The organism is Methylobacterium soli (assembly GCF_008806385.1).
Classification (GTDB): Bacteria; Pseudomonadota; Alphaproteobacteria; order Rhizobiales; family Beijerinckiaceae; genus Methylobacterium; species Methylobacterium soli.
In genome coordinates this window covers 1-57,671 of the sequence record NZ_VZZK01000035.1, presented here as the reverse complement: position 1 = coordinate 57,671, position 57,671 = coordinate 1, and the positions used below count along the sequence as shown (strand labels likewise).

At 68.6% G+C, this 57,671-nt stretch carries 50 protein-coding genes and 2 pseudogenes (1 of these 52 running past the window's edge); 36 read left to right on the top strand and 16 right to left on the bottom strand.

Annotated elements, in window-relative coordinates:
- Positions 1-1,625, bottom strand: the 5' portion of a protein-coding gene (locus F6X53_RS25455) for a HAMP domain-containing protein (RefSeq protein ID WP_151003618.1). 136 nt of this gene lie to the left of the window's left edge; the window shows 1,625 of its 1,761 coding nt (coding positions 1-1,625); the start codon lies at positions 1,623-1,625; its stop codon lies off the left edge, out of view.
- A 527-nt stretch (positions 1,626-2,152) separates the two neighbouring features.
- Between F6X53_RS25455 and F6X53_RS25450 the strand changes: the two genes are divergently transcribed.
- Complete coding sequence (locus F6X53_RS25450; protein ID WP_151003582.1) at positions 2,153-3,130, top strand: ABC transporter substrate-binding protein; 978 nt, start codon at positions 2,153-2,155, stop codon at positions 3,128-3,130.
- A 314-nt stretch (positions 3,131-3,444) separates the two neighbouring features.
- On the opposite strand, the gene F6X53_RS25440 is transcribed toward F6X53_RS25450, so the two are convergent.
- Entirely contained in the window at positions 3,445-4,413 is a 969-nt protein-coding gene (locus F6X53_RS25440; RefSeq protein ID WP_238296432.1) for an HWE histidine kinase domain-containing protein, read from the bottom strand.
- Between the two features lie 251 nt (positions 4,414-4,664).
- Here F6X53_RS25440 and F6X53_RS25435 point away from each other — a divergent pair, with 251 nt between their 5' ends.
- The 4 genes from F6X53_RS25435 (at position 4,665) to F6X53_RS25420 (ending at position 10,562) form a co-directional block, all read left to right on the top strand.
- On the top strand, positions 4,665-5,135 hold the full coding sequence (locus F6X53_RS25435) for a DUF3597 domain-containing protein (protein ID WP_151003576.1): 471 nt from the start codon (positions 4,665-4,667) through the stop codon (positions 5,133-5,135).
- A 571-nt stretch (positions 5,136-5,706) separates the two neighbouring features.
- Complete coding sequence (locus tag F6X53_RS25430; protein ID WP_151003574.1) at positions 5,707-8,883, top strand: efflux RND transporter permease subunit; 3,177 nt, start codon at positions 5,707-5,709, stop codon at positions 8,881-8,883.
- Between the two features lie 185 nt (positions 8,884-9,068).
- Positions 9,069-10,124, top strand: a complete 1,056-nt coding sequence (locus F6X53_RS25425; protein ID WP_238296430.1) for an efflux RND transporter periplasmic adaptor subunit — start codon at positions 9,069-9,071, stop codon at positions 10,122-10,124.
- Between the two features lie 246 nt (positions 10,125-10,370).
- The gene (locus F6X53_RS25420) at positions 10,371-10,562 is read left to right on the top strand and encodes a hypothetical protein (RefSeq protein ID WP_151003570.1); all 192 of its coding nucleotides are present in this window, start codon (positions 10,371-10,373) and stop codon (positions 10,560-10,562) included.
- 640 nt (positions 10,563-11,202) lie between these two features.
- On the opposite strand, the gene F6X53_RS25410 is transcribed toward F6X53_RS25420, so the two are convergent.
- Both F6X53_RS25410 and F6X53_RS25405 read right to left on the bottom strand, forming a co-directional pair.
- Entirely contained in the window at positions 11,203-14,043 is a 2,841-nt protein-coding gene (locus F6X53_RS25410; RefSeq protein ID WP_210386413.1) for a PAS domain-containing protein, read from the bottom strand.
- Between the two features lie 366 nt (positions 14,044-14,409).
- Positions 14,410-15,474, bottom strand: coding sequence for an asparaginase (locus F6X53_RS25405; protein ID WP_373875901.1), 1,065 nt, complete (start codon positions 15,472-15,474; stop codon positions 14,410-14,412).
- 415 nt (positions 15,475-15,889) lie between these two features.
- Here F6X53_RS25405 and F6X53_RS25400 point away from each other — a divergent pair, with 415 nt between their 5' ends.
- From F6X53_RS25400 to F6X53_RS32675, 3 genes are all read left to right on the top strand, one after another.
- The gene (locus tag F6X53_RS25400; RefSeq protein ID WP_151003566.1) at positions 15,890-16,165 is read left to right on the top strand and encodes a DUF6522 family protein; all 276 of its coding nucleotides are present in this window, start codon (positions 15,890-15,892) and stop codon (positions 16,163-16,165) included.
- Between the two features lie 24 nt (positions 16,166-16,189).
- A complete protein-coding gene (locus F6X53_RS25395; RefSeq protein WP_151003564.1) occupies positions 16,190-16,405 on the top strand; it encodes a hypothetical protein in 216 nt (71 codons plus the stop codon).
- 212 nt (positions 16,406-16,617) lie between these two features.
- Positions 16,618-16,782, top strand: a complete 165-nt coding sequence (locus F6X53_RS32675) for a hypothetical protein (RefSeq protein WP_191970997.1) — start codon at positions 16,618-16,620, stop codon at positions 16,780-16,782.
- Positions 16,783-17,527: 745 nt separating this feature from the next.
- On the opposite strand, the pseudogene F6X53_RS25390 reads toward F6X53_RS32675, so the two are convergent.
- Positions 17,528-18,756: pseudogene (locus F6X53_RS25390) on the bottom strand (IS3 family transposase).
- A 433-nt stretch (positions 18,757-19,189) separates the two neighbouring features.
- On the opposite strand from F6X53_RS25390, the gene F6X53_RS25385 reads away from it, so the two are divergent.
- Positions 19,190-20,137, top strand: coding sequence for a metallophosphoesterase (locus tag F6X53_RS25385; protein ID WP_151003562.1), 948 nt, complete (start codon positions 19,190-19,192; stop codon positions 20,135-20,137).
- A gap of 18 nt (positions 20,138-20,155) precedes the next feature.
- On the opposite strand, the gene F6X53_RS25380 is transcribed toward F6X53_RS25385, so the two are convergent.
- Entirely contained in the window at positions 20,156-20,395 is a 240-nt protein-coding gene (locus tag F6X53_RS25380; protein ID WP_244965617.1) for a hypothetical protein, read from the bottom strand.
- Positions 20,396-20,773: 378 nt separating this feature from the next.
- Positions 20,774-21,541 carry a Crp/Fnr family transcriptional regulator gene (locus F6X53_RS25375; protein ID WP_151003560.1) on the bottom strand — a complete coding sequence of 256 codons (768 nt, stop codon included), beginning with the start codon at positions 21,539-21,541 and terminating at the stop codon, positions 20,774-20,776.
- Positions 21,542-21,846: 305 nt separating this feature from the next.
- On the opposite strand from F6X53_RS25375, the gene F6X53_RS25370 reads away from it, so the two are divergent.
- From F6X53_RS25370 to F6X53_RS25360, 3 genes are read left to right on the top strand one after another with little or no spacing between them, the layout of a single operon-like run.
- Entirely contained in the window at positions 21,847-23,265 is a 1,419-nt protein-coding gene (locus tag F6X53_RS25370) for an ABC transporter substrate-binding protein (protein WP_373875924.1), read from the top strand.
- Entirely contained in the window at positions 23,262-24,131 is an 870-nt protein-coding gene (locus F6X53_RS25365) for an ABC transporter permease (RefSeq protein WP_151003558.1), read from the top strand. Before F6X53_RS25370 ends, F6X53_RS25365 begins: the two co-directional genes overlap by 4 nt.
- On the top strand, positions 24,128-24,967 hold the full coding sequence (locus F6X53_RS25360) for an ABC transporter ATP-binding protein (protein WP_151003556.1): 840 nt from the start codon (positions 24,128-24,130) through the stop codon (positions 24,965-24,967). The genes F6X53_RS25365 and F6X53_RS25360 overlap by 4 nt, the downstream gene beginning before the upstream one ends.
- A 125-nt stretch (positions 24,968-25,092) precedes the next feature.
- Here F6X53_RS25360 and F6X53_RS25355 read toward each other — a convergent pair whose 3' ends face one another.
- The gene (locus F6X53_RS25355; protein ID WP_151003554.1) at positions 25,093-26,691 is read right to left on the bottom strand and encodes a magnesium transporter CorA family protein; all 1,599 of its coding nucleotides are present in this window, start codon (positions 26,689-26,691) and stop codon (positions 25,093-25,095) included.
- Positions 26,692-27,139: 448 nt separating this feature from the next.
- Here F6X53_RS25355 and F6X53_RS25350 point away from each other — a divergent pair, with 448 nt between their 5' ends.
- From F6X53_RS25350 to F6X53_RS25335, 4 genes are read left to right on the top strand one after another with little or no spacing between them, the layout of a single operon-like run.
- On the top strand, positions 27,140-27,508 hold the full coding sequence (locus tag F6X53_RS25350) for a DUF971 domain-containing protein (protein ID WP_238296794.1): 369 nt from the start codon (positions 27,140-27,142) through the stop codon (positions 27,506-27,508).
- A 57-nt stretch (positions 27,509-27,565) separates the two neighbouring features.
- Complete coding sequence (locus tag F6X53_RS25345) at positions 27,566-29,311, top strand: fumarate reductase/succinate dehydrogenase flavoprotein subunit (RefSeq protein ID WP_151003552.1); 1,746 nt, start codon at positions 27,566-27,568, stop codon at positions 29,309-29,311.
- A 27-nt stretch (positions 29,312-29,338) separates the two neighbouring features.
- Positions 29,339-29,572: a 4Fe-4S dicluster domain-containing protein gene (locus F6X53_RS25340; RefSeq protein ID WP_151003550.1), complete on the top strand. Its 234-nt coding sequence runs from the start codon at positions 29,339-29,341 to the stop codon at positions 29,570-29,572.
- Positions 29,573-29,577: 5 nt separating this feature from the next.
- Positions 29,578-30,537, top strand: a complete 960-nt coding sequence (locus F6X53_RS25335) for a HEAT repeat domain-containing protein (protein ID WP_151003548.1) — start codon at positions 29,578-29,580, stop codon at positions 30,535-30,537.
- Between the two features lie 168 nt (positions 30,538-30,705).
- On the opposite strand, the gene F6X53_RS25330 is transcribed toward F6X53_RS25335, so the two are convergent.
- Positions 30,706-31,206, bottom strand: coding sequence for an Lrp/AsnC family transcriptional regulator (locus F6X53_RS25330; protein WP_151003546.1), 501 nt, complete (start codon positions 31,204-31,206; stop codon positions 30,706-30,708).
- Positions 31,207-31,592: 386 nt separating this feature from the next.
- Between F6X53_RS25330 and F6X53_RS25325 the strand changes: the two genes are divergently transcribed.
- From F6X53_RS25325 to F6X53_RS25310, 4 genes are all read left to right on the top strand, one after another.
- Positions 31,593-32,627, top strand: coding sequence for an ABC transporter substrate-binding protein (locus tag F6X53_RS25325; RefSeq protein ID WP_151003544.1), 1,035 nt, complete (start codon positions 31,593-31,595; stop codon positions 32,625-32,627).
- Between the two features lie 13 nt (positions 32,628-32,640).
- Entirely contained in the window at positions 32,641-33,540 is a 900-nt protein-coding gene (locus F6X53_RS25320; RefSeq protein WP_151003543.1) for an ABC transporter ATP-binding protein, read from the top strand.
- A complete protein-coding gene (locus F6X53_RS25315; RefSeq protein WP_151003541.1) occupies positions 33,537-34,409 on the top strand; it encodes an ABC transporter permease in 873 nt (290 codons plus the stop codon). Before F6X53_RS25320 ends, F6X53_RS25315 begins: the two co-directional genes overlap by 4 nt.
- Positions 34,410-34,479: 70 nt before the next feature.
- On the top strand, positions 34,480-35,844 hold the full coding sequence (locus F6X53_RS25310) for an LLM class flavin-dependent oxidoreductase (RefSeq protein WP_151003539.1): 1,365 nt from the start codon (positions 34,480-34,482) through the stop codon (positions 35,842-35,844).
- Positions 35,845-35,911: 67 nt separating this feature from the next.
- Here F6X53_RS25310 and F6X53_RS25305 read toward each other — a convergent pair whose 3' ends face one another.
- Both F6X53_RS25305 and F6X53_RS25300 read right to left on the bottom strand, forming a co-directional pair.
- On the bottom strand, positions 35,912-36,601 hold the full coding sequence (locus F6X53_RS25305; RefSeq protein ID WP_151003537.1) for a hypothetical protein: 690 nt from the start codon (positions 36,599-36,601) through the stop codon (positions 35,912-35,914).
- Positions 36,602-36,943: 342 nt separating this feature from the next.
- Positions 36,944-37,135 (bottom strand): hypothetical protein, encoded by a 192-nt coding sequence (locus tag F6X53_RS25300; RefSeq protein WP_151003534.1) that lies wholly within the window; start codon positions 37,133-37,135, stop codon positions 36,944-36,946.
- Between the two features lie 280 nt (positions 37,136-37,415).
- Here F6X53_RS25300 and F6X53_RS25295 point away from each other — a divergent pair, with 280 nt between their 5' ends.
- Positions 37,416-38,213, top strand: a complete 798-nt coding sequence (locus tag F6X53_RS25295) for a MetQ/NlpA family ABC transporter substrate-binding protein (protein WP_151003531.1) — start codon at positions 37,416-37,418, stop codon at positions 38,211-38,213.
- Positions 38,214-38,629: 416 nt separating this feature from the next.
- Here the strand turns inward: F6X53_RS25295 and F6X53_RS33410 are convergent, their stop codons facing one another.
- Both F6X53_RS33410 and F6X53_RS33880 read right to left on the bottom strand, forming a co-directional pair.
- Complete coding sequence (locus tag F6X53_RS33410; RefSeq protein WP_244965616.1) at positions 38,630-38,839, bottom strand: hypothetical protein; 210 nt, start codon at positions 38,837-38,839, stop codon at positions 38,630-38,632.
- Between the two features lie 301 nt (positions 38,840-39,140).
- A pseudogene (locus tag F6X53_RS33880) lies at positions 39,141-39,317 on the bottom strand (long-chain-fatty-acid--CoA ligase); the annotation flags it as partial.
- A gap of 113 nt (positions 39,318-39,430) precedes the next feature.
- Between F6X53_RS33880 and F6X53_RS25285 the strand changes: the two are divergent.
- A complete protein-coding gene (locus F6X53_RS25285; protein WP_151003527.1) occupies positions 39,431-39,679 on the top strand; it encodes a hypothetical protein in 249 nt (82 codons plus the stop codon).
- Positions 39,680-39,859: 180 nt separating this feature from the next.
- Complete coding sequence (locus tag F6X53_RS25280; RefSeq protein ID WP_238298104.1) at positions 39,860-40,492, top strand: Ig-like domain-containing protein; 633 nt, start codon at positions 39,860-39,862, stop codon at positions 40,490-40,492.
- A 224-nt stretch (positions 40,493-40,716) separates the two neighbouring features.
- Here the strand turns inward: F6X53_RS25280 and F6X53_RS25275 are convergent, their stop codons facing one another.
- Positions 40,717-41,829, bottom strand: a complete 1,113-nt coding sequence (locus F6X53_RS25275; protein ID WP_151003525.1) for a DUF4214 domain-containing protein — start codon at positions 41,827-41,829, stop codon at positions 40,717-40,719.
- A gap of 441 nt (positions 41,830-42,270) precedes the next feature.
- On the opposite strand from F6X53_RS25275, the gene phnD reads away from it, so the two are divergent.
- From phnD to F6X53_RS25220, 11 genes are all read left to right on the top strand, one after another.
- A complete protein-coding gene (gene phnD / locus F6X53_RS25270; protein ID WP_151003523.1) occupies positions 42,271-43,293 on the top strand; it encodes a phosphate/phosphite/phosphonate ABC transporter substrate-binding protein in 1,023 nt (340 codons plus the stop codon).
- A 59-nt stretch (positions 43,294-43,352) separates the two neighbouring features.
- Positions 43,353-44,162, top strand: a complete 810-nt coding sequence (gene phnC / locus F6X53_RS25265) for a phosphonate ABC transporter ATP-binding protein (RefSeq protein ID WP_151003606.1) — start codon at positions 43,353-43,355, stop codon at positions 44,160-44,162.
- A 32-nt stretch (positions 44,163-44,194) separates the two neighbouring features.
- Positions 44,195-44,974, top strand: a complete 780-nt coding sequence (phnE, locus tag F6X53_RS25260; RefSeq protein WP_238298106.1) for a phosphonate ABC transporter, permease protein PhnE — start codon at positions 44,195-44,197, stop codon at positions 44,972-44,974.
- A 5-nt stretch (positions 44,975-44,979) separates the two neighbouring features.
- Positions 44,980-45,771, top strand: a complete 792-nt coding sequence (phnE, locus tag F6X53_RS25255) for a phosphonate ABC transporter, permease protein PhnE (protein WP_373875993.1) — start codon at positions 44,980-44,982, stop codon at positions 45,769-45,771.
- 160 nt (positions 45,772-45,931) lie between these two features.
- On the top strand, positions 45,932-47,044 hold the full coding sequence (locus tag F6X53_RS25250; protein ID WP_151003517.1) for an NHL repeat-containing protein: 1,113 nt from the start codon (positions 45,932-45,934) through the stop codon (positions 47,042-47,044).
- A 262-nt stretch (positions 47,045-47,306) separates the two neighbouring features.
- Entirely contained in the window at positions 47,307-48,629 is a 1,323-nt protein-coding gene (locus tag F6X53_RS25245; protein WP_151003515.1) for an MFS transporter, read from the top strand.
- A 79-nt stretch (positions 48,630-48,708) separates the two neighbouring features.
- Complete coding sequence (locus F6X53_RS25240) at positions 48,709-49,599, top strand: LysR family transcriptional regulator (RefSeq protein WP_151003513.1); 891 nt, start codon at positions 48,709-48,711, stop codon at positions 49,597-49,599.
- A gap of 126 nt (positions 49,600-49,725) precedes the next feature.
- Positions 49,726-51,129 (top strand): glucarate dehydratase, encoded by a 1,404-nt coding sequence (gene gudD, locus F6X53_RS25235; RefSeq protein WP_280526067.1) that lies wholly within the window; start codon positions 49,726-49,728, stop codon positions 51,127-51,129.
- Between the two features lie 28 nt (positions 51,130-51,157).
- A complete protein-coding gene (locus tag F6X53_RS25230; protein ID WP_151003512.1) occupies positions 51,158-51,928 on the top strand; it encodes an HpcH/HpaI aldolase family protein in 771 nt (256 codons plus the stop codon).
- A gap of 30 nt (positions 51,929-51,958) precedes the next feature.
- Entirely contained in the window at positions 51,959-52,852 is an 894-nt protein-coding gene (glxR, locus tag F6X53_RS25225) for a 2-hydroxy-3-oxopropionate reductase (RefSeq protein ID WP_151003510.1), read from the top strand.
- Positions 52,853-53,461: 609 nt separating this feature from the next.
- A complete protein-coding gene (locus tag F6X53_RS25220) occupies positions 53,462-53,938 on the top strand; it encodes a hypothetical protein (protein WP_151003508.1) in 477 nt (158 codons plus the stop codon).
- 23 nt (positions 53,939-53,961) lie between these two features.
- Here F6X53_RS25220 and F6X53_RS25215 read toward each other — a convergent pair whose 3' ends face one another.
- Positions 53,962-54,375 carry a hypothetical protein gene (locus F6X53_RS25215; RefSeq protein WP_238297378.1) on the bottom strand — a complete coding sequence of 138 codons (414 nt, stop codon included), beginning with the start codon at positions 54,373-54,375 and terminating at the stop codon, positions 53,962-53,964.
- A 702-nt stretch (positions 54,376-55,077) separates the two neighbouring features.
- Here F6X53_RS25215 and F6X53_RS25210 point away from each other — a divergent pair.
- Complete coding sequence (locus F6X53_RS25210; RefSeq protein WP_151003506.1) at positions 55,078-56,007, top strand: AEC family transporter; 930 nt, start codon at positions 55,078-55,080, stop codon at positions 56,005-56,007.
- Between the two features lie 27 nt (positions 56,008-56,034).
- Here the strand turns inward: F6X53_RS25210 and F6X53_RS25205 are convergent, their stop codons facing one another.
- Positions 56,035-56,349, bottom strand: a complete 315-nt coding sequence (locus F6X53_RS25205) for a hypothetical protein (RefSeq protein ID WP_151003504.1) — start codon at positions 56,347-56,349, stop codon at positions 56,035-56,037.
- A 287-nt stretch (positions 56,350-56,636) separates the two neighbouring features.
- Here F6X53_RS25205 and F6X53_RS25200 point away from each other — a divergent pair, with 287 nt between their 5' ends.
- Positions 56,637-57,596, top strand: coding sequence for an NmrA family NAD(P)-binding protein (locus tag F6X53_RS25200; protein WP_151003502.1), 960 nt, complete (start codon positions 56,637-56,639; stop codon positions 57,594-57,596).
- Positions 57,597-57,671 lie beyond the last annotated feature (75 nt).

Here is a 57,671-nt window from a genome sequence, read left to right as displayed (position 1 = left end):
AGGATCTGTCCATTCTCCGCGGCTGCGCACAGGCGCGCGGCCAGGTTCACCACAGGGCCGATCGCCGTGTAGTCGAGCCTCGTCTCGTACCCGATCTGCCCGACAGTTGCAGGCCCCATCGCGGCGCCGACGCCAAAACCGACGGCGTAGCCTCGAAGGTGCCACGCTGTCACGAGAGCCTGCACGACATCCTGCATGGCGGTCGCCAGCCGTATGGCCTTCGGGCCCGGCTCTGGGCAAGCAACGGGCGCGTTGACGAGGACCATCAGCCCGTCACCCGCGAAATGTGTAAGGGTGGCGCCGTGCTCGGTAATCACGCGGCCGAGCGCATCGAAATACGCGGCGAGTACCTGCATGACCTCCTCGGGGGCGGTCTTTGCCGAGAAGGGCGTGAAGCCACGCAGATCCCCGAAGATGACCGCGACCTCAACGCGTCGCCCCTCGAGGACGCGGTCGTCCCCGGTCCGGTCAACAAGCTCCGCGACCTGAGGGGCAAGGAAGCGCCGGAGGCGCGCGATGCGCTCCTGCCGCTCCTGCGAGAGGGCAAGCTCACCCGCCATGGCGTTGAAGCGCTGTGCCAGACGGCCGAGCTCGTCCGTTGAGGCGACGGCGATGCGGTGGTCGAAGCGGCCGGCACCGATCTGCTCTGTCCCGTATTCGAGTTGGCGGATCGGGCCCGTCATCCGGCGCGCCAACCAAAACGCGAGGACGCCCGCGAAGGCGGTGCCGAGGAGGAGCAGGGTGGCTGTACGCAACAGCGCCCGATCGATCGGGCCAAACGCTTCGGCCAGGGGCTGGTGCACGATGACGGTCCAGTCGACCTCCGGAACCACCGCCATTGCCGCGACAGCCGCGGCCCCAGAGGTATCCTGGCCGATCGCCGAGCCGCCCTCTGCCCGGATCGCGTCGCGCAGTGTCCGGAGCGGGCGGGCTGCCACAGGATCCCCGCCGCGCAGCACGAGGCTGATATCGGGATGCGCGATCAGCCGGCCCTCCGCGTCCAGCACGTAGGCCTGGCCCGTGCGCCCGATATGGATCGCCGAGATCACATCCCAGATCAATTTGAGGTTGATCTCCGCGATCACGATGCCGGCTGCGGCGCGATTGCCCGCGACCGCGATCGTCATGAATGGTTCGGAGCCGCGATAGAAGGTCACCGGCCCATACCAGACCCGGGCTGCCCGGGCCTTCACAACCGCGACGTCGGCGGAGAGGTCGACAAGGCTGCCCACCCGGTTGAGGCCGACGCGCGAGACGCGCAGGCGCTCCCTTCCGGCGCCGTCGACGAGGGTGAGGCTCACGATCGCGGGCACCTGACGCATGAGCCTCAGGGAATCGAGCCGCTGCCCCTCCTCGGCCTCCGCATTCCAGGAGAGCTGAACCATCCAGCCGAGCTGGTCCCGGATGCCGTCGATGAAGCTCTCGATGCGAGAAGCGGCAGCGCGTGCCTCGACGCCCAGCAGCTCGTTCAGGCGCTCACGCTGGTCCCGATAGCCAAACCACGCCTCCGTGGCCCCACTCCCCACGAGCGGCACCATCACGGCGGCGAACAGCACGAGGAAGTACTTACGCAGGAGTGACTTGCGTAGAAGGGGTCTGCCGGACGGGGTCGGTGAACCGCTCATCGCCAGGGATGCCGATCTGGCTCGGTCCTGGCGATGGCGCACAGCTCGAGGCCGCCTCGCCTGAAGAGGGTATCGCGCCGCCCCATGCCATGGCCTCCCAGCGGCCTGCAACGGTCGGCCAACTATGGCACGGGGCGGTCCCGACGTCAGTGGAGCGTCTGCGGACGGACCATGCGACGAAACCTTGAGGCCATTTCGCAGTGTACGAAAGTCCCGCACATGCCGATGCGGTGAAGCGGTCGGATCCATGCGGGCGCTCCTGTGCGACGCAGATTACGGTCGGCGGTCGAATGCGAGCCGACACCTCTGCGTCTCGGCAAGGAGGGACCGAGCGGAGCCCGACACAACGCTCCGGCTTGCCCGAATCGGATTGGTGAGGCGATCCCGTGGGGCTATGGTACCGATGGGGCGGCGGGTTCCCGAGGCGGACGCTCCGTTGAGCAGGCCCAACGGCGCGCGATCGCCGGTAGCCCGCGCGCCTGAAGATCCGGCCTGGGCCAAGATCCTGATCGGACGATGGGGATCCCATGAGGCGACGCGAGGTCATCCTGTTGCTCGGGGCGGCGGCCTTGTCGCGTCCGGCCCGAGCGCAGCAGGCGGCGATCCCGGTCGTCGGATATCTCGGCCTGGAATCCCCGGAGATCTATGCCAGCCGCCTGCGTGCCTTCCGTGAGGGGTTGGCGGAGGTTGGCTACAGCGAGGACCGCAATGTCGTCATCGCGTTCCGGTGGGCGCAGGGGCGCTACGAGCGGCTGCCCGCGCTCGCGGCGGATCTTGTCGAGCAACGGGTCTCGGTCCTAGCCGCGCCGGGGGGCGCACCCGTGGCACTCGCGGCGAAATCCGCGGCGTCGCATATCCCGATCGTGTTCGAGATGGGGGGCGATCCGGTCGCGCTCGGCGTGGTCGACAGCCTATCGCGGCCGGGCGGGAATCTCACTGGCGTATCCAGCCTGAGCGTCGAAGTCTCGCGCAAGCGGCTCGAATTTTTGCACGAAATCCTGCCCCGCGCGCCTGTTATCGCGGTCGTTGCCAATCCAACCAGCCCCACCGCGGCCCTACAGCTGAGCAACCTTCAAGAGGCGGCAGGCACCATCGGGGTGCAGCTTCAGATCCTGCAGGCCAGCACGGAAGCAGAGTTGGAGGCAATGTTCTCAGATCTGCCACGCCAACGGGCAGGCGGCCTCGTCTTCACCTCAGACCCGTATTTCGCCAATCGCAGCCAGCGGCTCGCGGATCTGACCCTGCGCCACCGCGTCCCGGCGATCACTCAATCCCGCGACTTCCCGCTGGCCGGTGGCCTGATGAGCTACGGGGGCGATTTCACGCAGTCGCACCGTGACGCAGGCATCTATGTCGGACGGATCCTCAAAGGCGACAGCCCCGCCGACCTGCCGGTTCGGCTTGTCACGAAGGTTGAATTGTTCATCAACCTGCAGACCGCCAATGGCCTCGGCATCACCGTTCCGCCCGCGCTGATGATCAGCGCTGATAGGGTGATCGAGTAAACATCTCAGATTTGCTCGACCGTAGCCTCGACCAACTCCACCGCACCGATCTGCAGGCCCCGCAGGACGGCGCCGTCCACCAGATAACCGTGCATACGATTAGCGGTCTCGTCCCCCATGCTGGCGGAGGCCGGAGCCGTCGGCATCGGGCGGAAAAACTTCCGAGATGGCGAACGCGAACGGAAGGTCGCGGAAACCCTCGCAAGCCCCCGACGCCGCGCCTGAGGCTTGTCTCGGATCGCGACCGAAACGCCTGACTGCCTTCGGGGAAGCGGTCAGCGGCCTTGCCGAAGCTCGCCCGGCCGGGCAGGCTTTCAGGCGTGGCTCGGCAGCGGCACGGCGACTGTGACCCGCAAGCCGTCCGGGTCGAAGGCGATGTCGACCCTGGCACCAGCCTGCAGGGTGAGGACCCTGTTGAGAAGTTGCGAGCCGAAGCCCTCGCGGGTCGGCAGCGCGACGGGCGGTCCGTCGTGCTCGTTCCAGGTCCAGCGCAGCACCCGCCCGTCAACGCCATCCTCGACGGACCAGGTCACCTCGACACGCCCGTCCGGGTCAGCGAGCGCCCCGTGGCGGAGGGCGTTCGTGGCAAGCTCGTGCAGGGCCATGCCAACAGGAACCGCCAACTCGGATGCGAGCACGACCGGCGGTCCCTCGAGCGTCGCGCGTTGCCGCCCGGGCTCGTCGTAGGCCCTCAGTTCCGCCGAGACGAGATCCCGGAACGGCACCGCCTGCGTATGGTCCTCGGTGATCAGCGCGTGCGTCTTGGCGAGCGAGGCGATCCGGCCCGTGAAGGCCTGCCGGAACTCGGGAAGGCTCAGGGAGGAGCGCAGGCTCGCGTTGAGCACGGCCTGCACGGTCGCGAGCGTGTTTTTCACGCGGTGGTGGAGCTCGCGCACCAACAGGCTCTGCCGGTCCTCGGAGGCGCGCCGGTCCGTGATGTCGCGCTGCGCCGAGACCCAGCGGGTGATGCGCCCGGCGGAATCCCGCACCGGCGTGATCAGCCACTCGACCATGTAGGTCGTGCCGTCCTTGCGGTAGTTGAGCGCCTCGCCCTGGGCGGGCTCGCCGGCTTCCAGGCTCGCGCGCAGGCTGTCGAGGACGGCCCGGTCCGTGCCGGGGCCCTGCAGCAGGCGCGGCGAGCGCCCGACCACCTCGTGGGCCTTGTAGCCGGTCATGCGGGTGAAGGCGGGGTTGGCATACTCGATGCGCGGTCCGGGCTCATCGAGGTCGGTCGAGGTGATCACGATGGCCTCCCCCGTCGCCTCGACCGCGGCGAGGAGCACTTGCAGGTCAGGCCCGGGCGGCCTTGCTTCGTCCTCGTCCGCCACAATCTTCCCCCGCCCGGCCCCATGCTCGCGAGCCTGCGGTTTAACCTGTGACAGGCGCGCCGGTTGCCGACTTTCGTTGCCGCAACCCGCACGTCCGACGTCCCGCAGGTCTCGTACGCGCGGCTGTCCAGCCCCGGAACGCACGCGCAAACCGCTCCGTTGTCGAGCACGTGGCCTCGAACGGGGCCTCAGGAACGGAAAACGGGATGAGCATTTTCGGGTCGATCATGTCGAAGATCTTCGGCGGCAGCGCCAGCGCCCAGGCGGCGGCCCCACATGCCACGGAGACGCCCAGCGTGTCGGCGGCGGCGCAGGGCTCTGACGGGCCGACCGGCTCGGCCAGCAGCGCGGCCGCTCCCTCGATGAGCGGGGCACCGTCACCGGTCGCCACCGGCCCGTCCGGCACTGGGCAGGCGAGCGTCGACGTCGGCCAAGTGCTGGCGGACCTTGCCTCGAAGAAGGGCCAGGCCCTCGACTACAAGCGCTCCATCGTCGACCTGCTGAAGCTGCTCGATCTCGACAGCAGTTTGCAGGCCCGCAAGCAGCTTGCCGACGAGCTGCACTACACGGGCGACAAGGAGGACTCGGCCACCATGAACGTCTGGCTGCACAAGCAGGTCATCCAGAAGCTCGCCGAGAATGGCGGTAAGGTGCCCGACGACCTCAAGCACGCTTGAGGGCATGCGGCGCCTCGCCGTCGGGACAGTTGGACGGGCGGCGACTTTCCGTCCGTCCTGCTGGGTGCAGAGCGGCTCGGTCGAGCTCGGCTGACACGTGCGCGCTCGCTCGCGCCGAGCGCTGCCGGCGATCGAAGGTCGTGGCGCGCGGCGACACAAACCCGCAACACGGCGCCCATACCGTGGCGCTGCGTTCCAGACGAGCGGGAGGGCATGGCCCAAGATCTCGAGTACAGCCGAACCGTATGGATCACGGACATCGCTCTCGGAGCGATCGTCACGTCCATTTTTCTGACCGCAGGGGCTCTGCTGGCTCCGGGTTGCTGAGAGCAGCACGGCTCGTGGCGGTCGGGCGGGGCTCGGTGTCTTTTCGATCGGCGATCAGTTGATCGTCGCTCCAGCTTTCGGCTCGAGCGTTGCGAACGGGTAATCGCGACAACGATCGTCGTCGAACCTGGGCAGCCGCTAGCAGACACAAAACGGCCGCAAAGTTTCCTGTATTCCGATGCCTGCTCTCTCTGTCCAGACTGAGCGCCCGAAAATATTTCAAGCGATAAGCTAGACAAATATCATGACGTCGATTGTCCGGCTTGCGCTTCTTCGGCCCTATACATTTGTGGTGATGTCGATCCTAATCCTGATCTTTGGAATCATGTCGATCGTCAGGACACCGACCGACATCTTCCCGAGCATCGGCATCCCTGTCATCAGCGTCGTCTGGCAATATTCCGGGCTGCCGCCCGAGGACATGTCGGGCCGCGTCGTGTCCATCTTCGAACGGGCCCTGACGACGACCGTCAACGACATCGAACATATCGAGTCGCAATCGCTCCCCGGCTACGGGATCGTGAAGGTCTATTTCCAACCGAGCGTCGACATCACGGCAGCGCAGGCGCAGGTAACGTCGATCTCGCAGACCATTCTGAAGCAGCTGCCGGCCGGCATCACGCCGCCTTTCATGATCGCGTACAACGCGTCGAGCGTGCCGATCATCCAGCTCGCACTCTCCAGCAGTACCCTCTCGCAGAGCGCCCTCAACGATCTCGCGCAGAACTTCATCCGGCCCGCGCTGAGCACGGTGCCGGGGGCGCAGCTTCCCTCAGCGTATGGCGGCGCGGTGCGGCAGGTTCAGATCGATCTCGATCAATCCGCCCTGCATGCGCACAACCTGTCGGCCGCGGATGTCGGCGCCGCCTTGGCGCGCCAGAACCTGATCACGCCGGCCGGCACGCAGAAAATCGGCTCCTACGAGTGGATTGTGGAACTCAACAACTCGCCGAAGACGGTCGAGGAATTCAACAACCTTCCGATCAAGGTCGTTGATGGAGCGACCGTCTTCATCCGCGACGTCGCCCATGTCCGCAATGGCTCGCCGCCCCAGACCAACGTCGTCCAACTCGACGGCAAGAAGGGCGTGCTGATGTCGATTTTGAAGATCGGCACCGTCTCGACGCTCGACATCATCGCGGAGGTCAAGGCGCGCCTCCCCGCTATCCAGGCCACGCTGCCCGACGGCGTCGACCTGAAATACGTGGCAGACCAGTCCGACTTCGTGAAGGATTCGGTGGTCTCCGTCGTGCGCGAGGGCCTGATCGCCGCTGCGCTCACCGGCCTCATGATCCTAGTGTTCCTCGGCAGCTGGCGCTCGACGCTGATCATCACCCTATCGATCCCGCTCGCCGTACTCTGCGCGATCATCGCGCTCTCGGCGCTCGGCCAGACCATCAACGTGATGACGCTCGGCGGCCTAGCGCTCGCGGTCGGCATTCTCGTCGACGACGCCACCGTGACGATCGAGAACATCAACCGCCATATGGAGGAACTTGGCGAGGACATCGTCACGGCGATCACGCGCGGCGCCCAGGAGATCATGCCGCCGGCCACGATCGCGCTGTTCTGCATCTGCATCGTCTTCGTGCCGCTGCTGGCGCTCGGCGGCGTGGCGGGCTTCCTGTTCCGGCCCTTGGCGATGGCGGTCGTGTTCGCGATGATCGCGTCCTACGCCTTGACCTACACGGTGGTGCCGACGCTCGCCCGTTACCTGCTGGCCAGCCATGCCCACGATCCGGCGGCTCTCGCTTCGGCCAGGGCCAGCCTCTTTTCCCGCTTCCAGCAGCGTTTCGAGCGGAGCTTCGAGAGCCTCAGGCAGAGCTATCTCGGCCTGCTCGGCTTGGCGCTCGCGAACAGCAAGCTGTTCTCGGCGGGCTTCCTCGCCGCTATCCTCCTGTCCTTCGGTTTGCTGCCCTTCCTCGGGACCGATTTCTTCCCCTCGATCGATGCGGGGGCGCTGCGCATCCATATCCGGGCGCCGACCGGGACGCGCATCGAGGAGATGACGGCACTGACCGGACGGGTCGAGGCGCGCGTGCGTGCCCTGATTTCGCCGGAGCGCGTGGCGAGCATCGTCAACAATATCGGTCTGCCGAACAGCGGCATCAACATCTCCTACGGCAATAGCGGCACCATCGGGTCCTTCGATGCCGACATGCTCGTGACTCTTCGCGAGGACGAGACATCCGCTGCCGAGCTCACCCGGTCCCTGCGCGACCGCCTGCCCCGCGACTTTCCCGGAGTGACCTTCTCGTTCCTGCCGGCGGACATGGTCAGCCAGATCCTGAATTTCGGCTCGCCGGCCCCGCTCGCCATCCAGGTCGCCGGCAACAAGACCGAGGACAACCGGGCCTACGCGTACGAACTGCTCTCGCGCATCCGGCACGTGCCGGGCATCGCCGACGCGCGCATCCAGGAGCAATCGAAGGGGCCGGGCCTGAAGGTCGACTTCAACCGCGCATTTGCCGGAGTTGTCCGGCTGACGGAGCGCGATGCGGCTGCGAACATCCAGGCAAGTCTCTCGGGCAGTACCCAGACGGCCCCTACCTACTGGCTCGATCCACGCAACGGCGTCTCGTATCCGGTCTCCGTGCAGATGCCGCAATACGCGATCGACACCCTGGGGGATCTCCGGAACCTCCCGATTACCGCAGAGAATTCGATGCAGTTGCTCGGCGGATTGGCGACCTTCTCGCCCGAGCCGCACAGCGCCGTCGTCACCCACTACAGCGTCGCGCGAACGGTCAACATCCTGGCGGCCACACAGGATCGCGACCTCGGCGGCACGGCGGCCGACGTGCAGCGGATCATCGACGAGACGCGCGCGAGCCTGCCGAAGGGGTCGCGTGTCACCATCCGCGGCCAGGCCGTGACGATGGCCAGCGCCTACCAGCAGCTCCTCACCGGATTGGCGTTCTCGGTCGTGCTCATCTACCTCCTCATCGTCGTGAATTTTCAGTCCTGGCTTGATCCGTTCGTCATCGTCACGGCGCTTCCGGCCGCGCTGGCCGGGATCGTGTGGATGCTGTTCGTCACCGGAACCCACATCTCGGTCCCGGCTCTGACCGGCGCGATCATGTGCATGGGCGTCGCCACGGCAAACTCGATCCTGGTCATCAGCTTCGCGCGCGAGCAGCTCGCCGCCGGCCGCAGCGCGGTCGAGGCGGCGCTGGCGGCGGGGGCGACGCGACTGAGGCCGGTCATCATGACGGCGCTCGCCATGATCATCGGCATGGCCCCGATGGCCATTGAGCCCGGCCAGAACGCACCGCTCGGCCGCGCCGTGATCGGCGGCCTGCTGTTCGCGACGACGGCGACGCTCATCTTCGTGCCGGTGGTGTTCAGCATCGTTCATGGGCGTGCCAGCAGGCGTCGCGACGCGGATCTGACCACAGCCTTCCCCTCGTTCCCCGTTTAAGTTGGCAGCCCATGCATCCCGCCGAGCCTCCCGTCGCAGCGCCCGCGCCCTCGAGCCGCAGCATCGCCCTGTTGCTCACCGGCGCGGCCATCGCTGCAGGCGTCCTCGTCTATTCGGGGGTCACCGGTCGCGCGAGGAGCTTTCAGGAAACGAAAGACTGGACCGAGGCACAGGCGACGCCGACGGTGAGCGTCGTTCAGGCGAAGCGCGGGCCTCAGGCTGAGATCCTGTCCCTGCCAGGCTCCATCAACGCCCTCTCGACCGCCTCCCTCTATGCTCGCGCCAGCGGCTACGTGACGGCCTGGCACGCGGATATCGGCGCGCGCGTTCGCCGGGGCGAGGTGCTCGCGGAGATCTCGGCCCCCGACCTTGACCAGCAGCTCGTCGAGGCGCGGGCCACCGTCGTCCAACTCGAGGCTGCCGTCCAGCAGGCCCAGGCGAATGCCGACATGAGCGAGGCCACCAACCGGCGGACCTCGCGCCTCGTGGCGCAGGGCTGGTCGAGCGAGGAGCGGGGCGATACGGACCGCTTCACCGCCGCGTCGCGTCTCGCGGCGCTGGCGGTCGCCAAGGCCAACCGCGCCGCCCAGCAGGCGGTGGTCGGCCGCCTGGAGGAATTAACGCGATTCAAGGAGATCCGGGCCCCGTTCGACGGCGTGGTGACGGCCCGGACCGTCAATCTTGGAGATCTGCTAACGGCCGGCGGCACGTCGAACCGCCCCCTCTTTCGCGTCTCCGACATCCGTCGCATCCGGGTCTACGTGAACGTTCCGCAGGCTTTCCTTGCCGCGATGAAGCCCGGCCTGAAGGCGACCCTGCGCGTGCCGGGCCAAGATCGGACGGTCTCGACCGAGGTCGTAGCTACGGCAAATTCCGTATCTGAGGAATCCCGCAAGGGCTTGGTCGAGTTGCAGGCTGAGAATCCAAGCGGCGACCTCTGGCCGGGCGCCTTCACCGAGGTGCAGTTCCAGATCCCGTCGAACCCTGACACGTTGCGCATCCCGACGACTGCGCTGATGTTCAACAGAAACGGAACCTTCGTTGCTGAGGTGCAGGCCAGTCACAAGGTCGAGCTGAAGCCAGTGAATCTCGGACGCAATCTCGGGAACGAGGTGGAGATACGAAGCGGCGTTGCGCTGACTTCGCGGCTGATCGACAATCCGCAGGAATTCATCCGGACAGGCGATGTCGTGCGGGTCGCCAACGAAGACAACGCCCAACATACGGCTTCCGCCAATTGATTCTTCGGCAGGATGGGCCGTCGCGATCAGAACGCTAACATGACGACCTCCTCACGGTCGGCTGCCTCACCGGAGCGCGCTTTGCGCCTGTGGGTTTCGGTACTTCGATCCAGCCGGTCGCCGGGTCGGCCAACAACCTTCAGCCGTCCTGCGCGTTCCTTCCCTTTCCCGCCAGCCGCAATGAGCGGTGCGGCCAGGAACTTGAGCGTCTTGGGAACATGGGTGTCTTGGAATGAGGAGGACAGCGTGAAGTTGATCGTGACCGGAATGGAGAATGGCCGAGCCGTTTCCTTCAAGCAGGATTCTGCCGACGCTGCGCTGGAAAAGGCCCAGAAGCTGCAAGGTGAAGGCCTCGATGGGGTCCACATCACGGATATTACGGGGCGGAGCTATGGGCCGCGCGAGTTCGCCGCGTGCTTCGTTCGATCGACATCATAGCTGACTGTTGCACCACGCTTCTTGTCAGCAGGGCGATGCAGGCAGCAAAAAGGGCTGGGATTGACCCAGCCCTGCCCTGAGAGGCGATGAGAATCTGCGGCTCAGCGTGCGCTAGCGCCGCTAGACGTGCCACCTGCTGCGCCGGCTCCGCTGTGACCGGCCGCTCCACCTGCACCGCTGCCTGCTCCCATCGAACCGGCACCTCCTGTCGAAGGCTGGGTGGTGATTGTTGAGCCTGTCGTCGCGCCCTTACGCGCGGTGTCGGCGGCAGACGAGCTGGTCGTGGACCCACCCGTGACGTTGCCGCCAGAGCCGTTGCCGCCTGGAGCACCTTGTGCCCACGCAGCCCCGGACAGTGACAGGACGAGCGAGGCGGCGGCCGCTGCTGTGATCAAGCGCATGGATTGTTTCCTTATGAGCGTTTCCGAGGAGGATGAACCACTGGGGCGTTCAAAAGGTTCGATGCTTTCCTGGCCTTTGCCGAAGGAAGCCACTACCCGAACATCGACGCCCTCGGCAGGAATGGCTCTTGCCGGGGTGGGCTGTGCCGCTTCGGCCGGCATGGTCGGGCGCGTTCAGCTCGCCTGAGCGGAGGGCGGCTCTTGAGCCGCCCCTTCTTGATGCCTGAGGGTAGGCTGAACTAGGGCGCCTCGATCATCGCCCGGATGCGCGCTGCCATGACATCGACGGCGAACGGCTTGGTCAGCACCGCCATACCAGGCGCGAGATGACCGTTGCCCACCGCCGCGTTCTCGGCATAACCGGTGATGAACAGCACCTTCAGGCCCGGCCGTCGCTCTCGGCCGGCATCCGCCATCTGCCGGCCATTCATGCCGCCTGGCAGACCGACGTCGGTGACCAGCAGGTCGATCCGCACATCCGACTGCATCACCTTCAGCCCTGCCGCACTGTCGGCGGCCTCGATCGCGGTGTAGCCAAGGTCCTCTAGGATATCGGTCACCAGCATCCGCACGGTGGGCTCATCGTCGACCACCAGGACCGTTTCGCCCTGCTCGGCCCGCGACAGGGCTGCTTGCCTGGCAGGCTGCTCCTCATCTTCGGTTTCCCCATAGTGGCGAGGAAGATAGATGCACACCGTCGTGCCATTGGCGACCTCGGAGTAGATCCGCACCTGTCCGCCGGATTGCTTGGCGAAGCCGTAAATCATTGAGAGGCCGAGGCCTGTGCCCTCGCCGATCGGCTTGGTCGTGAAGAACGGATCGAAGGCCTTGGCAATCACATCGGGCGTCATGCCTGTGCCGGTGTCGGTCACACAGAGCGACAGGTACTGGCCTTCGGGCATGTCATGCTGGCGGGCAGCCCGTGCATCGAGCCATTTGTTGGCGGTCTCGATGGTGATGCGGCCGCCGTCGGGCATTGCGTCACGGGCGTTGATGCACAGGTTCAGCAGCGCATTCTCCAGTTGAGACGGATCAACCAGCGCCGGCCACAGCCCGGAAAAACCGACGGTTTCGACGGCGATGGCGGGCCCGACCGTGCGCTGGATCAACTCCTGCATGCCCGCGATCAACCGGTTCACATCGATCGGCTTGGGGTCCAGCGTCTGACGGCGGGAGAACGCCAGCAGGCGATGCGTCAGGGCAGCCGCCCGCTTCGCGGCGCCCTGGGCGGCGGTCATATAACGATCCACGTCGGTGAGACGGCCCTGCTGCATCCGGGTGTGCATCAGCTCCAGCGAACCGGAAATCCCGGCGAGCAGGTTGTTGAAGTCGTGGGCCAGACCGCCCGTCAGCTGACCCACCGCCTCCATTTTTTGGGACTGGCGCAGGGCTTCCTGAGCCTGGACCAGCTCGGCCTGGGCGCGCAGCCGCTCGGTAACGTCCGTCACAAACTGATAGCAGCCGGTGACCTCGCCCTGGTCGTCGTGCAGGGTGCGGTAGTTGATCTCATAGGAAGGGCGCGCCCGTTCAGGGTCACCGTAATCCTCGATGATGGTGACCTCTTCCCCCGCCAAACCCCGACTCCAGCCGGCGCGGACCTGGGCCTGGTGTTCCGGGCGATCGGCGAGCAGATCGAGGATGTTTTCGCCAACCTTGGGACGGATGCCGTAAACGCGATCGAACTCGTCAACGTTGGCCTTGTTGATGGCCAGGATGTTGAAGCCGAGATCCACCGCCATCACCATGACATCGGTTTTCTCAACGATCGTGGCGAGAAGATTGCGCTCCGTCGTGCGCTCAACGACCTGCTGCTCCAGCGTCGTGTTCAGAATGCGGAGCGCTTCTTCCATGCGCTTCCGCTCGGAGATGTCACTGAAGAAGACCGCGACCCTGCGCGCCGCCGGATCGCCGACGCGCAGGGCACGCACGTCGAACCAGCGCCCGAACACCTCAGCACTGTTCTCGAAGTGGATCGGTTCACCGGTGAGCGCGACGCGCCCGTAACGGTCGAACCAGTGCTGTTCGAGATTGGGGGCGAACTCGCTGACCCAGCCGCCCACCACGTTGGCGCCGGTCTGCCGTTCAAAGGCGGGGTTGGCTTCGAGAATGCGGTAGTCGATGGCCTGGTTCGCCGCATCGAACTTCATCTCGATGATGCAGAACCCGACATCAATGGCCTCAAACAGGGTCCGGTAGCGGCCCTCGCTTTCCTCCAGAGCAGCCCGCGAGCGGACCTGCTCAGTCACCTCGTAGCCGCCGACAAAGATGCCGGTGACAGCGCCTGCCTCATCGCGGACGGGCTGGTAGAGGAAGTCGAGGTAGCGCTCCCGGTCTTCGCCGGCGAGGCGGATCGGCAAGGTGCGGGCCGCGAACGCCTCAGCGGTTGAATAGACCTGGTCGAGGATCTCGTAGAACCCCTGATCGGCCAGCTCCGGAAAGACTTCGCGAACGGTGCGTCCGAGGTAATCCCGTTGCCCAGCAACCGTGATGTAGGCGTCGTTGACGTACTCGAAGATGTGGCCCGGGTCGCGCAGCACCGCCACAAACCCGGGCATCTGCTGCAGCAGCGCTTGTTGGCGCTGGCGTTCCGACGCGGCCCGGCGCTCGGCCAGGATCTGGCGCGTGGTTTCAGTGCAGGCACAGAACAGGCCGATGATCGAAGCGTCGTCCCCGGGCACGGGGGTGTAAGAGAACGCAAAGTGGGCTTCTTCCGGGTAGCCGTTGCGATGCAGGGTGAGCTGGAGATCGTCCATGTGCACGGGATCCCCCGCAAACACGCGATCCATCAGCGCTCCCACCTCGTCTCGGACTTCGGGCCAGACCTCGAAGAACGGGCGACCGAGGGCTGCCGGGTGTCGTGCGCCCAGCATGGGCACGTAAGTACCATTGTAGACCAGAGTGCGGTCAGTGCCCCAGGCGATGAACATCGGCTGGCGCGAATTGAGCATGACCCGGATGAGGGTCACGAGCGACGGGGGCCATCGCTCCTGAGGCCCAAGGGAAGTGGCCGACCAGTCATGGTCACGCATGAGGGCGCCCATGGCGCCGCCGCCGGCAAAGAGTGATGCGTCCGATGCCATGGAATCAGACGGAGCCCTGGGCCGGGACGATATGTCGGAAGGGCGTGGCGATCATGCCCGGCACTAGCACAGGACGAGATCTCGGTGTTCATCCTCATGGTCGCAAGGCCTTGGCGCTGCCTCGGCGTTGAGCCATTGATGGTTCGCTCTGGGTGGATGGAACCTCAAGCCGAGCCCGAAATCGGCCAAGACTTGTCGGGAAAGCATGGCGGATCATCAATCCTTGGCAAAACGGTGCTCGGTGATCCTGACAGACGCAAAGGCGCCACGCCTGCGATCCATCGGAACGTGTCAGCGCGCTGATGCACGAATGGGCAGGGCGCGCTGAGTGTGCCGGGAGAGGCTGGCTGCCAGCGCGCCGGCCCCCTACTTGTCGAACAGCGCCTGCAGTGCCGCACGGTCCTTGCTCGCGGGCAACGCGATGAGGGTGAGGATCCGGGCCTTGTCCGGGGTGAGGTCGTCCGCGAAGACGGCACCCGCCTTCAGCAGCGTGTTGCCACCCCCTTTGAAGCCGTACACCGGCAGAGCGCGGCCATTGTAGACCTTCGTGGCCACGATCACCGGCACGCCCTTGGCAATCACGTCCACAATCGCGTCGTGCATCTCCGCATTCATGTTGCCCCAGCCATACGCTTCGACCACGATAGCCTCGGCTCCGGTCGCGGCAGCATGGCGAACCTGGCTGCCGTCGGCCCCCGCATACATCGATACGAGATCAACCCTTGGCATGCGCTCCGGCAGCGGCAGAGTCTGACGCCGTAGCGATTTGCGGCTGAAGATGACCCGGTCCTCGTCCACGTAGCCGAGGAAGCCGGCGTCGCCCGAGTTGAAGGTCTCGACGTTGCTCGTATGGGTCTTACGCACCTCACGCGCCGCGTTGATGTGGTGATTGAGCGTCACCGTTACGCCCGCTCCGGTCGATCCATCCGCGAGGATCTGACGCGCCGCGTTGAGGAGGTTGCGCGAGCCGTCTGCATCCCAGTCGGATGCGTTGCGCTGGGCGCCCACGAGGACAACCGGCTTCTCGCTCTTCAACGTCAAGTCGAGGAAGTAGGCGGTCTGGTCGAGGGTGTCGGTGCCGTGAAGGACGATGGCACCGCGAATTTCGGGATCGGCCAGGATCTCGTCGATCTTGCGCGACAGAGCGGGCCAGCGGTCCGGCCCCATGTAATCACTCGGGACGTTGCTGAACTCCGTCACCTTGATGGTGGCGATGTCCTTCAGCTTCGGCACGGCTGAGACGAGATCCTCGCCCGAGAGTGCGGGCACGGGTGCATGGGTGGTCGGGTCGAGTTTCATCGCGATGGTGCCGCCGGTTGCAACCACGGCAATCTTGGGCGGTTCAGCGGCCTGTGCGTGGGCCCCCAGCAGGGCGAACCCCACCAAACCCAGCCGTGTTTGTCTCAGGATCGAGCCTGCCATCATGGCCATTCCTCACATTACCTCAGCCCTTCGATGCGGGGCTTTGAGGCCGAGCCTATGGCTGGATGAGGCGGTCTGCTCTGTCCAGCCCTGTTGGCGCAGGATTGCGCACCGGATGGGTTGTGCAAGCTTCCCGGTCGCCTGCGGCATCACACTGGACTGGTGCCTGTTCGCTCTGGGTATGCCGCTGCTGAACCGGATCGGGACTGGTTCAAGAAGTCTTCAGGTCCATTCAAAATAGACCGTGAGCGCATGAACCATCCGAAGTGAACCAGCCCGATCTTCGCCCGCTGAGACGCAACGCATAACGGCCGACCGGCTGTCCCTGGTCTCGGGAGGGCGTAGTTCCCGCTCTCGCCTGCGCCTTCTGTGGTAAACTCAGTCTCAGTCCGCATCCGCCGCCGAGCAGATGGAGGGCATACCGATGCGTTTCAATTGCAATGCCCATGGCGATTGGGTCGTCGACCCGGACGAACTCGCACGCAAGCTCGGCATCTCGTGTGAGCAGTTGAAGACCGAGACGATGCTGGGGCTCGTCCAGACACGCGTCGTGGCGGGCCGCGGTGCAGATAAGGGCCGGTCGCAGGTCACGGTCCGGTGCCGGGAGGCCGCCTGGCAGGGCGTTTTCGACTGCGCCGGATATCTGATCAATGAATGTCGCATGTCGCCGGACAGCGTGTCGGGGGACATCGTTCACTAGGACGCGCTGTCGAGGAGGGGCCCCATGCCTGCGGATGCCAGCCGAACGGGTCTCGCGCAGACTGCACTCGACGCCTACCTTCGCGCGGAAGGGGCCGCCCGGCGTGGGGTGGATGGTGCTCCCATCTGTGAGATCGTCGACCTGATCACCGATTTGCTCCTGCTCGCTCAGCAGAGGGGCTGCGATCCGGTCTCGGTCGTCCGCAAGGCAGAGAAGCACGTGCTCGCGGAGACCAGATAGCGCTACTGGGGGATCAGACCGGCTCAGAGTTTCGCTCAGCGTGGCGCTGGGCGGGCTTTTCTGGATCTCGGCACTTAGGTCCGGCCTGAAGCTGCCGGCCGTCCACGGTCACGCTGTGCTCACCGAGCCCATCGTCGCGTGCGATCTGTCACCGCCATCTCGCGGCAACAGGTCCATGCTCTCCCGGTGATAGGGGGATTTGGGAGGCTGTCATGCAGCTCATCCAGCACCCGCATTCCGGCACGACCGCCATCGGACTTCTCGGGGCCGCTCTCCTCCTGACCGTCGGCACGTTTACGGTTTCGGGGGCGATGTGCCTGCACGACCTAGCGGCGCGCGAAATTGCAGCGTCGCTTCAGCCTCTGAACGCGGAATAGAGATCGGACCCTGTGGGGTCGCCGTCGCTCTTTGCTGCCGAGCGTCATCCCGATCAGCGAAACGGCCAAGCTATTGCCGCATCTGTCTCCGAAAGATGCGGCGATGATGCGCGGACGGAAACGAGGCTCGCCGAGCAGGGCGACGGTGGTTCTAGCTGCTGTGGCGCTGTGCCTGATTGCAGCTCTGGTGCTCGTCTCGCGGGCCAAGACGGAGTCTCAGGTCCGGAGCATCGAACAGTTTGCAGTCAGCGTTGCGAAGTGAACGGGCTGGCGTATTGTGGAATGAGAACCACAGCCCCACGACTCCCGGCATGCCTCAAATCTCAGGCTGCAGGCCCATATCCTGGCCAGTTAGTTCAGCCCAATCCACAATTGCGAGCCCTGACCCGTGATCAAGGCCGCGCCCCGGGCATACAACGCGGTGTGGTCGATGCCGACACCACCGGACGCTCACAGCGCAACGTACGCCGACTTTGCCGACGTGTCGGCGCGCCGGAACAGAATGGGCGAGCTGATCAGCGCCTCCGCCATCCAATTCGGCGCTATCGTCACGATGCCGTCGCTAGTGGCTACAGTGCGGACGTCAGACGCCCACTCGGAAGTGTTGTTCATCCGTTGGAAGTGACGGCAGAGGTCCGGCGGCATACCCAAACCTACGTGAAGATCGCTGGGCGCGTGCCACGGCATGTGCGGCCCGGGGAGGGGGCCTTCGTAAAGGCGAAGCGGCTTGCTGGAGTTGCCCCCATCAAACCGGACACGGGGCTGGTTGGATCTGAGCACGGATGAACTCGCGCGGCGAGCGCATGCCGAGCCCACGGTGGGGATGGTGTTCGTTGTAGTCGGTGATCCAGGCGCCGATCCGAGCCAGAACGGTGTCGGCATCGGGACGGGGCTGCACGCGGGCATAGTCGCGCTTGAGCGTTTTGACGAACGCCTCGCTGAACCCCGTGACTCTCGGGCGAGCGCACCGGCGTGAAGCAGGGCACGAGATTTAGGGCTGCCGCGAAGGACAGCGTCTCGGCGGCCGTGTAGGCAGAGCCGTTGTCGGCCAGCCACTGTACGGGGTGGGTCGCGCGCAGACCGCCGAAGCGTTCCTCGACGCAGGTCAGCATGAGATCGCGTACCATCTGGCCGGTGACCCCGCCCGTCGAGGCCACCCAGGCGATCACCTCGCGGTCATGGGTGTCGATGGCGAAGGCCACCCGCACCACCTCGCCGTTCCAGCAGCCGATTTCCAACTCGTCCGAGGACCAGCGCCGGTTCGAGGCCGGGGCGATCACACGGCCCTCGTGGGCGCGCACGGGTCGTCCGCCCGTGTGGCGCTGAAGGAGCAGGCTGTCCCGCTTCATCAGCCGGAACACCCGCTTGTGGTTCAGCGCGAGCTCGCCAGTGGCGCGCCGCGTTCGGTTCAAGATCGCCGTCACCCGCCGATAGCCGTAGGTCGGCCGCACGTCCGTGATGGCGCGGATGGCGATCAGGACGGCCTCGTCGTCGGCACGGCGATAGGGACCGCGCGACCGAGCCCCGCCCCGCATCTGCTCGACGAGGTTGGAGCGGGCCACGCCGAGCACGTCGTCCACGACTTTCACCGGGAAGAGCCCGCGGGTGGCGACGGCAGCGGCCACGCGGCTTTTTTACCCGTGCGACGGCCAGCGCCTCCTTGAGCACCTCGACCTCCAGCGTCTTGCGCCCCAGCAGCCGCTCCAGATCGCGCACGCGGGCTTCCAACTCGCGCATCCGGCTAGCCGCGACTACCTCGTCGTCGGCTTGCACTGCCACCTGTCCGCCCTCGGCCATGCGACGCCTCCACCCGAATAGAAGGCTCGGTGAGAGGCCGTGGATCCGCGCCACCGCCGAGACGGTCATGCCGGGTTGCATCGTCTCCTCGACGAAGCGCACCTTCTCGTGGACGGTGTAGCGCCTGCGGCGCTCGCGCCCGGTGATAATCTCGATCCGCTGCGTGTCGTTCGGCATAGGCGCACGCCTAGGCTTCCGCCAAGGCCCTCACGGCTGCGACCGGTGTCCGGTCGAATTGGGGGCCACTCCATCGAGTCCCAGCGCGCTCACCACCCGTTTGCCCGCATCGTCAATGGCTTAGCGGGATTTTTGATATCCTTCTCCCCCTGGATCGTGTTGCGCGCACCCGCAGCACGATCCGCGATGTCACGATGCGCGACGATGGGGCGTCGCGCAGCACGGGCGCGAACACGGCGTCCTGTGCGCGACGTTCGCCCGGCAGCGACGGGGATGTCAGGGGCGAAGCGAGCCTCACAAGGGCTTGAGAGACCATCCGCCAGGAACGATCGTTGCGCGCTCTAAAGGCGACCTGTGCCAACAAGCTGGGGCAGGCCGGCACCCATCGCCCGGCCGATCGATCAGCGTCACAGCCTCAGGAACTCTCCCTCGCATGCTCACGCGACGCGCGCTCTTCTCCCGGCCTTCGCGACTGGCGGCGCTCACCGCCGCCGGCACCCTGTCCGGGGTGGGATATGCGACCGCGATCGAGCCCCATCGCGTCCATGTCACGCGCTATCGCGTCACGCCGAGCCGATGGCCCGCCGGCCTCACGTTGCGGGTTGCGATTCTGACCGACCTCCACGCGCATCCCCGCAACATGAACGAAGCGGACCTTGCCAGCATCGTGGCCCGCACCAATGGGTTGCAGCCCGACGTGACCGTGCTCCTCGGCGATTACGGCTCACAGAGCCCCGGCCCGGTCGCGCCGGAGGTGGTGGCCGAGCTGATGCGGGGCCTCGTCGCCCCGGCGGGCGTCTACGCGATCCAAGGCAACCACGACTGGACCGACGATCCTGATGCGATGCGACGGAAGAGCGGGCCGACGCGCGTGGAACGGGCCTTCCGGGCCGCCGGCATCGCGTTCCTGGAGAACCAGGCGGTGCCGCTCGGCTCTGCCCCGAAGCTCTGGATCGCCGGGATCGAGAGCGAAGCGACGCGCAGCAATCCGCGCAAGCTGCGCCATGATCCTGAACGGCTCGATCGCCACAGGACCGATATCCTCGCGCGGATGCTCGGTGCCGCGCCGGCCGATGCCGCGGTGATCCTGCTCGCTCATGAGCCGGATATCTTCGGCAGCCAGCTGGATCCGAGGATAGCCGTGACGCTGTCGGGTCACACCCATGGCGGCCAGATCCGCATCCTGGGCTGGTCCCCCTGGATCCCGTCCCGCTACGGCCTGCGCTACGCCTACGGCCATGTCGTCGAGGCGGGACGCCACCTCGTCGTCTCGGGCGGGCTCGGCTCCCACTTCGTGGCCGGGCGCCCCTTGCGCATCGGCGTGCCGCCGGAGATCGTTGTCGTGGAACTCGGCTTCACGCCGGACGACGGACTCGCCTGACGCAGGCACGGAGCGGCCTCACGGCGTCAGGGCTTCGCCGTCGTGCTGCCATTCGCCAGCTCGTGGACGCGTCGGAGGCCGATCGGGCGCCAGCGCGTCGATCGCCATGCGATGGATCAGGGCTTCCCGCCGCGCCTGCTGGATGACGATGCGGGCTGCCGCGCGGGCATTGGCCGCGCGCAATGGACCGTTGGGATGGCCATCGCGCAAGGCTCTCCAGGCGAGGGCGCGAAACCATTTCGCATTGGCGACGGCCACCGCACGCCGGCCTGCGAGACCCGTCGGCTCGATCGGACATGACGCTTGAAGAACAGGCATTGGCTCAATCCTGGACAGCCAGCCCTTGCTCGTCCGCTCTTGATACGAGACATGGTGGCGCTTCCTCACACCCGCAACACGGAGTCCAGCGACGCTGGCCGGCGAAGCGACGTGACGGATTGTTTTGGTGCAGCCTTCAGACGACCAGATCTGTGCTCTGAATCACACGCAAACCCGCAGCCTCAAGGCTCGCGGGGCATCGTACCAACAAGAGGATGGGAGTTTTGTACCAGTCTATACCGTGCGATGCATCGTCCGATGCCGCGCAAGCGGAAGCCACTCCGTCGAAGATCTGTCCTGGACTTCCAGCATCCCGAATCAGGACAGTGCCTGCACGATGGCCGTCAACCGCTTCGGGCGCAGGATTCGGATGGCTTCCTTGTCGACCGCAACGATGCCGTCCGCCTGGAAGCGCTTGAGCATCATGGTCACCCATTGACGCGTCGAACCGATGAGGGCTGCGATCTCGTCATGCGTGATCCGGCGCTCGATGACGCGAGCACCCGCTTCCTGTCGCCCGTAGAGATCACCCAGGTTCAGGAGAAGCTGCGCCAGACGCTCGATCACGGAGCGCGTGCCCAGCATCTGCGCCATGGCGGTGTAGCACCGTCCCTTCGCCTCCAGCGCCTCGATCAGGCAGAGGGCGAATTCGGGCAGCTGGCGGATCAGCTGGCGCAGGGTCGCGGCGGAGAGCGCCGTCACCCCGCAGGGCTCGATCGCCTCGCCTGACCATTGGTGCACACCCCCGCCGGTCAGGCTCGGACCGCCGATGAAGTGCCCCGGCGTCCAATAGGCCAGCGTGATCTGCCGGCCGGACGGCCCGGTGTAGAAAACCCGCACGCGCCCGGTCTCGATCAGGAAGATGCCGGAATGCGGCTCGCCCTGGCGGAACACGCTCTGGCCCGGCCTCAGGCTCAGGCTGCGCCCGGCCGCGCGCAGGCGCGCAACGTCGGCGGGCGGCAGGGCATCGAGAAAGCCGGCGCCCTCGTCCAGACCCTCGATGCTCTCGCTCAGGAACAGGGCACTGACGATCAGCGGCGCGGGCGCGCGCGTCGGATTCGGCAGGGTCGCGAGCGTTGGCGGCATGGAACGAATGTCCGGGATCGGGAGATCGGCCCCACTACTATGCGCGCGGCGCCGTCTCGAACCATTCCAAACATGTCCGCGCGGAGAGAATTCCCTCTTCTCACCTCAGCATCGCGGAGACAGATCTTTTACATCGACCCACCAAGTCGATTTCAGGGACGATCTTCAGGGGCGGCGCAATTAATTGCTGTTCTTCGGTGCAGGCCGGGAGCGAACATTCAAGCCGTTCCGACATCGGGAGAGCGGACGGTCCGGTGCCGTCCTCCTGCGGCCGGGGCCTCTCACCTGATGACGGAGCCGCCCGCGTGATCCCCCTTCGCCGCCTCGCCGCCGCCCTCCTGGCGGCCTCCGCCCTCGTGACGACAGCGCGGGCCGAGACCATCCGCGTCGCCGTGGGCACCCAGGACACCACGATCAACTGCGCGACCGGTGGCCTCCTGATCCGCGAGCTGAAACTCCTCGAGAAGTTCCTGCCGCGGGACGGCCAGTACAAGGACGCCACCTACGACATCCAGTGGCGCAATTTCACCAGCGGCGCGCCACTCACCAACGAGATGGTGGCCGGCAAGCTCGATCTCGGCGCGATGGCCGACTTTCCGGGCTCCCTGAACGGGGCCGCCTTCGCCAAGGCCGGACGGCGCAGTCTGTTCCTGAGCGTCCTGTCCGGCAGCATCAAGGGCAGCGGCAACGGCGTCGTGGTGCCGGTCGCCTCGCCGGTGCAATCCTTCGCCGAGCTGAAGGGCAAGACCATCTCGGTGCCCTTCGCCTCGACCTCCCACGGCCTGCTGCTGCGCGCCGTGAAGGCGCAGGGTTGGGATCCGGAGCGCGACGTCACCATCATCACCCAGGCGCCGGAGGTCGCGGGCTCCGCGCTCAAGGCCAACAAGATCGACGCCCATGCCGACTTCGTGCCCTTCGCCGAATTGTTCCCCTGGCGCGGCATCGCCCGGAAGATCTACGACGGCGCCCAATCCGACGCGCCGACCTTTCACGGCTCGCTTGTCGACGCGGCTTACGCGGAGCGCTATCCCGAGATCGTCACCGCGTATCTGCGCGCCGCGATCGAGGCGGACCGGCTGATCGCGGCCGAGCCCGAGCGCTATGCCGAGCTGATCGAGCGCGTGACGGGGATCGAGGCGGAGGTCGCCTACCTGTTCCACGGGCCGCTCGGCTTGCAGACCCGCGACATCACCTGGAAGCCCGAGTACCGGCAGGCGCTGAAGACCTCGATCGAGACCCTGACGCTGCTCAAGAAGGCGGATGGCGACCTCGACGTGGACCGCTTCGTCGACGACCGCTTCGTGCGCAGAGCCGCCGCGCAAGCGGGCCTCGACTACGAGGCGCGCCTGACGAACTACGCGCAGGCGCCGCTCACGGCCGCCGACGCCGCGACCGGTCAGCCGATCACGGATGTTTCCCGCGTCGCCCAGATCTGGGTGAAGGGCGAGGACAAGGTCCGCCACTACGCCTCGCCCGAGGCCGCGCTCGCCGCGCTCGCCGCGCTGGAGCGGGAGGGCGGCAGCGCGCGGGTGATCTACGCGCAGGACCGCCAGAGCGGCATCAAGCTCTTCGCGAACCAAGCCTGGTACGTGCGCGATGCCGGGCAGCGCCTCGGGGCCTTCCTGCTCAAGGGCGATGCGGAAGCCTTCGCCAAGGCGCATGGGGGCGAGGTGCTCGACTTTGCCGCCGCCCGCGCGGGCGTCGCGCGGCTGAGCGCCCGATGAGCGCGGGCGCCCTGGAAGCGCCCGGCGCCACCCTGGCGGCCCGGCCGGACGCGAAGGAGAGGCGCCGGGACGGCCGGGACGGCCACGCCCGGCTCCCGCTCCGGCGCCTGGCGATCCGGGCAGGGGCGCTCGGCCTCGGCCTCCTCGCGTGGCACCTCGCCGCGAGCCAGAAGGTCGATCTCGGCCTCGTCACCTTCGGCAACGTGCCGGCGCCTGCCGAGGTGGCGCGCGCGGCCTGGTCGCTCGCGCAATCGCCGAAGCTCGGCGCGCATGTCGGGGCGAGCCTGGCGCGGGTGCTCGGCGGCTTCCTCGGCGCGCTCGCCCTCGGGATCGCCCTCGGCCTCAGCATCGGCCGTTCGCGGCTGGCGGGCGACCTGCTGCTGCCGCCCCTCGAAGTGCTGCGGCCGATCCCGGCGGTCGCCTGGATCCCGCTCGCGATCCTGATGTTCCCGTCCTCGGAGGCCTCGATGGTGTTCATCACCTTCACGGGCGCCCTGTTCCCGATCCTCCTGAACACCGTGCACGGGGCGGAGGCCGCGAGCCCCCGCCTCGTCGCCTCCGCCCGCAGCCTCGGCGCGGGCCGGGCCGCGATCCTGCGCGAGGTGGTGATCCCGGCCGCGCTCCCCAGCATCGTCACCGGGGCGGCCATCGGCATGGGAACGGCCTGGTTCTGCCTCGTCACCGCCGAGATGATCTCCGGTCAGTACGGGATCGGCTACTTCACCTGGGAATCCTACACCTTGCAGAACTACGACGACATCGTCGTCGGCATGCTTCTGATCGGCCTGCTCGGCATGGGGTCGAGCGTCGCCGTGCGCGCGCTCGGCCGCCTCGCCATGCCGTGGACGCGCGGAGGCCGCGCGTGAGCGCCGCCCCGCCCCCGGCCGCTGGCCGCATCGAGATCGCGGGCGCCGCGATCCGGCTCGGGACCGGCGCCGCCGCCTTCGAGGTGGTGCGGGACATCGACCTCGCCATAGCGCCGCGCCAGTTCGTCTGCCTGCTCGGGCCGTCGGGCTGCGGGAAGTCGACCCTGCTCGGCGCGCTCGCGGGCCATCTCGGCCTCGCCCGCGGGAGCCTCGCGCTCGACGGGCGGCCCGTGGCGGGGCCGCATCCGGAGCGCGGCATCGTCTTCCAGCATCACACCCTGCTGCCCTGGCGGCGCGTGATCGACAACGTCGCCTTCGGGCCGAAGATGCGGGGCGTCCCCAGGGCCGAGCGGCTGGCCCGGGCACGGGATTTCCTGGCGCTGGTGGGGCTCGCGGATTTCGCCGAGCGCTACCCGTCCGAACTGTCGGGCGGCATGCAGCAGCGGGTCGAGATCGCCCGGGTGCTGATCAACCGGCCGCGCGTCCTCCTGATGGACGAGCCCTTCGGCGCCCTCGACGCGCAGACGCGGCTGATGATGCAGGAATTGCTGCTCGACATCTGGACGCGGCTGCCGACGACCGTGGTCTTCGTGACCCACGACATCGACGAGGCGCTGTTCCTCGGCGACCGGGTTCTGGTGATGTCGGCCCGGCCGGGCCGCATCCTGGAGGACATCCCGCTCGCCTTCCCGCGCCCGCGCGGGCGCGACCTCGTCACCGCCCCCGACTTCGTCGCGCTGAAGCGACGCTGCCTCGACCTGCTGCGCCCCCACGACGGGCAGCCCTCGCTGCCGCGCCTGACCCCGCTCGGGTTGCCGCTGCCGGGGGCGGCCTAGAGCCGCCTTCGATCGGGTGGGACCCTGTGCGGCGTATCGAGACAGCCTCACCAGCACGCGGGCGCGAAGCGAACCTGAGGCGGGCTTCGAGGGTGCGCCCCAGATCGTTGGCGGCGGACGCCGCCTCAGCGCTCCAGTTTGCGCCAGATTTCGACGAACGACCGTGTCTTCGCCCGCAGAGGCATGCGCTCGTCCGAGAGGGCATCGACGAATGCAGCGAGGCGTCGCGACTTCACGACCGTATAGGCCGTGAGCAGCAACACGCCGACAAACACGATGATGACGGCGACCAGCTTTTCGAGGCGTGTCGCATGCGCGAAATCGAGCACGTTCATGCCCAGCACCGTCGCGGTGATCGCGCCGACCATGAAGCAGATCGTCACCACGGTGAGCTTCAGGAAGAACCGTGATTGCCGGCGCAGGGACTCGCTGTCGAGATAGGACGACATGGCGCCCAAAGACTGTTTCACGTCATCGTAGAGACGCTCCGTGCCGAGCTTGCTCGTGAGCAGCGAAAAGATCTCGCTGGCCTGCGTCTGGTTCGAGGCCTGGTGGAACCAGTAGCGATGGTTGAAGCGGAGGAAGCTCTCCATGGAAAGGCGCATATCCTGCGCGAAGCGGCCCACGCTGCGGCGGTCGGTGATGTCGAGGGAATTCACCGAAACCGCCAGCCGGTCGGACATCATGAGAAGCGCGGCTTTGTGAAACCGTGCGATGAGAAAGAGTTGAAGATAGCGGTGCCGGAATTCGCCGAGCAGCCCCCGTTCGAGGTCGATCGCCGCAGGTGACACGCCCGTCACCATGGTCAGACCCCACCCGCTGCAGGTCAGCCGCATGCCCGATGTCCCGCCGCGCGCCGGGTCGAAGAACCGGTCGTGACAATACTCCTCCTCGAAACGCGCCAGGTAGGCGTCGGAGTAGGGTAGTTCCTCCGAGGTGCCTGGCCCGGTATTGAGCCCAAGGCGGACGTAATCGGTGCGCGTGATCTCCTTTGGATCGCGCATCGCGAAGAAGCCCATACCGGGAATCCGGTAGTCCTCCAGGTGCCGGTAGCGGAGCGCCCCGGCTCCCTTCGAGTGGTGAGGGACCATCGGCGCGAGCAGGAAATCCCAATGTGCCGCGACCTGAGCCGAGCGGTTGCGGCATACGGCAGCGACATAGCGTTCGCGGCTCTCGAAATCGGAGGCGGCGAGAACGCCGCCGTCGGGCCCGAGCCATTCCACGCGCTTTGGGCAATGGAGCGCGCGCCCCTGCTCATCCCAACCGGACGGATACGTGCGGCCGATGCGGAACATGAGGTCTTGCGCGACGGCAAGCGGGAGACGACCCGCAACGAGCTCGAGCTTGAGCAGGGCGATGTCCAAGTCATGGAAGAAATACAGGTCGACATGCACGACTTCGAGATCGATCGGCGACGTGTCGTCGCCAAGCGTGACCCGAGCCGTCTTCACATCGTCACGGCGCACGATATGGATCGGTGATTCCCCGTAGCCCCGGCCAGCCTCGCGCTCATAGGCCTCGCCGTAGAGGAAATGCTGAACGTGCGGGAGGAACGAGACGAATTCCCGATAATGGCGCTCCTGAAACAACCCGCGGCCGAGCGCAAATCGATCTTCAAGATTGTGCCAGGGCGGTCCGAGCCTCTGCCAATGGCGGGCCATCGGCTCCTTACCGGTCGGAACGAGTTGGAGTGGCCAGAGCAGGATGTGGCGGAAGTGCTCCACGATTGTTTCCGATGACATCCGGGGCCCCGCATCGCTCAGGATCGGTGTGCTTGTCCGATGCCTCCTGTCTTTCTGGAAGATCATCAAGCAACCGAAACATCCTCTTCTATCGGTGTCCGTAAAACAACGCGGACCCTGAGCACGCTCTGCCGGCGCGGGGTCGAGACCGGCAGAGCGCGCAAGAAATCGGGATCTGGAGGCATGACCCGGTGCGACGTGATCGGGCACCGCTCGAGCGGCGCCGTCGCTCGCGTCTCGAGGCGCTGTTGCGTGCCGGATCGAACAGGCCATGACCATCGGGCGGATGAGCCGGGCTTCCCCTTCGCCTCGGGGGGCCTGGGTTCACGGCCGGGCGGCCATCGGGGCTGCCCCGAACGTCCTGCCCCGGGGGCCCGGAAACTAATTGCTATCTCGCATGGGCCGCACGGTCCCTAATCGGAGCGAACCGATGACGGATGTTCCGATGCAATACCCCGCCGAACCGCCCTTCGATCCCGAGGCCGCCCCGACCGAGATCGTGCTCTCCGCCGGCGGCCGGGCGCTGCGCCTCGCCTGGCCGGACCGCACCGCGGCGACGCTCGGTGCGGAGGCCCTGCGCCTCGGCTGCCGCTGCGCCTGGTGCACGCGCGACCGCATCCAGGGCCGGTTCCCGGCCGGGTTCGCGGCCGTCGCGGTGACGCAGATCGCGCCGATGGGCGGCTACGCCCTCCATCTCGGCTTCTCCGACGGGCATGCCCGCGGGATCTACCCCTTCGTCTACCTGCGCGAGCTTGCCCGTATCACGCCCGCGGCGGAGCGGACGCCCCGGGCGGCCTGAGCCCGACTTCCCCATCCGTGCGCGGCCCGCCCGCGCCCCATCCGCAGGAAGGCCCGCATGAGCGCCATCGACCCCAAGACCGAGATCATCGAGGCCGACATCCTGGTGATCGGCGGCGGCACCGGCGGCCCGATGGCCGCGATCAAGGCCAAGGAGGCCGACCCGAAGCTCCGCGTCGTCCTGATGGAGAAGGCCAACGTCAAGCGCTCGGGCGCGATCAGCATGGGCATGGACGGGCTGAACAACGCCGTGGTGCCGGGCTACGCGACGCCCGAGCAATACGTGAAGGAGATCACGGTGGCCAACGACGGCATCGTGAACCAGCGCGCCGTGATGGCCTACGCGCAGGGCTCCTTCCCGATGATCCAGTATCTCGACCGGCTCGGCGTGAAGTTCGAGAAGGACGGCTCAGGCGAGTACAACATGCGCAAGGTCCACCATATGGGGACCTACGTGCTGCCGATGCCCGAGGGGCACAATGTCAAGAAGGTGCTCTACCGGCAGCTGCGCCGCCTCCAGGTCGGCGTGACCAACCGCTACATGGCGACCCGCCTGCTGAAGGATCCGGACGGGCGCATCGCGGGCGCGCTCGGCGTCAACACCCGCACCTCCGATATCCTGGTGGTGAAGGCCAAGGCCGTGGTGCTGGCCTGCGGCGCGGCCGGGCGGCTCGGGCTGCCGGCCTCGGGCTACCTGTTCGGCACCTACGAGAATGCGGCCAATTGCGGCGACGGCTATGCCATGGCGTATCACGCGGGCGCCGAGCTCGCGAACCTCGAATGCTACCAGATCAACCCCCTGATCAAGGACTATAACGGCCCCTCCTGCGCCTACGTCACCGGTCCGTTCGGCGGCTATACGGCGAACAACCGGGGCGAGCGCTTCATCGAGTGCGATTACTGGTCGGGCCAGATGATGCTCGAGTTCTGGCGCGAATTGCAGGGCGGCAACGGCCCCGTCTTCCTCAAGATGGACCACCTGCGCGAGGAGACGATCTCGGAGATCGAGACCATCCTGCACTCGAACGAGCGGCCCTCGCGCGGGCGCTTCCACGAGCGGCGCGGCACCAATTATCGCAGGCGCCCGGTCGAGATGCACATCTCGGAGATCGGCTTCTGCTCCGGCCACTCGGCCTCGGGCGTGTGGGTGGACGAGCATGCCCGCACCACGATTCCCGGCCTCTACGCGGTCGGCGACATGGCGAGCGTGCCGCACAACTACATGCTCGGCGCCTTCGTGAACGGCGGCATCGCGGGTGCGGATGCGGCCGCGTATTGCGCGGGCACGCGCCTGGCCGATTACGACGAGGGTGAGGTCCTGGCCGAGCGGGAGCGGGTGCTGGCCCCGACCCGACGCGCGGACGGGCTCACGCCGCACGAGATGGAGTTCAAGACGCGGCGCTTCGTCAACGATTATCTGGAGCCCCCGAAGGTCACGGCCAAGATGGAGCTCGGCCAGCGGCGGTTCGGTGAGATCCGCGAGGATCTGGAGCACCTCTGCGCGCGCGACCCGCACGAGCTGCTCCGGGCGCTGGAGATGCAGACGATCCTCGACTGCGCCGACATGGCGGCGGCGGCCTCGCTCTACCGCACCGAGAGCCGCTGGGGATTCTACCACCTGCGCACCGATCACCCCGAGACCGACAACGCGAACTGGAACTGCCACACCGTGCTCTACAAGGACGCGCGGGGCCGGATGGCCCACGCCAAGCGCGCCGTCGACCCCTTCATCGTGCCCGTCGCCGAGGCCGAGATGGGCGCCTACCACCAGCTCCGCATCAAGACGCCGGCCGCTGCCGAGTAAGTCGCCCGCCTATCCGGAGAATTCCGCATGCCGATCATCAACCAGGCCAAGAGCGCGGCCGTCGTCGTCGACGACGAGAAGTGCATCGCCGAGAAGGGCTGCCGCGTCTGCGTCGACGTCTGCCCGCTCGACATCCTCGCGATCGATGAGAACCGACAGAAGGCCTACATGAAGTACGACGAGTGCTGGTACTGCATGCCCTGCGAGGTCGACTGCCCGACGAACGCCGTCACGGTCCATATTCCCTACCTGTTGCGGTGAGCGCCATGCCCGTGTTCGACACCTTCGACGACGATCTCGACGATCTGGCCGAGCGCTGCGCCGATCCGGATTCCGGCATCCGCCGCGTGGCGATGATGGCGTTGGCCGAGGCGGTCGGCCCGGAAGCCAGGGTGCTGCTGCTCAAGGGTCTCGCCGACGACGACGCCACGGTGCGGGCCGCGGCCGCGAAGGCGCTCGACGAGCATGATGGGCCCGACGTGGTCGAGGGACTGATCAACGCGCTGGAAGATGCCGAGGCCGAGGTGCGCCGCATCGCGGCCGACACGCTGGCCGAGAAGAAGGAGCCCGCCTGCGGTCCGCTGCTCATCGCGCGCGCGGCCCATGCCGACCCCTTCGTGCAGGCCGCGGCGCTGCGGGCCCTGCGCGAGCTTGTCCTGCCGGACGCGCTCGCCGCGGCGCTCAAGGCCCTGCGCAGCCCGGTGCCCGAGGTGCGCCGCGAGGGGCTCGGCGTCGTCGGCTATCTCAAGGCCGAGGCGGCTCTGCCCGCCCTCATGGCGACCGCGGGCGACCCGGATGCGAGCGTGCGCCGCGCCACGATGGCCGCCCTCGTCTTCCTGCGTCCGGGCGGCCCGGGCGTCGCGACGCTCATCGCCGGCCTCCAGGACGAGAATTGGCAGGTGCGCGAAGAGGCCGCGGTCTCGGCCGGCAAGATCCGCCTGCCCGAGGCGGTCGAGGCCCTGATCGCCCGCATGGACGATCCGGTCTGGCAGGTGCGCACCAAGGCGGCGAACGCGCTCGGCCGCATCAAGGCGCCGGACGCCGTCGCGGTGCTCGGCCGCGCCCTCGGATCGGAGATCAGCAATCTCCGGAAGGAAGCCGCGGCGGCCCTGGGCGAGATCGCCGACCCGCGCGCGCTGCCCGCTCTCGAAGCGGATTACGACGATCCCGACCCGGACGTGCGCAAGCTCGTGCGCTGGGCGATCGGCCGCTGCCTCGGAACCTGAGCGGGCGCCTCGCGATCAAGGCCGGACCGGAGAGGCCTCCGTGCCGGCCCGGCCGGGATCGGCCGCGCTCCGGTCTCGCCTGGACGAGCCCGCCACGGCGAAACCTGCCGTGAGATCAGAAAAGAACTGAATATCCCGCCCGAACCATGGGTCCGGGCCGCGATCGAGTCACCCGGCAGCCGCCAGCCTCGGCAGGGATCGAGGCGCCGCCTGAGGCACGGGCAGGGGCAGGGCGGTGGTGGACTTGACCTTCTCCATGGCGAAGCGGGAGGTCACGTTCTTGAGCGGCAAGGTGGCGATCAGCGTCTTGTAGAAACTGTCATAGGCCTGCATGTCGGCCACCACGACCCGCAGCATGTAATCGACGTCGCCGGCCATGCGGTAGAATTCCAGGACTTCCGGCATGGCCGAGACGGTGTCGGCGAAGCGCTCCAGCCAGCCCTGGGAATGGTCGGCGGTCTCGATGGAGACGAACACCGACAGCCCGAGCCCGAGCTTGACCGGGTCGAGCACCGCCACCCGCCGGTCGATGACGCCGTCCGCCTCCAGGCGCTGGATGCGCTTCCAGCACGGCGTCTGCGACAGGCCCACCCGCTCGCCGATCGCCGCGATCGACAGGGTCGCGTCCGTCTGAAGCAGAGCCAGGATCTTCAGGTCGATCGCGTCCATGATGTCTCCTGCTCGGTCGCGCGGCCGGGGGCCACCATCCGCCTTGGCTCGGCCGCGCGTCTGCGTCGGCCGCCTCGGCGCGCCGATCGCCGCTCGGGGCGGCCTCGCGTCCGGTATAGAGAACGATCTGCTCCGGATGCAAGGCGAGCCGCGCAGCAAACGGGCCTCGGTCAGGTGAAAAACTTCGAGAAACGCCGGTAAATCTCAGGTAATCGAAGATTTTCCTTCCAAGTGCCACCAGCAGAACGGTGATGTCCTCCGCGCGCGCCGTTCTTTAAAAGGAACATTTTGTTGACCTGATCGAGAAGCGTTGGCAAAACTTTCCACCATGGCGCCGCACGATCCGCGCCCTTCCTGTCCCGACAACCGGCGCGACCGAGGCCCCCATGACGCTCCAGCGACGCAGCCTGTTCTCACGCCGGCAAGCCGCCGCCCTGCTCGGCGGGCTCGCCATCGCGGGGGCGGTCCTTGGGCCGGCGGCCGCCGCCGAGGGGCAATTGCGCGTCGCCAAGCAATTCGGCGTCGTCTACCTCCTGTTGAACGTGGCCGAGGACCGGAAGCTGATCGAGAAGCACGGCAAGGCTGCCGGGCTCGACATCCAAGTCGAGTACGTCCAGCTCTCGGGCGGCGCCGCCGTCAACGACGCGCTGCTCTCCGGCCAGATCGAGGTCGCCGGCGCCGGCGTCGGTCCGCTCTTCACGCTCTGGGACCGCACCCGCGGCCGGCAGGGGGTCAAGGGCGTCGCCTCGCTCGGCAACTTCCCCTACTACCTCGTCAGCAACCGCCCCGAGGTGAAGACGATCGCGGATTTCACCGACAAGGACCGGATCGCGCTCCCGGCCGTCGGCGTCTCGGTGCAGGCGCGGATCCTGCAATGGGCCTCGGCCAAGCTGTGGGGCGACAAGGACTTCGCCAAGCTCGACCGGATCAGCGTGGCGGTCCCGCATCCCGAGGCGGCCGCCGCGATCGTGAAGGGCGGCACCGAGATCACCGGGCATTTCGGCAACCCGCCCTTCCAGGACCAGGAGCTCGCCGAGAACCCGAACGCGCACGTGGTGCTGAATTCCTACGACGTCCAGGGCGGCCCCGCCTCCTCGACCGTGCTCTACGCCACCGAGCGGTTCCACAAGGACAGCCCCAGGACCTACGCGGCCTTCGTGGACGCGCTGGACGAGGCGGCGGCCTTCATCACGGCCCACCCCGAGGAGGCGGCCGACATCTACATCCGGGCCAATCACAGCCGCATCGACCGCGCGCTGCTGCTCAAGGTGATCAAGAACCCTGAGGTGACCTTCAAGATCGCGCCGCAGAACACCCTCGGCCTCGGCCAGTTCATGCACCGCGTCGGCGCGATCAAGAACGAGCCCAGGGCGCTGGAGGATTATTTCTTCGTGAATCCGCGTGTCGCGGCCGGCAGCTGAGCGCGTGGCCTCCATGACCCTGGTCGCCGCGCGCGAGGCGTTCTCCGCGGACCGGGCGAGGGCGGCGGCGTCCGCCCCGCGGGGACGGAGCGACGCCGCGGTCCCGCCGGACCCCGACCCTCTGCCGGCGCCGCTCCTGCAGATGCAGGGCGTCAGCCTGGAATACCGCACGCCGGATCGGGTGGTCCGGGCCACGCACCGGATCGATCTCGACGTCTACGCGGCCGACCGCTTCGTGCTGCTCGGGCCCTCGGGCTGCGGCAAGTCCACCCTGCTCAAGGCGGTGGCCGGCTTCCACGCCCCGGTCGAGGGCGAGATCCGGCTCGACGGCGAGGTGGTGCGGGGCCCGGGTCCGGACCGCATCGTCGTGTTCCAGGAATTCGACCAGCTTCCGCCCTGGAAGACGGTCGCGCAGAACGTCGCCTTCCCGCTGCGGGCCGCCGGGCTCCTCGGCCGGCGCGAGGCGGAGGCGCGGGCGCGCCACTACATCGACAAGGTCGGGCTCACGGCCTTCGCCGACAGCTACCCGCACCAGCTCTCGGGCGGCATGAAGCAGCGCGTGGCCATCGCCCGCGCGCTGGCCACCCAGCCCAAGGTGCTGCTGATGGACGAGCCCTTCGCGGCGCTGGACGCCCTGACCCGGCGCCGGATGCAGGAGGAACTGCTCGCCCTCTGGGAGGAGGTCCGCTTCACGCTGCTCTTCGTCACGCACGCGATCGAGGAGGCGCTCGTCATCGGCAACCGGGTGGCGCTGTTCTCGCCCCATCCCGGGCGCGTGCGCAGCGAGGTCAATGCCCACGCGTTCAACCTCGCGAGCCTCGGCAGCGGCGCGTTCCAGGCCGCGGTCCAGCGCCTGCACGAGCGCCTGTTCGAGGCAGCCCCCGAACCCGCAGCCCCCGCGGTCCCGCGATGAACCAGCACGTCCTGCCCCCGATCCGGGCGGAATACGACCGGGTCCTCGCGCCCTTCCTGGAGGCGCCGGTCGCGCGCGCGCTGCCGCTCTCGACCCGGCTCTGGCAGCAGGGCTGGCTGCGCAAGGGCCTGATCCTGGCCGTGCTCGCACTTCTCTGGGAGGCGCTCGCCCGCTGGCAGAACAATGATCTGCTGCTGCCGAGCTTCCTCCAGACCCTGCAGGCGCTGGGCGAAGGGCTGGCCAGCGGCGAGCTTCTGGACCGGGTCCGGATCTCGCTCGCCATCCTGGCGCAGGGCTATCTCGCCGGGATCGTGCTCGCCTTCGGGCTGACCACGCTCGCGGTCTCGACCCAGCTGGGCCGCGACCTGCTCTCGACGCTGACGGCGATGTTCAACCCCCTGCCGGCGATCGCCCTGCTGCCGCTGGCGCTGCTCTGGTTCGGCCTCGGCTCCGGCAGCCTCGTCTTCGTGCTGATCCACGCAGTGCTGTGGCCGCTCGCGCTCAACACCTATGCGGGCTTCCAGGCCGTGCCCGAGACCCTGCGCATGGCCGGGCGCAATTACGGGCTCACGGGCCTGCCCTATGTCCGGCAGATCCTGATCCCAGCCGCGCTGCCCGCCATCCTGTCCGGCCTCAAGCTCGGCTGGGCGTTCGCCTGGCGCACCCTGATCGCGGCGGAGCTGGTGTTCGGCGCCGCCTCGGGCCGGGGCGGCCTCGGCTGGTACATCTTCCAGAACCGCAACGAGCTCTATACGGATCGTGTCTTCGCGGGTCTCCTCCTCGTCATCGCCATCGGGCTCGTCGTGGAGAACCTCGTCTTCGCGAGCCTGGAGCGCCTGACGGTCCGGCGCTGGGGCATGGTCCGCTGAGCCGAGCGCGGCCGCGCCCATCCCGAAGGGCCCGCCAGGATGCGGGCCACCGCATCACACAGATCGGCTCATGACCCACGACACCCCGACCCAGGACACCCCGACCCAGGACACCCTGCGCCTCGGCGCCTTCTTCTACGCGACCGGCCATCACGTCGCGGGCTGGCGACACCCGTCGAGCGAGGCCGATGGGGGGCTCGTCCTCGAGCGCTATATCGGCTGGGCGCGGCGGGCCGAGGCCGCGAAATTCGACCTCGTCTTCCTGGAGGACGGGACCGGGATCCGCGACGCGAGCCTGCGCTCCAGCGAGCGCACGGCGCGCTCAACCCATTTCGAACCGGTGACGCTGCTCTCGGCGCTCGCCGCCGTCACCGAGCGGATCGGGCTCGTCGCCACCACCTCGACCTCCTTCAACGAGCCCTACAACGTCGCGCGCCGCTTCGCCTCGCTCGACCATCTCAGCGGCGGACGGGCGGGATGGAACCTCGTCACCTCGGCAAGCGACGCGGAAGCCGCCAATTTCGGCAACGACGGAATCGCGCTCCACGCCGACCGCTACGAGCGGGCCGAGGAATTCGTCGACGTCGTCCTCGGCCTCTGGAACACCTGGGACGACGATGCCGTCGTGATCGATCGGGCCAGCGGCCAGTTCTCGAAGCCCGACGGGTTCCGGCCCCTCGATCACAGGGGCAAGCATTTCGCGGTGCGGGGGCCGCTCAACATTTCGCGCACGCCGCAGGGCCAGCCCGTGCTGGTCCAGGCCGGCTCGTCCGGGCCCGGCAAGGACCTCGCGGCGCGCACCGCCGAGATCGTCTTCACCGCCAACCAGACGCTGGCCGAAGCGGTCGAATTCTACGGGGACCTGAAGGAGCGCATGGCCGGGTTCGGCCGCGGGCGGGAGGATCTCAAGGTCATGCCCGGCCTCTTCCCCGTGGTCGGGCGCAGCGAGGCGGAGGCGCGCGCCAAGTTCGAGGAGCTTCAGGCCCTGATCGATCCCGTGGTGGGCCTCGCCCTCCTCGAGCGCATGATCGGCGGCTTCGATCTCTCGGGCTACGATCCCGACGGGCCGGTGCCCGACCTGCCCGAGTCCAACGGCGCCAAGTCCCGCCAGCAGCTGATGTTCGATCTCGCCCGGCGCGAGGGATTGACCCTGCGCCAGCTCTACCTGCGCATCGCCGGGGCGCGCGGCCACGCGCAGATCGTCGGAACGCCGGCCCAGATCGCGGACGAGATGGAGGAGCGCTTCCGGGCCGGGGGCGCCGACGGGTTCAACATCATGCCGGCGACGCTCCCCGGCGGGCTCGACGACTTCATCGCCCTGGTCCTGCCCGAGTTGCGCCGCCGCGGCCTGTTCCGGCAGGATTACGAGGCCCGGACGCTGCGCGGACATCTCGGCTCGCGTCCGCCCGCCGCGCCGCCACGGCAGGAGCGGTGACGCGATTCCGGCGGGCCCGCCTGCCGCCAGCGCGCGGTCCGGGCCTGTCGGCCCAGGGGGATGCGGCCTATCGATCCCGGCCCGCGAAGCGGTCGGGTGCGACGACCTCCGTCACGACGCCGGCCGCGCGCAGCCGCGTCGCGTCCGGTGTCCACATCGCCTGGGCCCGCACGGCGAGCGCCTGGGCAACGAAGTCCGGCGCGAGCCCGGCATTGAGATAGGCCGTCCGCTCCGGGGCCGCATCGACCTGCCGAAGCGCCTCGAAGAAGCCGACCTCGTAGGGGCCGTGGAAGCCGAGGCGACCGCCGGCGGCGATGAAGCGGCCGCGGCCACGCACGAAGACCAGGGTGCAGGCCGAGGCGCAGGTCTCCGGCACGTAGGTCGCGAGTCCATGGGCCGCCACCAGGGCGCCGAGCGCGAGCGCTTCCTGGACGAGGCCGCCGTCGCTCGTCAGGTGGAGGCGCTCGATCAGGGGATGGGCGGCGAGCAGGGTCGCGGCCCGGTCGGCGACGCCCTCGGTCAGGTCGCCGGTCAGCCGGAGATCACGACCGTCCGGGCCGATCTCCAGCCGCGCCTCCTGGGCATCCTCCTCGGGTTCCGACAGGCTCGGCGCCGGGAACGCGACGAGGAGCGCGAGGCGCGGAGCCGACGAATCCGCCGGAAACTCCGCCCTCGCCGAAGCCCGGCAGGCCGGGGCGGCGCAGAGCCCGATCAGGAGCGCCAGGGCCGCCACCCCCGGCCTCCGGAGATCCGACACCCTCCGGGTCCGGCCGGGCCGCTCCGTCCGATCCGTGCAGGGATGGGCGGGCGCGGATGGCCGACGCGACGATCCGCGCGCCGGGCGCCGAATTGAGGATAAAGGCGACCGAAGACCGAACTTCATCCTACAAGACTAGCCAGATCAACGCGAAAAGTGCTGCCAAATCTTCGGCAAGACGGGGAGGGCGGATCTCCCGGCTGCGGCGGCCGAAGCAAGACCATCATCGCGCTCCTTCGCATCGCGACCCCTTGCATCGCGACCCCTTGCATCGCGACCCCTCGCATCGCGACCCTCTCGGCCTGGCGCAGCCGCGTCTTCGCCTGACCGGCCCCGGCCCTCTCAGGCCCCCGGGCGGCGCCGGCGCGCGGGGTCGGGCAGGGCGGCGAGGTGCGGGGCGAGGTCGGCGCAGGCGAGCACGCCCCCGTCGAGCATCGGGAACGGGACCAGCGGCGTGAGCGCGGCGGGCGATGGTCCGGCGCGCCCGGACGGGACGGCCAGGGCGCGCGCGAGGCGGAGGAGGAGCCCCATCATGGCCGGACCGGCCGCGCCGCGGCCGCGAGGTGTGTTGGACGAAACTCGGTCGGCACCGGAAATCTCCTGTCGGGCTGTGACCCCGTGTCGGGCCAGCCGATGGTTTCCCGGACGAGGCCGAGCGTCAATGAAACATTCCTGCGTTTTCAGGCCAAGATATAGGACCAAGATCTTCGAACGCAGGGAAATTCGGGAGAGGATTTTCTTGCCTGCACGGCGCCGCCTCTGATCATATCCGGTCTTCAACCCAACATCATCGTCGAGAGATCGTTTCGCGCCCATGACTGCCCTGACCCGCCGCACCCTCCTCGCCGGATCGCTGGCGCTCGCCGCCGGCACGGCGCGCGCCGCCGCGCCGCTGCGCGTGGTGGCCTCCTCGGTGCCCCATGCGGAGATCCTGGAATTCGTGAGCGGGAGCCTCGCCCCCGACCTGCCGCTCAAGACCATCGAGATCAGCGGCGATCTCCGCCCGAACGCGCTGCTGCGCGACGGCGACGCCGACGCCAATTTCTTCCAGCACGTGCCCTTCCTGCGCTCGGAAGAGGCCGCGATGGGGACGCGCTTCGCGGTGGTGGCGGCGGTGCATATCGAGCCCCTCGGGCTCTACAGCCGGCGCGCCAGGGCGCTCGCCGCCCTGCCGCAGGGGGGCGTCGTGGCCCTGTCGAACAACGTCACGAATTCGAGCCGCGGCCTGCGGCTGCTTCAGGAGAACGGCCTGATCCGCCTGCGCACCGGCGCGGAGGGCGCGCCGGCGACCCTGGACGACATCGCCGAGAACCCCAAGGGCTTCCGCTTCGTCGAGATCGCGCCGCCGCAACTGCCGCGCTCCCTCGAGGACGTGGCGCTCGCGGTCATCAACGGCAATTACGCGCTCGAGGCGGGGCTCGAACCGGCGCGGGACGCCTTGGCCCTGGAGCGCGCCGAGGGCAACCCCTACGCGAACGTGCTCGTCACGACGGAGGCGCTGGCGCGGGATCCGCGCGTGCTGCGCCTCAGCGACCTGCTGACCTCCGCCGAGGTCTCCGGTTTCATCCGGACGCGCTATCGCGGCTCGGTGATCCCTGTCCGGAACGCCTGAAACGGCAGACATGCCGGAGCCGTTCCCGGTCATGTCGCGACCGCGCCGTCGTTCTCGTCACCGGAATCAGCGTGGTCGGTCTGTCAGTCCTGAGCGGTGAATGGGGCGAAAGCCCTCCAGAGCGCTGCCGTCCCGAGCAGGCTCCTGACGTGAAGGCCGGCTCGATCGGGTCGAAGTCTGGCGCGTTGGGCAGGAGGAAGTGCAACCGCGATGACTTCGCGTATGCCCGCGATCCTGTGAGCGCCAGGATTTTCCAGGATGGGGGTGCAGGGCTTCGCGTCAGTGGCCATGGAGCCCCCAGCTGGGCTGGAGGCCGAGGCCCCTCGACCATGGCGACCTGCGCGGTGCCAGTGCGAGGCCTGAGCAGCGCTCGCCGACAGATGCGAAGCCTCACGCGGAGCGACCGGAGGCCGGCGCTACGGCAGGTCCGGCTTGGCGCTCCGGCCCGAGGGCGCGCTGCCGGGATCCGCGACCCGCTCGCGAAGCGCGCGGCGCAGCACCTTGCCGACCTGCGTCTTCGGGAGCGGGTCGCGGAAAATCACACGACGCGGCACCTTGTAGCCCGTCAGCGCGGCTTGGGCGTGCACAATCACCGCCGCTTCCGTGAGATTGGGATCGCGCCGCACCACGCAGGCGAGGATCGCCTTGCCCGAGCGCGTCCGGCACCGCGACCGGATCCCGGATTCCCGGGTGGCGCAACAGCACGTCGTCGATCTCGGTCGGATAGATATTGATCCCGCCGACGATCGCCATGTCCTTCTCGCGGTCCACGAGGGTCAGATATCCGTCTGCACCCATGGTGGGGATGTCGCCGGTCGCCAGGAAGCCGCGAGCGTCGAGGACGCGGGCCGTCTCCTCCGGCTGACGATAATAGCCGCGCATGACCTGAGGGCCCCGGACTTGGATCTCCCCAAGCTCGTCCGGTCCTACTGGCGCGCCGTCCTCTCGGCGGATTTCGATCTCGGTCGAGCGGACGGGAAAGCCGATTCCGCCGCGCTGCAGGCTTCGACCGAACGGATTCATGGCGGCGACGCCGGCCACCTCGGCTAATCCGTATCCATCGATGAGCGGCAGCCCGGTCGCCGCCCTCCAGGCCTCGGCCACGGAGGCTGGCAGGGGCGCCCCGCCGGAACAGCACACGGCGGTCTACGCTGAAATCGACCTTCCGGATGTCGGGGAGCTGCGCCAGCGCCTGATACAGGCTCGGCACGCCGGCGATGCTCCGGAAGCGGTGCCGCCGCATCTCCGCGACGGAGACCACGCGGATCTGCGATCAGCACGCCGCAGCCGCCCAGGAGGAAGCGGTGAATGGCTTGGCAGATGAGCGCGAGGGCATGAAAGAGCGGCAGCGCGACGAGATAGGCTTCCCTGCGCTCGGTCCCGATGGCGGCGAACTACGATCCCAGGATGAGGGCATTCGCCAGCGCGTTCGCGTGGGTCAGGATCGCACCCTGTCCCGGGCCTGATCGAGAGTCCGGCGGCGATGCTCCGCAACCCAGGGCCGATCTCACGACCTGCGCAGCCGAAGCACGCGGGCCGACTGACACGCATTTCAGACGCCTTCAGCACAATTCAGCGGTCCTGCCGCGACAGGGATTGTCGTTCATTGCGATCTGCATCGCGAAGGCTGAAGGACACCGGCCTTCATGTTCATCGTGCTGGTTGCGGCGGGACTGCGCGCCTCGACCGACACCATTCCGTGCAGGAGGCCCCATGAGCAGGACGATATTGAGCAAGACGATGTTGCTGCGCACGACGATGGTTGGACAGGCCCGCCGCAGGTGGGACCGCTCAACGACGCTGGCCGCCCTGATCTGTGCTGCGATGGCGCCCGTGACACCTGCCCTCGCGATGCCAATGGGAGGAAGATACACGGGCAGGTCGACAACCAAACACCGCAACCGCCCGGGCCGAATGCTGTGAGGATCAAGCAGACGGTCTCCGGGATGAATCAAGGTCCCGGCACGCCGCTCGATGGCGCCAAGGTGCGATGGGTCGAGACCGTGACGCTCAAGGACGGGCAGGGCCCCGTCCAGGCCAGCATCACGTTCACCACGCCCTCCGGGGCAACATCCAGCGCCTATACGGGCACGGCCACGACCGATCCCCAAGGGCGGGTCACCGCGCAAGGCACCTATCAGGTGACCCAGGGAACAGGCGAATTGGCCGGCGTGACGGGCACCGGCACCTTCTCGGTGGCCTACACCTCGAAGACGGACTTCACCGGAGCGAGGCAGGGCGAGATACAGTTGCCCGGCCAGCCATCATCGAAACGGTGAACACGAGGACGGTCCTCTGCGAGACGACGCGGAGGACCGTTCAGATGGCGAAGAGTCGGTCCAGCACGACCGAGGTATTTTAGGCGCAATGAGGTGTGTCGCCCTGATGCTTCGGGAGGCCACGAAGCCAGAGGCTCGAGACCTTGAGGCGTGGCCCCGCCCGGCGAACCGGGCGGGGCGAAGAGGCTGCCAACATCCTCGCCCTTTGTGGAGCGGATCCCGGCTCAGGCTACGCCGTAATCGAGCAGGATGCCGTTCTGCAACTGATGGTCGGTCTGCTGATGGTTTTCGACGCTCTCGGAAAACCCAACGAGAACCGAGGCGCGGTCCTGAGCATTCGTCGCGAGCTGGTTAGTCCAGTAGGCAAAGCCGCCGGCGTCCGGCCCTCGATGCAGGGTGTTGGAGTACAAGGCCGTAACGTAATCCTGATTGGATAGGTTGGCACCATACTTCTGCTGGAATTCAGTCGAGTTCAGGAAGATCTGCGCATCGTCGTGAAGGCTCAACCCTCGGTCAAGCTCGGTTACATGGAATTTCAGACCACCGGCATCCGGTGCGCGGTCGAGAGCGGCTTGGTAGAGGCGGAAACCCTGACCGGCATTGCCGTTGAAGTCGAGAGCCAGGGCCTTGCTGTCGGAGAAGCCGATGCGCTCGACCTGCATCAGGTAGTCGATCTCACCGGTACTCTTGTTCTGAAGCGCCAGCACCCCGTTCTGCGAAGCGGCATTGTAGGAGCTGATCGGGGCTCCCACCAGGAACGAGTCGAGGCCGGCCCCGCCATCCACAACGTCGTTGCCGCCGTTGCCGACGATCACATCGCGCCCACCCAAACCCTTGATGGTATCATTGCCATTCGTACCATTGAGCGTGTCAGCGCCCTCCGTACCCGTAATCACCTGTCCCGGCGTGCCAGGATTGGATGGAATTGTGCCAGCGCCACCACCCGCCCCACCGCCTGCTCCTCCGCCGGTGAGGACGCCGGTGAGGTTGCCAACGGTGCCCAGGAGGGCATCGACGGTGTCGGGGATAAGGCCGCCGCCATTGCCGGCGGTTCCGCCGCCGAGAAGACCCGTGAGCAGGCCGCCGACTCCGCCCGTCGTCCCCGTGCCGAGGTCGATACCGAGATCGATCACGGGCGATGTCGGCGTCGCCGCGGTCGTTCCGACCGTGCCGTTGATTGCAATGACCGATGTCGTGCCGCCTGCGCCGATACCGATATTGGCGAGATTTCCGAGATCCAGGTTAAGAATGGTGCCGCTGTTGGAGGAACTGCCCCCAAGAACGCCGCTCAGCGTCTCGTCGACAGTCCCCAAAAGGCCACCAAGAAGAGATGCCATGACACGATCCTTTTGCTAAAGTTTTAGCGGTGTTACCTCGCTGATCTATACTGATGATCGGAATTGGTTTCGCGAAACCCGCGATTTTGGAAAGATCCTTTCCAGCCATTTTGAGGGGGAAAACAGGGTTGACGTCCTACTATCGAGGGCGAACTGCCCTAGGGCGCAGAGACCTTCCTCGCAGTGCTGCTTCAGTTGTGAAGCGAAGCCGTCCTGGCTCTCTTGCCGGATTTCCAGTCTTTTCGGGGCGCTGGAAGCCTCGGCCCGGCCCGCGCGGCCGAGCAGGCGCGTCCGATGGGGGAGCGGCGCGGGGATCGCCTTGCATCCCGCCTGTCACGGAGCTTAAGAACAACCGAAGGTGGCGTCAGGGCGCGAGAAGCGCTCGCGAAGCCGGCCGCGAGAGACGGTCGCCAGATGCCGTCGCAATCCGGAGGATGCTGCGTGACGGTTGTGCGGATCGGAACGGCCCTCGCTGCAATCCTGGCCGCACTCGCGGTGTCCCCATCCTCGGCCGCGGATTGCCCCCAGCGCGGGCAGCTCGACGATGCCTATTGCGATGCCGACCAGAACCTCGTCGCGGATGTTCCGGCCAAGACGCGCGATCCCAGCGTCATCGTGTTCGCCTACACGCCGGTCGAGGATCCGGCCGTCTACGAGACCGCGTTCAAGCCCTTCACGACCCATCTGAGCCAGTGCCTGGGCAAGCGTGTCGTCTATTACCCGGTTCAATCGAACTCGGCCGAGATCGAGGCCATGCGCTCCGGGCGGCTGCACGTGGCGGGCTTCTCCACCGGCCCCGTCGGCTTCGCGGTCAACATGGCGGGCGCCGTGCCCTTCGCCGCCAAGGGCACGGAGGCCGGCCCGCAGGGCTACAACCTCATCGTCGTCGTCAAGGCCGACAGCCCGTTCAAGACGCTGACCGACCTCAAGGGGAAGCGCGTCGCGCACACGGCCCCGTCGTCGAATTCCGGCAACCTGGCGCCCCGCGCCCTGTTTCCCGAACAGGGGCTGAAGCCGGGGGAGGATTACCAGATCCTCTACTCGGGCGGGCACGACAAGTCGGCGCTCGGCGTCGGCACCGGCGATTACGACGCGGCCCCCGTGGCCTCCGACGTCTACGACCGCATGGTGGCGCGCGGCACGATCAAGGGTGACGCCTACCGCATCATCTACCGGAGCGAGCGCTTCCCGACCTCGGGCTTCGCCTACGCGCATGATCTCAAGCCGGACCTGGCGGACAAGCTGAAGCAGTGCTTCTACGACTTCCGCTTCCCGCCCGAGATGGTGAAGGATTTCGAGGGCGACGACCGCTTCGCACCGATCACCTACGCCAAGGACTGGGCCATCGTCCGCAAGGTCGCGGAGGATTCGGGCACGCCCTACAACAAGGCCGCCTACGAGCGGGAAGCCGCCCGCGAGGCCGAGGCGGCGCGCAAGAAGGCCGAGGCGGGCAAAAAGCCGTGACGGCACAAGACCGGGCCGTGACGGCACAAGACCGGGCCGTGACGGCCCAAAGCCGGGCCGTGACGGCGCAAGGCCGGGTCGTCCCGGCGCCCGCCGACGCGCGGGCGGAGGATGGGCGCGCGCTCGTCATCCGCAGGCTCGTCAAGGAATACCGGCCCGGGCAGCCCGTCCTGCGCGGCATCGACCTCGTGGTTCCGAGCACGGGCCTGACGGCGATCATCGGGCCCTCCGGCACCGGGAAGAGCACGCTGATCCGCTGCGTCAACCGCCTCGTCCAGCCCACCTCCGGCGAGATCCTGTTCCGGGGCGAGGACCTGACCAAGCTGTCCGGCGCCGCCCTGCGGCGCGCCCGGCGGCGCATCGGCATGGTGTTCCAGGAATACAACCTCGTCGAGCGCCTCTCGGTGATGGAGAACCTGCTCTGTGGGCGCCTCGGCTACGTGCCGGTCTGGCGGGCGTGGCTGCGGCGCTTCCCGGAGCCCGACATCGCGCGCGCCTTCGCGCTCCTCGACGCGGTGGGCCTGCCCGGCTTCGCGACCCGGCGCGCCGACGCGCTCTCGGGCGGGCAGCGCCAGCGCGTCGGCATCGCCCGCGCCATCATGCAGGAGCCCGAGATCATCCTCGCCGACGAGCCGACCTCCTCCCTCGATCCGAAGAGCTCGGTCGAGGTCATGGAGATCCTGTCCCGGCTCGCCGCAGAGCGCGGCGTGCCGGTCGTCGTCAACATCCACAATGTCGCCCTCGCCCGGCGCTTCGCCTCCCGGATCGTCGGCATGTCGGGCGGCCACGTCGTCTATGACGGCCCCCCCGAGGGCCTCGGCGAGGGGGACCTGCGCGGCATCTACGGCGGCGAGAGCTGGCTCGAATGAGCGCGACCCGGAGCATGAGCGCGGCCCGGAGCATGAAAGCGGCCCGCCGAGCCGCCTTTCCGCCGAACTGGTGGGCCCGCCTCGGCTGGGCGCTCATGGCGGTCTACGTCGTCTATGCCGCCCACCGCCTCGGCTTCGTGCCCGAGCGCTTCGCGACCGGCCTCGCCCACGGGCAGCGCTTCCTGGCCAGGATGTTCCCGCCGAATTTCGACCGGTGGGGGCTGATCCAGTCCGGCATCATCGAGAGCATCCAGATCGCCGTGATCGCGACCGTGGCCGGGATCCTGCTCGCGCTGCCGCTGGGCTTCCTGGCGGCGCGCAACCTCATGCCGCCCTCCATCTCCTGGTCGGCGCGCGCCTTCATCGCCCTCTGCCGCTCGTTCCATCCCATCATCGTGGCGATCCTGTTCGTGAAGGCGATCGGCTTCGGGGCGCTGGCCGGAATCCTGGCCCTCGTGGTCGCCTCGGTGGGCTTCATCGCCAAGCTCTTCGCCGAGGCGATCGAGGAGATCTCCCTGAAGCAGGTCGAGGCCGTCCGGGCGACGGGCGCCGGGTTTCTCGCAATCCTGATCATGGGCGTCGTGCCCCAGGTGCTGCCGCGCTTCATCGGCTTCTCGACCTATCAGCTCGATTCGAACCTGCGCAACTCGACCATGGTGGGGATCGTGGGTGGGGGCGGGATCGGCGCGACCCTGTTCACCGCCTATCAGCGCTTCGATTTCGACGTGGTCCTGGCGATCCTGATCGTGATCGTCGCCATGATCATGCTGGCCGAGATCGTCTCCGGCTGGGCGCGGCGCGTGTTCCAATGAGGACGATGGCCTCCGCCCCGCATTGGGCGCGCTTCACGCCCGGCCAGCGGCTCGCGCGCTTCGCGTTCTACCTCGTCACGATCGCGGCCGTCGTGGCGTCGCTGCGCACGATCGAGATCATCCCGGAATTCCTCTACGACGCGCCCGAGCAGATGGCCGACCTGTTCGGGCGGATGTGGCCGCCCGATGCCCGCTACCTGGCGCCCACGCTGGCGGCCCTCGTCGAGACGCTGCACATCGCGACGCTCGGAACCCTGCTGGCGCTCGCGATGGCGCTGCCCATCGGCCTGTTCGCGGCGCGCAACATCACGCCGAGCCGGTCGCTGAACCTGCTGGCGAAGTTCGTGTTCGTGACCTCCCGGTCGGTCAATTCCCTGGTCTGGGCCCTGCTGTTCGTCGCCGTGTTCGGGCCCGGCCCGCTCGCCGGCACCCTGGCGATCGCGTTCCGGTCGATCGGCTTCACCGGCAAGCTCCTGGCGGAGGCGCTGGAGGAGGCCAATGCCGGATCGATCGAGGCCCTGACGGCGGCCGGCGCGGGACGCCCGGCCACCCTCCTGTTCGGCTACTGGCCGCAGGTGAAGCCGGCCTTCTGGTCGATCGCCCTGTTCCGCTGGGACATCAACATCCGGGAATCGGCCGTGCTCGGCCTGGTGGGGGCGGGCGGCATCGGCGTCGCCCTCGATACCGCCCTGAACCTGCTCTACTGGGATCAGGTCGCGGTCGTGCTCGGGGCGATCTTCCTCGTCGTCATCCTGGCCGAGATCGTCGTCACGGCGGTGCGCAACCGCGTCCTCTAGAGCGCTCTCCGCCGAGACGGATACCGGTTCGGCGTAGAGCCGCGTCCCATGAAAAGCTGAGAGCCGTCCCCGGTTGCAACGCGATCGGAATCGGTCCCTAGACGCGGTCGCGCGCGGGACCGATACTCCGCCCAAGAAGACGCGTCCCCGGGAGGATCGCATGAGGTCGTGGCTCGGGATCGCCGTGCTCGTCGCCAGCCTGTCCGGCGCAGCGGCCGAGGAGCCGCTGCGCTTCGAAGTCGACCCCGCCTGGCCCAAGCGCCTGCCCAACGACTGGATCATGGGGCAGGCGGCCGGCGTCGCGGTCGACGCACAGGACCGGGTCTGGGTGGTGCAGCGGCCCCGGACCCTCACGGATGACGAGAAGGCCGCGAGCCTCGACCCGCCGCGCACCAAATGCTGCAAGCCGGCCCCGCCGGTCCTCGTCTTCGATCAGGCCGGAACGCTCGTGAGCTCCTGGGGCGGGCCCGGCGCGGGCTACGATTGGCCCCAGAACGAGCACGGCATCCATATCGACCCTGCGGGCTTCGTCTGGCTCGCGGGCAACGGCGAGACCGACGGCCAGATCCTGAAATTCACGCAGGACGGGCGCTTCGTCCTGCAGATCGGCAAGCCCGGCCCGCAGACGAACAGCCTCGACATCACCCGCCTCGGCAAGCCTGCCGCCATGCAGGTCGATCCCGAGACGAACGAGCTCTACGTCGCCGACGGCTACTTCAACCACCGGGTGATCGTGTTCGATGCCGAGACCGGCGCCTACAAACGGATGTGGGGCGCCTATGGCCGGCCGCCCACCGACGCGGCTTTGCCGCCCTACGATCCGGCCGCCGCCCCCGCGCAGCAATTCCGCAACCCGGTCCACTGCATCCAGATCGCCCGGGACGGCCTCGTCTATGTCTGCGACCGCGCCAACGACCGGGTCCAGGTCTTCCGCAAGGACGGGACCTTCGTGAAGGAGTTCTTCGTCGAGAAGAACACCCGGGCGAACGGCTCGGTCTGGGAGCTGGCGCTCTGGCCCGATGCGGGCGAGACCTACTTGCTCAACGCGGACGGGGCCAACAACGAGGTGCGCACGCTCCGGCGCGACACCGGCGAGGTGGTGGGCGCCTTCGGCCGCAACGGCCGCATGGCGGGCGAGTTCCACTGGGTGCACAACCTCGCGGTCGACAGCCGGGGCAACGTCTTCACCACCGAGGTCGATACCGGCAAGCGCGCGCAGAAATTCCTGTTCCGCGGCGACATGGTCCTGCGCAAGCGCGCGCCCGGCCCCTGACGGGCGGGATTCCGCCTCCGGCCGCGGCGGCGGCTCGGCGCGCGTCTCCCTGTCCGCCCCTCGATCGTCCCGGCGGCCGCGCACGCGGCTCATCGATGCGCGTTCGGCATCAATCCATCCAGGCTTTGAGTTGGACCGCGGGGCCGGCCCGATCCTAGGCTGATCCTCGCAAATGGTCGCCGGCGGCGCTACCCGCGCCCGAGAGAACGACCGATGTCCGCCACGGCAATGGCCGGGCGGCCGATCCGCAGGGAGAACGCCCATGAGCGCCGGTCTGGCCATGACCGCCGTGAGGAGAAGCCGTGTGCGCCTCCTCATCGTCACGATGCTGTTCATCGCGACCACCATCAACTACGCGGACCGCGCCACGCTCTCGATCGCCGGGCCTTCGATGGCGAAGGATCTCGGCCTCGACGCCGTCGCGATGGGCTACGTCTTCTCGGCCTTCGCCTGGTCCTACGTCCTCGCCCAGCTGCCCGGCGGCTGGCTCCTCGACCGCTACGGCGCCAAGTGGGTCTATGCCGGGGCGATCTTCCTGTGGTCCGCCTTCACGCTCCTGCAGGGGGCGGTCGGCTTCTTCACGGGCTTCTCGGCGGTGGCGGTGCTGTTCACGCTCCGCCTCTGCGTCGGCCTCGCCGAGGCGCCGGTCTTCCCGGCCAATGCCCGCATCACGGCGGCCTGGTTCCCCACGAGCGAGCGCGGCACGGCCTCGGCCTTCTTCAATTCCTCGCAATACTTCGCCACCGTGCTGTTCACCCCCCTCATGGGCTTCGTGGTGCACCATTACGGCTGGCACCACGTCTTCACCCTGATGGGCACGATCGGGATCGCCTTCGCGCTCCTCTGGACCCAGGTCGTCTGCGGGCCGAAGGAGCATCCCGGCGTCAACCGGGCCGAGCGCGACTACCTCGAGGCCGGCGGCGCGCTCCTCGACATGGACGGCGCCGGCACGCGCACCGGCGCGCAGACCGGCCGCGCCATCCGCCAGCTGCTCGCCAACCGCATGCTGCTCGGGATCTATATCGGCCAATACTGCATCACGACGCTGACCTACTTCTTCCTGACCTGGTTTCCGGTCTACCTCGTCAAGGAGCGGGGCCTGTCGATCCTGCAGGCCGGGTTCGCGGCGGTGCTGCCGGCCCTCTGCGGCTTCGTCGGCGGGCTTCTCGGCGGCTGGCTCTCCGACCTCCTGTTGAAGCGGGGCTACTCGCTCACCGCCGCCCGCAAGATCCCGATCGTCGGCGGCATGCTCCTGTCGATGTGCATCATCGGCTGCAACTACGTGCAGGCGGATTCGGTGGTGGTCGGCCTGATGGCGCTGGCCTTCTTCGGCAAGGGCATCGGGGCGCTGGGCTGGGCGGTCGTGTCCGACACCTCGCCCCGCGAGACCGGGGGCCTCTCGGGCGGGTTGTTCAACACCTTCGGCAACACCGCCGGCATCACCACCCCGATCGTCATCGGCTACATCGTCCAGCAGACCGGCTCGTTCAACGGGGCGCTGGTCTTCGTCGGGCTGAACGCCCTGGTGGCGGTGTTCTGCTACCTCGTCATCGTGGGCGAGATCCGGCGGGTGGAGTTGCGCTGAGCCGCGCTTCCCCGTCTCATCGCAGCACCCGCATCGCGGCCGCGGCTCGTCCCGCGGCCGCTTCCGTTCCGGTGGTCCGATGCTCGATTTCAGCCAGCTCCGCTGCTTCGTCGCCGTGGCGGAGGAGCTGCATTTCGGGCGCGCGGCGGCTCGCCTCAACATGACGCAGCCGCCGCTCTCGCGGCAGATCCAGGTGCTGGAGCGGGTCCTCGACGTGCAGCTCCTCGAACGGACCAGCCGCTCGGTGCGGCTGACGGCGGCGGGACGCAGCTTCCTGCCCGAGGCCCAGCACATCCTGCGGCTCGCCGAGACCGCGACCCACGTGACCCGGCAGGTGGCGGCGGGCCGCTCCGGCGTGCTGAAGCTCGGCTTCACGGCGGCCTCGGCCTACGATTTCCTGCCCCGCCTCGTCACCGCCTGCCGGGCGGCCCTCCCCGACGTGACCCTGTCCCTGCGCGAGATGGTCACCAAGGATCAGATCGAGGGCCTGCTCTCGGGCCAGATCGATGCCGGGCTGATCCGGCCGCCCGTGACCCATCCGGAGCTCGGAGCGGCGCGCGCCCTCGCCGAGCCCCTGATCGCCGCGCTGCCCTCCGGGCACCCCCTGGCGGCGCAGGCGAGCCTCGGCCTCGGCGATTTCGCGGGCGCGCCCTTCATCGCCTACGCGCCGCACGAGGCGCATTACTTCCACGACCTCGTCGTCGGCCTCTTCGCCGAGGCCGGCGTGCAGCCGAGCGTGCGCCAGCAACTGACGCAGATCCACTCGATCCTGGCGCTGGTCCGGGCCGGGCTCGGCCTCGCCCTGGTGCCGGCGGCGGCCGAGCGCCTGCGCTTCGACGGCGTCGCCTTCCGGCCCCTCGACCTGCCCGAGCCGCGCCCGGCCGAACTCTACCTGACCTGGCGGCGCGACCACGACAACCCGGTCCTGGGCGGCCTGCTCCGGGTGCTCGGCACGATGGGGGAGCCCTGAGGGATCGATGCGATCAGCGCATCGATCGATCCAGCCTTTGGCTTGGACCGACATCGAAGCCGGGGATTAGACAGGAGGGCAAGGCGGCACGCCAGAGGCCGCGTCCTTCACCGGGAGACACGCCCCATGCTGACGCAAGCCCTCAATCCCACCGCAAGCGGCCTCTCGCCCACCGCGCAAGCCCTCAATCCCGCCGCGCGCGGCCTCTCGGCCACGCCCACCATCGCCGCCATGCAGGTCGTGCCGGTCGCGGGCCGCGACAGCATGCTGCTGAACCTCAGCGGCGCCCACGGCCCCTTCTTCACCCGCAACCTCGTGGTTCTGACCGACTCGACCGGCGCCACGGGGCTCGGCGAGGTTCCGGGCGGCGAGCGCATCCGCCAGACCCTGGAGGATGCCCGCGACCTCGTCCTCGGCCAGCCGCTCGGCGCCTGGAACCGGGTGCTCAACGCCATGCGGACCCGCTTCGCCGACCGGGATGCGGGCGGGCGCGGCCTCCAGACCTTCGACCTGCGGGTCAGCATCCACGCGGTGACGGCGGTGGAATCCGCCTTCCTCGACCTGCTCGGGCAGTTCCTCGACGTGCCGGTGGCGGCGCTCCTCGGGGAGGGCCAGCAGCGCGACGCGGTCGAGATGCTGGGCTACCTGTTCTACGTGGGCGACCGGCGCCGCACGGACCTGCCCTACCGCGCGCCCGAGGCCCGCGACGGCTGGTTCCGGGTGCGCGACGAGGAGGCGCTGACGCCCGAGGCGGTGGCCCGCCTCGCCGAGGCGGCCCGCGAGACCTACGGCTTCAACGACTTCAAGCTGAAGGGCGGGGTGCTCCAGGGCGAGGACGAGATCGCCGCCGTGACCGCCATCCACGCGCGCTTCCCCGACGCCCGCGTCACCCTCGATCCGAACGGGGCATGGTCGCTCGCCGAGGCGATCCGCCTCTGCCGGGGCCGCGGCGACGTGCTCGCCTACGCGGAGGACCCGTGCGGGGCCGAGGACGGGTTCTCGGGCCGCGAGATCATGGCCGAGTTCCGCCGCGCCACCGGCCTGCCGACGGCCACCAACATGATCGCCACCGATTGGCGCCAGATGAACCACGCGATCCAGCTCGGCGCGGTCGACATCCCGCTCGCCGACCCGCATTTCTGGACGCTTGCCGGCTCGGTCCGGGTGGCGCAGCTCTGCCGCGACCACGGCCTGACCTGGGGCTCGCACTCGAACAACCATTTCGACGTGTCGCTCGCCATGTTCACCCACGTGGCGGCGGCGGCGCCCGGCCGCGTCACCGCCATCGACACCCACTGGATCTGGCAGGACGGCCAGCGCCTCACCCGCGAGCCGCTGCAGATCCGGGGCGGGCTGGTGCGGGTGCCCGAGCGGCCCGGCCTCGGCATCGCGATCGACTGGGTCGAGGTCGAGGCGGCGCACGAGCTCTACCGGCGCCACGGCCTCGGCGCCCGCGACGACGCGCAGGCGATGCAGGCCCTGATCCCCGGCTGGACCTTCGACAACAAGCGCCCCTGCCTGGTGCGCTGATCCTCATCCTGGTCTTTGGAGAACCCCGATGGACATCCTCACGAACCGCTTCAAGGCCGCGCTCGCCGAGAATCGCCAGCAGATCGGCCTCTGGTGCAGCCTGGCGAGCCCCATCTCCACCGAGATCGTGGCGGGCTCCGGCTTCGACTGGCTGCTCCTCGACATGGAGCACTCGGCCAACGACCTGCGCGACATCTACGGGCAGCTCCAGGCGATGGGGGAGGGCAGCGCCCACGCCATGGTGCGGGTGCCGAGCGACGAGCCGATCACCATCAAGCGCATCCTCGACACCGGCGCGCAATCCTTGATGATCCCCAATATCGACGATGCCGACCAGGCCCGGCGCGCGGTGGCGGCCACCCGCTACGCCCCGCGCGGGGTGCGGGGCTTCTCCCAGGCGCCCCGCGCTGCCCGGTTCGGGCGCATCCCGGATTACCACGCGCGCTGCGAGGCCGAGATCTTCGTGGCGGTCCAGATCGAGTCGCGGCGCGCGCTCGACAACCTCGAGGAGATCGCGGGCGTCGAGGGCGTCGACGGCATCTTCATCGGCCCCGGCGACCTCTCCACCAGCCTCGGCTATCTCGGCCAGCAGAACCACCCGGACGTGGTGCGGGTGATCGAGGACACGATCCGGCGCATCCGCCACACGGGCAAGGCCGCCGGCATCCTCACGGCCAACCCGGACCTCGCCCGGCGCTACGTCGCGGCCGGCACCCGCTTCACCGCCGTCGGCTCGGATATGGGCCTGCTCGCGCGCAGCTCCGAGGCGCTCGCGGCCCAGTTCAAGCCCGGCGCCTGATCCCCGAAGCCCTGACGGAGCAACAGTGAGATGAAGATCGGATTCATCGGCCTCGGCATCATGGGGCTGCCCATGGCCCGCAACCTCATCGGGGCCGGCCACGACCTCTTCCTGAAATCCGGCTCGCGGCCGGTCCCGGCCGAGCTGATCGAGGCCGGCGGGCGCCCCTGCGACAGCGCGCGCGCCGTCGCTGAACAGGCCGAGATCGTGATCCTGATGGTGCCGGACACGCCCCAGGTCGAGGCGGGGCTGTTCGGGCCGGGCGGCGTCGCCGAGGGCCTCGCGCCCGGCAAGACCGTGATCGACATGAGCTCGATCTCGCCCCTCGCCACCAAGGATTTCGCCCGCCGCATCAACGATCTCGGCTGCGACTACCTCGACGCCCCGGTCTCGGGGGGCGAGGTCGGCGCGAAGGCCGGCTCGCTGACCATCATGGTGGGCGGCCCGGACGCGGCTTTCGCGCGGGCGAGGCCCCTGTTCGAGGCGATGGGCAAGACCATCACGCGGGTCGGCGGCAACGGTGACGGCCAGACCACGAAGGTCGCCAACCAGATCATCGTGGCGCTCACCATCGAGGCGGTGGCCGAGGCCCTGGTCTTCGCCGGAAAGGCCGGGGCCGACCCGGCCCGCGTGCGTGAGGCCCTGATGGGGGGCTTTGCCGCCTCGCGGGTCCTCGAGGTGCATGGCGAGCGGATGGTGACGCGCCGCTTCGATCCGGGCTTCCGCATCGCCCTGCACCAGAAGGACCTCAACCTCGCCCTCGAGGGCGCCCGCACCCTCGGCGTCGCGCTGCCGAACACCGCGACCGCCCAGGAGCTCTTCAACACCTGCGCGGCGCAGGGCGGCGGGGCCTGGGACCATTCCGCCCTGGTGCGGGCCCTGGAGCTGATGGCCAACCACGCGATTGCGAGCCCGGCGGCCTGAGGTGCCGTCGGGTGGGGCGAAATCGTCCCGCCCCTCGGATCTTCGGGCAATTCCGGGACAGTCGAGGCTGCCCCGCTCGCAAGGTCTGCGCCGCCCAATACTGTATCGCTCCGGGTCGGGCGGGTCGCGCCCGGGTAAAATCCCGCATCCCCGCCGGAGGCACGGGCGCCTGCGGGCGAACCGCCCGGTGGCCCCGGTCCGGGCGGGACGGATCCCGGGCCTGCCCGCACGGTCTGCCGGGCCGGAGCGTCGCGGCGCGCGGACGGAGCCGGCCGGAATACGATCCGTTCACGATCTTTCACAGTCTTGACCGGCCTTCTACAAAGATCATATCGCGGCAGGCGGGCGCATCGCGCCCCCTTCGGGGCATCGTCGCGGGTCTCACCGCCAGCGCAACCTCCGAGATGAGGCGAGTAGATTTCTCGATCCGCTTGCCTGGACAACAACGCCTGGAACGGCCATTCTTGTGTTGGCCGCGCGCATTCGCGCGGCTTGCACAGCAGCCAGATATTCAGGACCACCATGAAGCGCAGTCGCGTTCAGCGGCCGTTTACCGTTGAGATCAAGTCGCGCAATCGTCAGACCGGGTCACTGCAAGATCAACCCTCCGTGCCGTCGCCCGCCGCGCCGTCGGGCTTGTGGGCCGGATTGAACCTCCAGGGCGACCTGACCGACCGTCCCGAGACGCCGCCCCCCAGCGAGGCCGAGGCCCCCCGGAAGGTGGAGACGCGCGCGTCGGAGCCGGAGAAGCGCCGGGTGCTGCCGAGCCTCCTGGCGCCCGCGCCCGAGCCGGTCGAGACTGATGCCGCGCCCTCCGCCGAGCCGCGCCTGCCCCGCGTGCGCCGCGTCGCCGCAAAACCCCGGCCGCAGGCTCAGCCGGCCTGGGCCGAGGCGCTGGCGGAGCCGGACGCCCCGGCGCCCCTGCGCTCCGGGATCGTCGTTCCGCCGGCCCAATCCGCGCCGGAGGCATCCGACCAGGGCGCCTCCGAGCTGGCTCTGGCCCGGCTGCGCCGCGAGCGCCGGGGCCTGCCGGGCCTCCGGGCCGGCGAGCGCTGGAAGCGGCGCCTTCCCCGCTCCTGCTGGTAGGGCGGCCAGCGACGCGCCGGGTCCTAAGGCCCGGTCCGCGCGCAGGCGACGCGCCGGGCCCGGGGCCAGCCGTAATAGATCACCTCCGCGCGCGCCGTTTCGCCCGCCGCCACCGGCCCGATCGTCGCCGTGCCCCGCTCCAGGGTGGCGTCGTCCCCGCCCAGGAAGGTGCAGGCCAGGGTGAGGCGGGCGACGGCGTCCGGCCCCGCATTCGAGACCGCCACCAGGGCCCGCTGGGGCTCGTGCGAATCCGGCGGCGTGTGGAGCCGGGCCTCGACGGCCAGCGGCGCGTCGGCCCGAACCGGCCCGGTCAGGCTGAACGCCAGCCCTGCCGCGAGGCGGGCCGCGCGCCATCGCGGCCGCGACGCCGGGCGCCCGGGCGCCGGGAGGGAGGAGGGATCGACGGAGGATCTCGGGGAAACGTCGCGCGCTTTCATGGCGGGCGCCTCTAGAGCTGTTCCTGATCGCGTTGCGACGGGACCGTCGGCCGCGCCCGTGCCGAAGCGGGCGCGGATCCCCTCTCCCGTGCGGGAGAGGGACAGGGTGAGGGTCGAGACCTTTCAGAACGAGGTGCGCCCGATCGGCGCCCAGTCGGCGATACGACCGCATGCTCCATCCTGAAGGCGCACCTCCCTCACCCCAACCCTCTCCCGCACGGGAGAGGGGGGCCGCCGCGCTGCCCGCGCCGTCATCCCGAGACCGCGAAACGGAGCCCTGGAATGACGCTGTGCTTCACCTCTCCCGTCCGGGAGTGGTCGAATCCGCGATAGCGGAACGGGTGAGGGGTGCGACTTCTCCGGACAACGCGCCCCCCCACCCCAACCCTCTCCCGCACGGGAGAGGGGGTCCGTCGCGCCGAACCGGACCGGGGCTGCCTATTTTCCAGCCCGTTGCAACGCGATCGGGCGCGCCTCTAGCCGGGATGTCCCGGCGCGTCGAGGGCCCGCAGAAGCAGGATCCGGCCTCGGAGCATCCGGCTCCGGAGCATCCGGGTTGCGGCACGCTCCGCTGAAGCGGAGGCCGGCTCGGCCGCGCGTCACAGCGGAGGCTGGGCGGCGTTCCCGATTGCAACGCGAGCGGGAACGCCTCACGAACCGCCCGAACCCCTGCCGCCCGCCTCCTGATTCCGTGAGGGCCCGATGCTCTCGACCCTGACGGTCGTGCTCCCGATCTTCGCCCTCATCCTGGCCGGATGGCTGACCCGGCGGATCGGCCTCCTCAGCGCCCACGCGACGACCGAGCTCAACCGCTTCGTCGTCTATCTCGCGCTGCCGGCGCTGCTCTTCGACGTGATGGCCCACACCCATTGGGACGAGATCTGGCAGCCGGGCTTCATCGCGGTGTTCGGCCTGAGCAGCCTCGCGGTGTTCGGCCTCACGATCTGGGCCCGAAGGCGCCGGCCCCTCGCGGACGCGGCGATCGACGGCCTCAATGCGGGCTATGCCAATACGGGGTTCATGGGCTTCCCCCTCGCCCTGGTGGCGCTCGGCCGCGAGGCGCTGGCGCCGACCACCATCGCCGCCATCATGACGGTCTGCGTGGTCTTCGCGGCCGCGATCGTCCTGATCGAGATCGGCCTGCAGAGGCGGGCCCGGCGCCGCGACCTCGCCCTGACGGTGGCGGGATCGCTGATCCGCAACCCGCTCCTCGTGGCGCCCTTCCTGGGGGCGCTGGTGCCGGCCGCCGGCTTGACTCTGCCGCTGCCCGCCGAGACCTTCCTGAAGCTCCTCGGCGGGGCGGCCTCCCCCTGCGCGCTGGTCGGCCTCGGGCTCTTCCTGGCCCAGAAGCGGGAGGCGCCGGAGGGGGACCGGGCCGTGACGGCGCTCCTCGTCGGGCTGAAGCTCGTGGTCCACCCGGTCCTCGCCTGGCTCCTCGCCCGCTTCGTGTTCGACCTGCCGCCGCTCCTCCTCCACACCGCGGTGCTGATGGCGGCGCTTCCCACCGGGACGGGGCCGTTCATGCTGGCGGAGTTCTACCGCCGCGAGGCGGGCATCACCGCCCGCGTCGTCCTGGCCTCGACCATCCTCTCGGTCCTGACCGTGTCGGGCTACCTCGCGGCGATCCGCTGACGCCCTGGGGCGCGCGACACGGGGTCCTCAGGGCGCGCCGGGCCGGGGCACCGAGCGGCAGGCGGCCGTTCCGGCCAGGCGGCGCACCCGCGCGATCACCCGGAGCGAGGCATCGGGCGCGCCGGCATCCTCCGCCTCCATCTCGAGGGCGAGCAGGAGCTTGAGCAGGATCTCGTCCTGCCGGCGGGGCGAATCCGACTGGTCCTCCGCCAGGATCGCGATCAGCCGCTGCACGAGGGGGCAGGCCTCGGGCGCCCCGAGGGGCTCCCCGGCGGGCGCCAGCCCCGCGGCCGGGAACGGATCGTCCGAGGTCGCGTCCTGCAGCGGAGGGAGGATCGTCACGGTCATGTCCCCAGAAGAACGGCCTCGATCGGAACCTGTGCGAACGACGCGGGCCTCGGTACGAGATCACACGGATATTATGCCGGATCCTCCGCTCCGTGCGATCCAGCACCGGATATGATGTCCTGCATTGGGCGAAATCTGCAGGAAGTCCGACGGGGTTGCAACTGCAGCCCCGCCGCGAGGCCGGCCGGAACCCCGGGGCGGCGCCATCCATTGCCGCCCCGGTGATTCGGGACCGACCACCCGGATGCGCGGCCCGAGACGCGGGCGCAAGGAGCGGCACCATGACGGACAGGACGGGCCGCCCGGGCCCCGGGCCGGCCCCCATCATCCTGGCGGGGGCGACCGGCGGCCTCGGCGGCCGCATCGCCCGGGACCTCGCGCGGCGCGGCGCCTCCGTGACGGCCCTGGTGCGCCTCGGCACCGCGCCGCACCGGATCCCCGCCCTCGACGCGGACGGGGTTCGGGTGGTGGCCCTCGACCTCGACGATGTCGGCGCGGTGACGGCTGCCTGCACGGGGCCGGGCGGGGCGGGGCCGCCCTGCGTGGTCTCGGCCCTGAACGGGCTCGAGGCGACGATGCTGGGCACGCAAGGGGTGCTGCTGCGGGCGGCGGTGGCGGCCGGGGCGGCGCGATTCATCCCCTCGGATTTCGCCCTCGACTTCACCCGGACGGCCCCGGGGCGCAACCGCAACCTCGATCTGCGCCACCGCTTCCACGCCGCGCTCGAGCGGGCGCCCCTGCGGGCCACCTCGATCCTGAACGGCGCCTTCGCGGACATGCTCACCGGCCAGATGCCGCTGATCCTGTTCCCCCTGCGCCGGGTGATCCACTGGGGTGAGGCCGACCAGCCCCTCGACTTCACCGCCATGGACGATGTCGCGGCCTTCACGGCCGCCGCCGCCCTCGATCCCACGACGCCCCGGTTCCTGCGCGTCGCGGGCGCGCAGGCGAGCCCACGGGACCTCGCCGCCCTGGCGAGCGCGGCAACGGGCCGGCGGTTCCGCACCCTGCGCCTCGGCGACCCGCGCCGACTCGACGGGCTGATCCGGATCGCCCGCTTCGTGGCGCCCGGGCACGGCCAGGTGTTCCCGCCCTGGCAGGGCCTGCAATACCTGCGCGACATGTTCGAGGGCCGGGGCCGCCTCAGTCCCCTCGACAACGACCGCTATCCGGACCTGCGCTGGACGAGCCTCGGCACGGTTTTGGCGCGGGGCCGCGCGGGGCCGCGCGGGGGCGGATAGCGGAACGACCTAGAGCTGTTCCCGATCGCGTTGCGACGGGACCGTCGGCCGCGCCCGTGCCGAAGCGGGCGCGGA

Coding starts and splice junctions, on each gene's coding strand:
- F6X53_RS25450 (WP_151003582.1), top strand. CDS start 2,153: ATGAGGCGACGCGAGGTCATCCTGTTGCTCGGGGCGGCGGCCTTGTCG.
- F6X53_RS25435 (WP_151003576.1), top strand. CDS start 4,665: ATGAGCATTTTCGGGTCGATCATGTCGAAGATCTTCGGCGGCAGCGCC.
- F6X53_RS25430 (WP_151003574.1), top strand. CDS start 5,707: ATGACGTCGATTGTCCGGCTTGCGCTTCTTCGGCCCTATACATTTGTG.
- F6X53_RS25410 (WP_210386413.1), bottom strand. CDS start 14,043: ATGGCATCGGACGCATCACTCTTTGCCGGCGGCGGCGCCATGGGCGCC.
- F6X53_RS25405 (WP_373875901.1), bottom strand. CDS start 15,474: ATGGCCATGATGGCAGGCTCGATCCTGAGACAAACACGGCTGGGTTTG.
- F6X53_RS25400 (WP_151003566.1), top strand. CDS start 15,890: ATGCGTTTCAATTGCAATGCCCATGGCGATTGGGTCGTCGACCCGGAC.
- F6X53_RS25395 (WP_151003564.1), top strand. CDS start 16,190: ATGCCTGCGGATGCCAGCCGAACGGGTCTCGCGCAGACTGCACTCGAC.
- F6X53_RS32675 (WP_191970997.1), top strand. CDS start 16,618: ATGCAGCTCATCCAGCACCCGCATTCCGGCACGACCGCCATCGGACTT.
- F6X53_RS25385 (WP_151003562.1), top strand. CDS start 19,190: ATGCTCACGCGACGCGCGCTCTTCTCCCGGCCTTCGCGACTGGCGGCG.
- F6X53_RS25375 (WP_151003560.1), bottom strand. CDS start 21,541: ATGCCGCCAACGCTCGCGACCCTGCCGAATCCGACGCGCGCGCCCGCG.
- F6X53_RS25365 (WP_151003558.1), top strand. CDS start 23,262: ATGAGCGCGGGCGCCCTGGAAGCGCCCGGCGCCACCCTGGCGGCCCGG.
- F6X53_RS25350 (WP_238296794.1), top strand. CDS start 27,140: ATGACGGATGTTCCGATGCAATACCCCGCCGAACCGCCCTTCGATCCC.
- F6X53_RS25345 (WP_151003552.1), top strand. CDS start 27,566: ATGAGCGCCATCGACCCCAAGACCGAGATCATCGAGGCCGACATCCTG.
- F6X53_RS25340 (WP_151003550.1), top strand. CDS start 29,339: ATGCCGATCATCAACCAGGCCAAGAGCGCGGCCGTCGTCGTCGACGAC.
- F6X53_RS25335 (WP_151003548.1), top strand. CDS start 29,578: ATGCCCGTGTTCGACACCTTCGACGACGATCTCGACGATCTGGCCGAG.
- F6X53_RS25330 (WP_151003546.1), bottom strand. CDS start 31,206: ATGGACGCGATCGACCTGAAGATCCTGGCTCTGCTTCAGACGGACGCG.
- F6X53_RS25325 (WP_151003544.1), top strand. CDS start 31,593: ATGACGCTCCAGCGACGCAGCCTGTTCTCACGCCGGCAAGCCGCCGCC.
- F6X53_RS25320 (WP_151003543.1), top strand. CDS start 32,641: ATGACCCTGGTCGCCGCGCGCGAGGCGTTCTCCGCGGACCGGGCGAGG.
- F6X53_RS25315 (WP_151003541.1), top strand. CDS start 33,537: ATGAACCAGCACGTCCTGCCCCCGATCCGGGCGGAATACGACCGGGTC.
- F6X53_RS25310 (WP_151003539.1), top strand. CDS start 34,480: ATGACCCACGACACCCCGACCCAGGACACCCCGACCCAGGACACCCTG.
- F6X53_RS25300 (WP_151003534.1), bottom strand. CDS start 37,135: ATGATGGGGCTCCTCCTCCGCCTCGCGCGCGCCCTGGCCGTCCCGTCC.
- F6X53_RS25295 (WP_151003531.1), top strand. CDS start 37,416: ATGACTGCCCTGACCCGCCGCACCCTCCTCGCCGGATCGCTGGCGCTC.
- F6X53_RS25285 (WP_151003527.1), top strand. CDS start 39,431: ATGCTCCGGAAGCGGTGCCGCCGCATCTCCGCGACGGAGACCACGCGG.
- F6X53_RS25280 (WP_238298104.1), top strand. CDS start 39,860: ATGTTCATCGTGCTGGTTGCGGCGGGACTGCGCGCCTCGACCGACACC.
- F6X53_RS25275 (WP_151003525.1), bottom strand. CDS start 41,829: ATGGCATCTCTTCTTGGTGGCCTTTTGGGGACTGTCGACGAGACGCTG.
- phnE (WP_238298106.1), top strand. CDS start 44,195: ATGAAAGCGGCCCGCCGAGCCGCCTTTCCGCCGAACTGGTGGGCCCGC.
- phnE (WP_373875993.1), top strand. CDS start 44,980: ATGGCCTCCGCCCCGCATTGGGCGCGCTTCACGCCCGGCCAGCGGCTC.
- F6X53_RS25250 (WP_151003517.1), top strand. CDS start 45,932: ATGAGGTCGTGGCTCGGGATCGCCGTGCTCGTCGCCAGCCTGTCCGGC.
- F6X53_RS25245 (WP_151003515.1), top strand. CDS start 47,307: ATGAGCGCCGGTCTGGCCATGACCGCCGTGAGGAGAAGCCGTGTGCGC.
- F6X53_RS25240 (WP_151003513.1), top strand. CDS start 48,709: ATGCTCGATTTCAGCCAGCTCCGCTGCTTCGTCGCCGTGGCGGAGGAG.
- gudD (WP_280526067.1), top strand. CDS start 49,726: ATGCTGACGCAAGCCCTCAATCCCACCGCAAGCGGCCTCTCGCCCACC.
- F6X53_RS25230 (WP_151003512.1), top strand. CDS start 51,158: ATGGACATCCTCACGAACCGCTTCAAGGCCGCGCTCGCCGAGAATCGC.
- glxR (WP_151003510.1), top strand. CDS start 51,959: ATGAAGATCGGATTCATCGGCCTCGGCATCATGGGGCTGCCCATGGCC.
- F6X53_RS25215 (WP_238297378.1), bottom strand. CDS start 54,375: ATGAAAGCGCGCGACGTTTCCCCGAGATCCTCCGTCGATCCCTCCTCC.
- F6X53_RS25210 (WP_151003506.1), top strand. CDS start 55,078: ATGCTCTCGACCCTGACGGTCGTGCTCCCGATCTTCGCCCTCATCCTG.
- F6X53_RS25200 (WP_151003502.1), top strand. CDS start 56,637: ATGACGGACAGGACGGGCCGCCCGGGCCCCGGGCCGGCCCCCATCATC.